Origin of the sequence: Streptomyces sp. CC0208, assembly GCF_003443735.1 — a bacterium.
Classification (GTDB): domain Bacteria; phylum Actinomycetota; class Actinomycetes; order Streptomycetales; family Streptomycetaceae; genus Streptomyces; species Streptomyces sviceus.
The window spans coordinates 7,475,231-7,532,901 of the sequence record NZ_CP031969.1; the positions used below are offsets into that span (position 1 = coordinate 7,475,231).

The following is a 57,671-nucleotide window of genomic DNA, read 5'->3' on the forward strand; positions in this document are numbered from 1 at the left end:
GGACTTCGGTGGCGCCGACCTCATCGTCGGCACCGCCCTGCTGGACGCCGCGGGGATGGCGGCAGACCGGACGGAAGCAGCATGAGTGAGCCACAGCGTGACAAGGAGCCCCAGCCGTGAGTGAGCATGTCGAGTGGAGCGACACGGAGGTCCCGACCCCGTCGGCGCCCGCCGCCGTCACGCCCGCCGACGCCGCCGACGCCGCGCGGCTCGTCGCCTTCGGGCTGCAGCCCAAACTGCAGCCCGCGCGGGACCAGGAGTACGCCGACCTGCTGCGGCGCTACCGGGAGGACCCGCCGTTCGCGCGGCTCGCCGACGCCGTCGCCGCCGGACTGGGACTGGTCGTCCTCGAGGTGTCCCCGCGCGCGGGGATGGCCGTGACCGCCGCCGAGGACTCCGTGTTCGCCGTCCGGATGGGGGACTACGCGCGTCGTACGTCCGCCGACGGCGGCGACCGGTTCCTGCACGGCCTCGCCCATCTCGCCGTCGCCGCCATGGCGTTCCCACGGCCCGAGGACCTCGCCGACGACGGATACATCGGGCGGGTCTCGGTCAACGGTGTCGACGCCTTCGTGCGGCAGGCCTGCCGGCGCCTTGAGGAGCGGGCCGAGGAAGTCGGCGAGAACACCGACCCGGCGACCGACGCCCCCGGTCTGGAGGCGGCCTGGCGGATCTGGGCGAGACGCAGCGCGGCCGGTGCGACCAAGGACGCGCGCCGGCTCGCCGGGTCCACGACCGGCATCGTCGGCAAGGCCGCCGCCTTCCTCACCGACTCCGGCTTCCTCCAGCGCACCGGGGACGACAACGGCGGTACCTACCGGACCACGGCTCGTTACCAGCTCCAGGTGCGGGACATGGCCGGAAGCGCCGCCATGGCCGAACTCCTTGAGCTGGGGGTGGTCCCGGTCACCGACGGTACGCCGACGCTGCTGCCCCCCGAGGACGGCGACGACCTGGAGCTGGCGGCCGATGCCGGGCTGCCGTTCCACTCCTGAACTTCCCTGATCTGCCGAAGACTTACGAGAGTCCGCCATGTACGAGCTGTCCCGGGTCCGCCTCTACTCCATCGGTCCCGCCGGTGCGCGCTACGCCGACACCGTGCTTGACCTGCGCGGTGTCGGCGCGGAGGTGCCCGACCCCGCGCCCACCCAGGCGGAGTTCTTCGAGGAGGAGCCCGTCGGCCCGCCCCGCCGTCCCGCGCCCGCCGGAGTGCTCTTCCTGGAGAACGGCGGCGGCAAGTCCGTCCTGCTCAAGCTGATCTTCTCGGTGATGCTGCCCGGCCACCGGAACACGCTGGGCGGCGCCAGCTCCGGTGTGCTGCGGAAGTTCCTGCTGGCCGACGACTGCGGACACGTGGCCCTGGAGTGGCAGCACACCCTGACCGGCGAGTGTGTCGTCGTCGGCAAGGTCAGCGAGTGGCGGGGCCGCCAGGTCTCCAACGACCCGCGGAAGTTCGCCGAGGCCTGGTACTCCTTCCGGCCCGGACCCGGGCTCAGCCTCGACAACCTGCCCGTCGCCGAGTCCACCGCCGTACGGCCGCCCGCCGAGGGCCAGTCGGCCGCACAGGGCCGCCGCCGCACCATGAAGGGCTTCCGGGACGCCATCACCGAGGCGGGCAAGGCGTATCCGCATCTGGAGGTGCACTGGGAGGAGATCCACGACCGCTGGATCGAGCACCTCGGCGACCTCGGCCTGGACCCCGAACTCTTCCGCTACCAGCGCGAGATGAACGCCGACGAGGGCGAGGCCGCCGGCCTGTTCGCGGTGAAGAAGGACTCCGACTTCACCGACCTGCTGCTGCGCGCCGTGACCGACACCCGCGACACCGACGGGCTCGCCGACCTGGTCAGCGGGTTCGGCAACAAGCTGGGGCGACGCGCCGAACTCATCGCCGAACGGGACTTCACCGCGGGCTCCGTGGACCTGCTGGGCCGGATCGTCGAAGCCGCCGAGGCACGCTCACGCGCGCGTGACATCCACGCGGGCGCCGAGCGCCGTACCCGGACGCTGGCCCGACGGCTGTCCGCGCGCGGCGTCCAGGAGCGGGTACGGGCAGCGGACCTGGCCCAGCGGGTCACCGCGGCCGCGTACGCCGTCACACACGCCGAGGCGGGCCGGGAGCGCAGTGCGCTCGTCGCCGCCGAACTCGCCTACCGGCACGCCTCCCTGGCGCTGGCCGCCGCCGAGAAGTCGGCCGCGGCCCAGAAGCGCGAGCTCGCCGAAGCGCGCACGCTGCACTCCGCCTGGCAGGCCGCCGAGGCCGTACTGCGGCACCGTGCCGCCGCCGACCGGGTCGCGCGCGTGGCCGCCGCCATCCAGGAGGCCGAGCGGGACGCGGCTCCCGCGCTCGCCGCCCGCGCCAAGGCCGCCGTCGATCTCGTACGGGCCCTGCACGCGGCCGCAGAAGGTGCCGAGACGCTCGCCAACGAGGAGGAGGAGCGGTCCGCCGCTCTCCAGGAGGTCAGCGAGTCGGCCCACCGGGACTCCACGTCGGCCGCCACCGAGGCGCAGCGCGCCCGCAGTGAGATCGGCCATCTGCGCCAGCGGCTGAGCGAGGTCGAGCAGGAGACCGCCGAGGCGGTGCGCGCGGGCTGGCTCGACGACAGCGCCCCCGACGCCGACCCCGCGCGGGCGGCCCTCGCCGCGAGCGACGCCGAGAAGACGGCGGTCGCCGCCTGGGACACCGCCCGCGAGGCCTCCAACCGGGCCGCCGAGCACGCGCGCGAGGCGGCCGCCGCCGAATCCCGAGCGGAGCTCACGGCCGCCCGCGCGGAGGACGCGGCCACGGCGGCAGCGCGGTCCTACGAGGCCGAGCGGCGCCTGGCCGAGGGGCTGGCGGGGGAGGAGCGGCTGGCAGAGCTGCTGAGCCTGACCGGAACCTCCGCGGCCGTGCCGGGACCGCGCGCGGGCGCCGAGGGCGCCAAGACGAGCGGCGCGGGCGGAAGCGAGGGTGCCGGCAGTGACGCCGATCCGCACAGCGGCTCGATGGGCGGTCACGCCGACGCCGGTCTGACCCCCGAGGATCTCGACCGGTTCGCCGACGAACTGCGTGAACTGCTCGACGACTCCGTCTCCGCCGCCGAACGCCAGCTCTTCGAGCTGCGTACGGCCGCCGCCGACGACTCCCGGATCCTTGGCGCGCTCGGTGACGGCGGGCTTCTGCCGCCGGGCCCTGACGTGCTGGCCACGGTCGAGTTCCTCGGTGAGAACGGCATCCCGGCCCTGCCCGGCTGGCGCTACCTCGCCCAGGCCGTCGACCCCGTCGACCACGCGCGCGTGCTGGCCGCCCGGCCCGAACTGGTCGACGGCGTGATCATCACCGATCCCGACACCCACGCGCGTGCCCGCGAGGCCCTGCACGACGCGGCACTCCTTCCGCGCTCCGCCGTCGCCGTCGGCACGGCCGCCGCGCTGCTCGCGCCGACCCCGGCGACCGATTCCCAGGGCGCCGACGTCTTCCTCGTGCCGCCGAACCCGGCCATGCACGACGAGCACGCCGCCGACGAGGAGCGTCAGGCGCTGCGCGCGCGGGCCGGCGAGCGGGACGAGGAGATCCGGTCGCTCGCGGCGCGCCTCGGCAAGGACCGTGAACTGGCCGCCCGGCTCGCCTCCTGGCGCACCGGCTGCCCGGCCGGCCGGCTCGTCGAACTGGCGCAGGCCGCCCGGGACACGCGCGTGTTCGCCGAGGAGTCGGAGGCCGAGCTGGCCGAGGCGCGCACGGTGCGAGCCGAGGCCGACGAAGCCGCCGCCGAGGCCGCGCAGACACGTGACGAGCGGCAGGAGGCCGCCCAGAAGGCCCGGCGCGCCGCCGACGCCCTCGCCGGGCTGGCCTACCGGCTGCGCGAGCGGGCCGGCTGGCAGGCCAAGCTGCGCGAACTGGCCGACGAGGCCACCGAGTCGGAAGCCCGCGCCCAGACCTGTCTGGAGCGGGCCCGGGCCGCCGACGAGGACCGGCGCGGGGCCCAGCGGGCCGCCGACGACGCCCGCCGCACCGCGCGGGCGCTGCGCGCCGAGCGCGCCGAGATCGCCGGCGCCCCGGACGACGTACCGGACAGTGACCCGGACGCCTCCAAGTCCTCGCTGCCCGCGCTCCGCGAGGCCTACCGGGCCGCCTCCCAGCTCTACGAGAAGGTGGGGGTCGGGGCCGACCTGCGGGCCGAGCAGGCCCGGGCGGAGAGCGACGAGAGCGCGGCCCTCGCCGAACTGGACCGGCTGAGCAACAAGGTCCGCACCCGCGCGGCGCAGTTGCTCCAGTCGCCCGACGGCTCCGACGGGCCCTCCCGGCAGGCCGCCGCCGCCCGCGCGGAGGAACTGGTGCAGCTCCTGGAGACCCGTGTGTCGACCGCGAGCGAGCAGCTGGGCCGGCTGCGTGGCGAGGCCGAACGGCACGCGCCCGAGGACGGCGAGGCGCACACCGAGTTGTCGCCGGAGCTGGAGCCGCGCGACGCCGAGCACGCGCAGGCGCTGTTGCGTACGGCCACCGCCGAACTCGCCTCCCGCACCGAGGCGTTGGCGCAGGCCAGGGAGGCGCACGCGGAGCTGCTCGGCTCCCACCGGGCCGCCGAGGACGCGGCGGGCGGCTTCGACGAGATCGCCGCGATGCTGCGCGACCTGCTGCGCGAGCACGCCATGGAGGACGAGCAGGACGAGCAGGAGGCGTACCCGGGCAGCCCCGAGGAGGCCCGGCAGGCCGCCGCCGAGGCTCGCCGGTCACTGCGCGGCTGTGCCGCCGACCTCTCCGCCGCCGAGTCCGCCGTCCGCGAGGCCAGTGACGTCCTCGTGCGGCACGCCAACTCCACGCGCTACGAGCAGGTCCGCACCCCCGCGCGGCAGCAGATCCGTGAGCTGCCCGCCTCCGCCCTGCCCGAGCACGCGCAGAAGTGGGCGGACGCCTTCGCCCCCCGACTGCGGGTGCTGACCGACGAGTTGGCCCAGCTGGAGCGGAACCGGGACTCGATCGTGGACCGGCTGCGGGGGCTCGTGGAGTCCGCCCTCGCCACGCTCAGGTCCGCCCAGCGGCTGTCCCGGCTGCCGGAGGGGCTCGGCGAGTGGTCCGGGCAGGAGTTCCTGCGGATCCGTTTCGAGGAGCCCGACCAGGCGACGCTGACCGAGCGGCTCGGCGAGGTCATCGACGAGGCGACCAGGGCCGCGGTGAAGAAGAACTCCGACCTGCGGCGGGACGGAATGTCCCTGCTGCTGCGGGGAGTCGGGGCGGCACTCCAGCCCAAGGGGGTGGCCGTGGAGATCCTCAAGCCGGACGCCGTGCTGCGGGCCGAGCGGGTGCCCGTGGGACAGATGGGTGACGTGTTCTCCGGCGGTCAGCTGCTGACCGCCGCCATCGCGCTGTACTGCACGATGGCGGCCCTGAGGTCCAACGACCGGGGCCGGGACAAGCACCGGCACGCGGGGACGCTGTTCCTGGACAACCCCATCGGCCGGGCCAACGCGACGTATCTGCTGGAGCTCCAGCGGGCCGTGTCGGACGCGCTGGGTGTCCAACTCCTGTACACCACCGGCCTGTTCGACACGACAGCACTCGCCGAGTTCCCCCTGGTCATCCGGCTGCGCAATGACGCGGACCTCAGGGCCGGCCTGAAGTACATCAGCGTGGAGGAACACCTACGCCCCGGCCTGCCGCAGCAGCCGCAGGCCGGGGAGGCGGGGCACAGCGAGATCACGGCGACCCGGATGTTCAAGCGTCCGGCGCCCGCGACTCCGTAGGCGGCGCGGGGCGGCATCCGGCGAGCGGTCGGCCGTACCCGACGGCGTGACTGCTCAAGCCTTCACGGGTGGGACAGCTGTCCCGCGCTGCCGCCCTGACGCCGTATCCGCTCCTGGGCCCGCTCCGTGACCCGCGCGTGCCGCCGGGCCTTGCGGCGCTCACGACGCAGCGCACGCGCCGTGCTGCTCGGGGTCGACACCACCCCGTGGCGCTGGTTCCACACCTGACGGGTCACCCAGACGTCCACGGCGGCCCAGGTGGCCACCACGGTGCTCGCCACACTGCTCAGCACCATCGGGAACGCCAGCCAGGACCCGGCCAGGGTGCACAGGAAGGCCACCATCGCCTGAAGCAGGGTCACCGCGATGATGAGCCCCGCCCGCACCGCGGAGGTCCGCACCGGATCCGGCAGCCGACGCCTGCGCGCGGGCTCCTCGACCCACAATGGCCGGTACGCCTCCTCCCGGGCCGCGCCGCGCCTGCGCGGCGGAGCCTGCTCCGCCGGTATGTCGGGAACCCGTGCCTCGGTGCGCCGGGGCACCGCCGGACTCACTGTCCCCACGCCGATTCCCGGCGCCTCCTGCCGTTCCGCCGTGCCCATCACCGTGTCACTCCCCACCGCCGGCAGACCCTCGTCCCGGTGTTCGTGAACCGGGCTTCCAGGGTGACTGCCCGGCTTGCGCTGCTTTACGCCGCCCAGTTGCAGATGCGGCTCCTGTGGCCGAATCCACCGCCATCTCCCGAAGAGAAAGACGAACAAGACCCCTTCAAGATTCCCCCGCGACGTCAAAGAAACGAAAAAATCCAGCCAACCGCCCACCCTGGCCGATCAGTTCCGGTCCGATCACCCCACCTGGTCGCAGGACGCAATCTCCCGCAATGGGAGGACAAGCACCCATCTCTCGAAACCACGGCAGAGTTCGGGTTCCGGACGCAACTTCGAGTTACGTGTGCGTCGGTAGTAGGCTCGCGCCGGTTTGTTGACGTACATGTGTACCCCCGGCCGGCGGGGGTCGAGCTGGGGGAGGCCATGCGCTTTCGCGGGAAGTCGATCCGCCGGAAGATCGTGGCGCTGCTTCTCGTGCCGCTGGTGTCCCTGATCGCGGTGTGGGGCTTCGCCACGGTGCTGACGGGACGTGAGGTCGCCCGGCTCTTCCAGGTGTCGACCGTCACGGAGAAGCTCGGTTATCCCATCGAGGACACCGTGCGTGTGCTCCAGCAGGAACGCCGCCAGACACTTGTCTACCTGGCCGATCCGCGCGCCTCGGACGCCCTGTCCGCGCTGCGCGGCACGAGGAGCGCCTCGGACGAAGCCATCGCCAAGTTCCGCCGGAACGCACACGATCCCGATGTCCGCGACGGCCTGGACCAGGACGACGACGAGCGCCTCACCGCCGTCCTGGACGCCTTCGACGGCATCGACTCGCTGCGCCGCAGTGTCGAGGACGGCACCGTCTCCAGGTTCCAGGCCCTCGACCAGTACAACCGCCTCGTCGACCCCGCCTACGCCCTCCTGGCCACGCTCGACGGCATCGACAACGTGGAACTGGACAAGCAGGCCCGGGCGCTGGTCAACATCACCCGTGCCCGCGAACTGCTCTCCCGCGAGGACGCCCTCCTCGGTTCCGCCCTCGTGGTGGGCAAGCTCACCCGTGACGAGATCCGCGACGTCTCCGACCTCGCCGCCCAGCGGACCCTGATGTACGACGTCAGCCTGGCAGTCCTGCCGGCCTCGGAGCGCGAGCGCTACGAGCGTTTCTGGAAGAACGCCGGCACCGCTCCGCTGCGCTCCGCCGAGCATTCCGTCATCACCGCGGAGCCCGGCACGACCGGCAGCGTCAGCGCCAAGAGCTGGGACGCCGCCGCGGGCAGTGCGCTCGACGAACTCGCCAAGCTCGACGACCAGGCGGGCGACCGCCTCCAGGACCGCGTCCGGCCGGACGCGATGGACGTCATCATCAAGGCGGCCGCCGTCGGCGTCCTCGGTCTGATCGCCCTGCTCTTCTCGCTCGTGCTGTCCGTGCGGGTCGGCCGCGGCCTCATCCGCGACCTGCGGCAACTGCGTCTGGAAGCCCATGAGGCCTCCGGCGTACGGCTGCCCAGCGTGATGCGCCGCCTGTCCGTGGGCGAACAGGTCGACATCGAGACCGAGGTCCCGCGCCTGGAGTACGACAAGAACGAGATGGGCGAGGTCGGCCAGGCGCTCAACACCCTCCAGCGCGCCGCCGTCGAAGCCGCCGTCAAACAGGCCGAGTTGCGCGCCGGCGTCTCCGAGGTCTTCGTCAACCTCGCCCGGCGCAGTCAGGTTCTGCTGCACAAGCAGCTGACCCTGCTCGACACCATGGAGCGCCGCACCGAGGACACCGACGAACTCGCCGACCTGTTCCGCCTGGACCACCTGACGACCCGTATGCGACGGCACGCCGAGGGCCTGGTGATCCTTTCCGGCGCCGCCCCCTCCCGGCAGTGGCGCAAACCCGTCCAGCTCATGGACGTCGTCCGCGCCGCCGTCGCCGAGGTCGAGGACTACGAGCGCATCGAGGTCCGCCGACTGCCCAGGGTGGCCGTGACCGGCCCGGCCGTCGCGGACCTCACGCATCTCGTGGCCGAACTCCTGGAGAACGCCACGGTGTTCTCCCCGCCGCACACCGCAGTCCAGGTCCTGGGCGAGCGCGTCGCCAACGGCTTCACCCTGGAGATCCACGACCGCGGACTCGGCATGGCCGCCGACGCGCTGCTGGACGCCAACCTCCGGCTCGCCGAGACACCGGAGTTCGAGCTGTCCGACACCGACCGGCTGGGGCTCTTCGTGGTCAGCCGGCTCGCCCAGCGGCAGAACGTCAGGGTCTCGCTGCAGCCTTCGCCGTACGGCGGCACCACGGCGGTCGTCTTCATTCCCGACGCGCTGCTGACCGACGACGTCCCCGACACCAACGGCATCGGCTTCCGCCTCGACCGGCCCCGGCCGTCGAAGGAGGCCGAACTGGAGCAGGCCCAGCGCGTCGCGCTCACCCGGGGGGCACCGCTGTCGGGCATGCCGCCCGCGATCCTGGACGGCCCGGTCGAACTGGAGGCTCCGGTCGACCTCGACACCCTGAGCGACCTGCCGGGCGTCCTCGAGTCCGAGGACAGCGAGCGCGGCGGACTGTTCCGGCCGCGCCGCTCCCTGGCCCAGGCCGACGACGAAGCCCCCGGAACCGACGGAGCGGACATCGGCGGTGGCGCGGACGCCCCGGTGTCGTTGTCCCGTCGCCGGGCTCCCAAGCTGGTCAGCTCCCACGGACGCCCGGTCACCGGCGAGCGGACGGGACGCGAGGAGGCGGACCAGCCCCCGGCCATCGGTCCGGGTCCGTCCCGGTCACAGACCGCCCCCGCGACGGGGCCCGCGCGCTCCGAACCTCCGACCCTGCCGAGCCGTCGCCGTGCCGCGGCCCTGCGCCGGAGCACCGGCGTGGCCGACCGTCTCGACGAGCCGACGGAGACACCGGCCCCCTCGACCTCCCCGGTCCGTGGGCCCGGAGGCGGACCCGCAGCCCCTGGCCTGCCCCGACGCACCCGGCGTACCGACATCGCGTCGAGCGGCCCGGTCGCGGAGGACTCGGCCACCGGCGGGCGCGGTTCGGATACGTCCGCCCTCGGCGCCGTGGGCCCGACCGCGGATGCCACCGGCAGGGGCGGCGCGACCGACTCCGCGCCCGGCGGCGTCGTACGGCCGGGCTGGGGCGAGTCCGCCGGCGGTGTCCCCGGAGCGTCCGGCTCCGGCAGGCCGCCTCTCGGCGCCGCGCGCGGGCCCGACGAGGCCGGCTCCGGCACCGCTCCGCTGCCCCGCCGGGTACGACAGGCCAACCTGGCCCCGCAGCTCAAGCAGGCCCCGGAGCGGCGCCCCCGGAACCAGGCGGAGCCCGCGGAGCGGGACGCCGACGAGGTACGCAGCCGCATGGCCTCGCTCCAACGGGGCTGGCAGCGTGGCCGTGAGGAGAACGCCGAGAGCGACGACACGTCCGGCGGCACAGCACCACAACGAACGACTAAGGGGGACGGTCGATGACCGCACCGAAGGCGACCGACAAGTCCGGCGAGCTCAACTGGCTCCTCGACGACCTGGTGGAGCGCGTCGCGAGCATCCGCAAGGCCCTGGTGCTCTCCAGCGACGGCCTCCCGACCGGCGTGTCCAAGGACCTGACCCGCGAGGACAGCGAGCACCTCGCCGCCGTGGCGTCCGGGTTCCACAGCCTGGCCAAGGGCGTGGGCCGGCACTTCGAGGCGGGCAACGTCCGCCAGACCGTCGTGGAACTGGACGAAGCCTTCCTGTTCGTGACGGCCGCGGGTGACGGCAGCTGCCTCGCCGTCCTCTCGGACGCCGACTCGGACGTGGGTCTCGTCGCGTACGAGATGACGCTCCTGGTGAAGCGGGTCGGTGTGCATCTCAGTGCCGCTCCGCGCACCGATCTGCCTCAGGGCGGGTAGTGAGATGACATGAGCACTGACGGTCAGGGAAGAAGCCACTGGTTCGACGACGAGGCCGGACCGGTGGTTCGTCCGTACGCCATGACGCGTGGTCGCACCACGAGCGCCGGCCAGCACCGCCTCGACCTGATCGCGGTCGTCGTGGCCGAATCCCACACGGACGATCCGGAAGGGGACCACTCGCTGTCCCCCGAGCACGTGGACATCGTCGACCTGTGCCGGGACACCCCCCAGTCGGTCGCCGAGCTGTCCTCCGAACTCGACCTGCCCATCGGGGTCGTACGGGTCCTCGTGGGCGACCTCGTCGCCTCGGAGTGGGTCCATGTGAACCGGCCGGTGCCGCCCGCCGAACTGCCGGACGAGAGCATCCTGCGCGACGTGATCAACGGCCTGCGGGCACTGTGACGGGCCGTCGCGCGCGCCCGCCCTCGCAGAACGCCGAGAGCGGGCCGCGCGTCCGCGCCGGGAGGCCCTGCCGGTCCGCGGCGGACACCAGGAACCCCCCTGCCGATATGATCTGACTGATCGTCGACGACCATCCGCAGGCGGCCGGCCAGCGGCCCGCGGACACGGTTGCGAGCAGTGCGATCGGGGAGACGGACGTGACGAGAGGCCGGCAGTTCCGGGTCGACCGAGACGGTACCTGCACGGACATCGCCGCGCGACGCCCGTACGGCCGCCCGCGCACCGCCGTCCACCCCACACCCCCACCAAGCAGGAGAAGAGACCAATGATCTTCGGGCGATCTGAGCGCGGCAAGCCCCCGGTCGAGCCCGTCACGCTCAAGATCCTGGTGGCCGGCGGCTTCGGCGTGGGCAAGACCACGTTCGTGGGCGCGGTCAGCGAGATCAGACCGCTGCGCACCGAGGAACTGCTGACGGAGGCCGGCCGCCCCGTCGACGACACCAGCGGTGTGGAGAACAAGCGCACCACCACCGTCGCCATGGACTTCGGGCGGATCACCCTGCGCGAGGACCTGGTGCTGTATCTGTTCGGCACGCCCGGGCAGGAACGGTTCTGGTTCATGTGGGACGAGCTCTCCGAAGGTGCCCTCGGAGCCGTCGTGCTCGTCGACACCCGCCGCCTGGAGGACTGCTTCGCCGCGGTCGACTACTTCGAACGGCGCTCCATACCCTTCCTCGTCGGCGTCAACTGCTTCGAGGGAGCGGTCCGTTACCCCGAAGAGGACGTACGGCAGGCCCTCGACCTCGACGAGGACGTACCGGTCGTGCTGTGCGATGCCCGGGACAAGCAGTCGGTCAAGGACGTACTCGTGGGCGTCGTCCAGCACGCGATGGCGTACTCGGCGCGGCGCCGCCAGAGCGTCACGACCTGAGACACGGGTGCGGCCCGTACCCCCGCCGACAGGGGTACGGGCCGCGGCTCGACGGCACTACGCGCGCGTGCCTAGTTCTCGCCGTCCTCCTCCCAGCCGAAGCTCTTCTCCACGGCCTTGCGCCAGTTGTGGTACTGGCGGTCCCGCACGGACGCCTCCATGTTCGGCGTCCACTCGACGTCCTTCTGCCAGTGGGACTTCAACTCGTCGAGGTCGTTCCACACACCTGTGGCGAGCCCGGCCGCGTACGCGGCGCCGAGACACGTGGTCTCGGAGACCTTCGGCCGGACCACCGGCACGTCGAGCACATCCGCCTGGTGCTGCATGAGCAGGTTGTTCTTGGTCATGCCGCCGTCCACCTTCAGGGTGGTGATCGGCACCCCGGAGTCCTGGTACATGGCGTCCACGACCTCGCGCGTCTGCCAGCTCGTCGCCTCCAGCACGGCCCGCGCGAGGTGCGCCTTGGTGACGTATCGCGTCAGGCCCGTGACGACCCCGCGCGCGTCCGAACGCCAATAGGGCGCGAACAGGCCCGAGAAGGCGGGCACGATGTACGCGCCGCCGTTGTCCTCGACGCTCGCCGCGAGAGGCTCGATCTCGTCGGCGGTACGGATGATGCCGAGCTGGTCGCGGAACCACTGGACCAGGGCGCCCGTGATGGCGATGGACCCCTCCAGGCAGTAGACCGGCGCCTCACCGCCGATCTTGTAGCCCATCGTCGTCAACAGGCCGTTCTTCGAGGGGACCGGCCGGTTGCCCGTGTTGAGCAGCAGGAAGGATCCCGTGCCGTACGTGTTCTTCGCCGTGCCCACGTCGTAGCAGGCCTGCCCGAACACCGCGGCCTGCTGGTCGCCCAGCGCCGACGCCACGGGCACGCCCGCGAGTTGGCCGACCGCGGTGCCGTAGACCTCGGCGGACGACCTGATCTCGGGCAGCACGGCGTCGGGCACGTTCATCGCGGACAGGATGGACTGGTCCCACTGGAGGGTCTCCAGGTTCATCAGCATGGTCCGGCCGGCGTTGGTCACGTCCGTGACGTGCCGCCCGCCGTCCGTGCCGCCGGTGAGGTTCCAGATCAGCCAGGAGTCGATGGTGCCGAAGGCGATCTCGCCGTTCTCGGCACGCGCGCGCAGTCCCGGCACGTTGTCGAGCAGCCAGGCCGCCTTCGGCCCCGAGAAGTAGGTGGCCAGCGGCAGGCCGGTCTGCTCGCGGAAACGGTCCTGACCGTCCGAGCCGCCGAGTTGGTGGGTAAGAGCCGCGGTACGGGTGTCCTGCCAGACGATCGCGTTGTGCACGGGCTTGCCCGTGGCGCGGTCCCACAGGACCGTGGTCTCGCGCTGGTTGGTGATGCCGAGCGCGCTGAGCTGGTCGGCGCGCAGCCCGGCCTTCGCGATCGCACCGGCGACCACAGCCTGCACCTTGGACCAGATCTCGGTGGCGTCGTGCTCCACCCAGCCGGGTTTGGGGAAGATCTGGCGGTGCTCGCGCTGGTCGACGGCCACGATCGCGCCGTCGTGGTTGAAGATGATGCAGCGGCTGGAGGTGGTGCCCTGGTCGATGGCGGCGACGAACTTGTCCGTCATGACGTCCCCTTCGTCGGTTCCTGCACGAGGCTGCGTTTCACGAGGGTTGCGTTTCCGAGGGCTGTGGTTCACAAGGGCTGTGGTTCAGAAGGCCGCGTTGAAGATCACCCCGGACAATGCTCCGCCGATCAGCGGGCCCACCACGGGGATCCACGCGTAACTCCAGTCCGAGGTGCCCTTGTTGGGGATCGGCAGCAGGGTGTGGACGATGCGTGGGCCCAGGTCACGGGCCGGGTTGATGGCGTATCCGGTGGGCCCACCGAGCGACAGACCGATGCCGACCACCAGGAAGGCGACGACGAGGACCGCGGTACCGGACTCGCCGAGACCCTTGGTGAGGCCGAAGGCCAGGATCGGCAGGACGAGGCCGACGGTCGCGATGATCTCCGTGACCAGGTTCGCCACCGGATTGCGGATCGCCGGAGCGGTCGAGAAGATCCCGAGCGTGGGCTGGGCGATCTCCTCGTCGGCGTTGGCCCGGAACTGCGCGTAGTAGACCAGCCAGCACAGGACCGCCCCGAGCACGGCACCGACCATCTGCCCGGCGATGTAGACCGGCACCTGGTCCCAGTCCCCGGTGTCGACGGCGATCCCGATGGTCACGGCCGGGTTGAGATGCCCGCCGGACAGGGGTGCGGCGGTGTACGCCCCGGCCAGCACGCCGAAGCCCCAGCCGAACGCGATGACGACCCAGCCGGCGTCCTTCGCCTTGGAGTGGTTGAGTACGACGGCGGCGACCACGCCGGCGCCGAAGAGGATCAGAATCGCCGTACCGATGACCTCACCGAGGAATACGTCTCCGTTGCTCATGGCGGCTCCTAGGCCCTGGCCCGGGGCTTCCCGCCCCGGTTCTCCGTGCAGGGTTGCGGTTCCTTGGCGAACTGCCGAGGGCAGGGAGGATCCCGCGCCCCGCCCGGCGTCCGCGACGAGCGTGCCGTCGCAGCCGAATCGCCCGTGGGGGTATGGGCCTTGGCTCAGGGGGGCCCGCGCGGCGTGGTGCCTGGAACGCCGAGAATGTACGGCGATGTCGACCGACACCGGAAGTGTTCACCGGGCCCCGGGGAGCGTCAAGGTCGCCGACGGCAACGGTTGGGACGGGCACCCGGACCGCCTTGATCAACGGGCGCGGGGCCGGCCGAGTCCCCTTCGAGCCGAACGGCCCCTTACCGGACGCCTCTTCAGCCGTTCCCCGGCTCCGCCACCGCATACCCCACCGAAGGTGCCTGTGGCCCCGTGCCGCGCCGGATCTCGTGCCCCGGCAGTCCTGCCCGCCCCACGACCCAGCTCGCCCCGCTGAGCGCCTTGGCGGCCTTCTTCAACGGCGCCAGACACGCGGCCGCCTCCCGGTAGCCCGCCACGCTGCCCGGCACGCACACCACGGTGGCCAGGGACAGCGTCACGGGCCGCCCGCCCGCCGCCCAGGGAGCGTCGAGAACGGACGCGGCCAGCGGAGCCAGTTCCTCCGGGTCGGTCAGCACCAGGAAGTCGTCCCCGCCGATGTGCCCCACGCACGCGGTGCCGGTCGCCGCATGCTGCAGCACCCGCCCCACCTCGCGGATGAGCTCGTCGCCGGCCGCGAATCCCGCCCCGTCGTTGACCTGCTTGAAGTGGTCGACGTCCAGCCAGCTCAGCGCGAACGTCCGCCCGGCCGCGATACGCCGGTCCACCTCGCCCGTGATCGCGTCCGAACCGGGCAGCCGCGTCAGCGGGTTGAGCCCGGCCGCCTCCTCCACCCGCGTCTCGCTCAGCGCCCGTACGAGATCCGCGAGCCGCACGACTCCCACGCAGCGGCCGAACCGGTCGACCACGGCGACGTCGTCCGACGTACGGTCCCGGTCGCCGACGGCGACCACGTCCAGGACCTCCCACGCGGTGGCGTCGATGCCCACCGTCCGCGGCGGATCGCCGAGTTTGGCCGCGGGGCGGTCGGCGTACAGGGCGTGTCCGTAGCGCCCCGACATCGACAGCAGGAAGCGCGAGCGGTGCACCGAGCGGAACGGCACCCCCTCCCTGTCCACGAGCAGCACCCCGGACACGTCGGGCGACCCGGTCAGCAGTGCCCGCACCTGCCCCGCGGACGCGGTGGCCGGCAACAGCGCGGCGGGGCGCACGAACTCCCGTACCGAAGGACCGGACCGCAGGGGCGCCGCGTCGGCGGGGGAGCGGGGCGGAACGTACACCTCCGCCGCGGGAAGCCGGGACGGTGGCGCGAGCAGCGTGCCCTGCGCCAACTGCGCACCGGCCGACAGCGCGGCCCCGTACTGCAGCTCCGTCTCCACGCCCTCCACGCAGACAAGCGCTCCCAGCTCGTCGCACAGGGTCCGCATCGCGCGCACCGCCGACGGCCGGACCAGCAGCGACGCGTCGAGCTTCACGAGGTCGGGCGACATGTCGACAAGGAGTCTCAGTGGTACGTCCCCGTCGCCCACGCCGTCCGCACTGATCCGGAAGCCCTGCCCCCGCAGCTCGGTGAGCGCCTCCAGCAGTGCCTGGTGCGGCACATGCGTGTACGGCGGCCCCACGTCGAGCGTGATCTCCCACGGCAGCCGCCCCGCCTCACGCACCGCGTGGTGCAGCGGGGTGAGGCCGCCCAGGTCGGCGAGCGTGCCCGCGAACACGTTGACGTGCAGGGGCAGCAGGGTTTCCCGGCGCGCCGCCGCCCTTACCGCCAACACGGCGAGCTGTCCGTCGAGTTCGGGGTCGCGGCGGGCCTCAGCGAGGATGTCGCCGGTCTCGGGGCGGGCGAGTATCTCCAGCCCCGCGACTCCGCCGGTGGCCAGATTGACCACGGGCTGGAAGGCGAAGCGGAGAGTGTCCGTCCAGGAGCGCACGGGAGCATGATGGCGCCCTTGGACCACGCCCAAGCGCAGTTCATGAGACGTTCACGCAGGATTCCCGGCCGCTCACACAGCGTAGGGAAACCCCTTTCCAGGATGCCGGTCCGGTCGGTCATCTCACCGCGATCACCGCCGACCCGTGCCCGAACAGCCCCTGGTTCGCGGTGATCCCCACGCGTGCGTGCTCGACCTGCCGGTCCCCCGCCTCGCCCCGCAGCTGCCAGGTGAGCTCACACACCTGGGCGATCGCCTGGGCCGGCACCGCCTCGCCGAAGGAGGCGAGGCCGCCGCTCATGTTGACGGGTATACGCCCGCCGGGTGCCGTCGCCCCCTCGCGCAGCAGCTTCGCGCCCTCGCCCTCCCCGCACAGCCCGAGGTCCTCGTACCACTGCAACTCCAGAGCGGTGGACAGGTCGTAGACCTCGGCGAGAGAGAGATCCTCCGGCCCGACACCCGCCTCCTCGTAGGCCGCGCGCGCGATCGACGCACGGAAGGTCTCGGTGGCGGGCTCGGCCGCGGCGGCGGAGTCCGTCGCGATGTCCGGCAGATCCAGCACCGTGTTCGGATACGTCGGCGTCACCGTCGACACCGCCCTGATCCGCACGGGCTCGGTCACGCCCCTGCGACGCGCGAACTCCAGGCTGGAAAGCACCAGAGCCGCCCCGCCGTCCGAGGTGGCGCAGATGTCGAGAAGCCGCAGCGGATCGGCGACCACGGCGGAGGCCGCGACCTCGTCCGCGCTGACCCGCTTGCGGTACCGCGCGTACGGATTCAGCGCGCCCAGAGCCGAGTTCTTCACCTTGACCTGGGCGAAGTCCTCCACCGTGTCCCCGTGCACGGCCATGCGCCGACGCGCGTACAGCCCGAAGTAGGTCGGGTTGGTCGCGCCGAGGACCCGGAACCGCAGCCAGTCCGGATCGTCGGGCCGGTCACCGCCCGCGGGCCGGAAGAACCCCTTCGGGGCGGCGTCGGCACCCACCACGAGCACCACGTCGGCCAGGCCCGCCAAAATCTGGGCCCGCGCGGCGGCCACCGCCTGTGCCCCCGACGCGCAGGCCGCGTACACGCTGGCGACGCGAGCCCCCTGCCAGCCCAGCGCTCTGGCGAAGGTCGCCCCCGCCACGTAGCCCGGATAGCCGCCCCTCACGGTGTCCGCGCCGACGATCGATCCGACGTCCCGCCACTCCAGGCCGGCGTCGGCCAGCGCCGCGCGCGCCGCCGCCACGCCGTACTCGACGAAGCCGCGCCCCCACTTGCCCCAGGGGTGCATGCCCGCGCCGAGCACCGCCACCTCTCCCGTCATGCCGTCACCCCCGTCGGCCGCCATTGCCACGTCGTCCAGACCGTCTCCCCGTCCTCATGGAGCACCCCGGCGACGACCTCCACCTCCGCGCCCACGGCAAGATCGGCGACGGTGACCCCGGGAACCGCCTGCCCCAGCACCACGATCCGCTCGGCGGCCAGCTCCACAGCGATCAACGTGTACGGCTCCCACGGAAGTTCCGGATCGGTCACATACGGTGACGGAGGCCGGTACCGGCTGTCCGTGTACGACCAGACGCGACCGCGCCGCGAAAGGGGAATCTCCGCCAGATCGCCACCGGCGCATCCGGGGTTGCGGCACCAGCCGTCCTCGCGCGGGAAGAAGACCGAGGCACAGGCGGAGCAGCGGGTTCCGAGAAGCGTGAAGTCGTCTCCGTCACCGGCGAACCACCCGGCGACCACAGGTGTGTGCGTGCGCGGCACAGGTCCTCCCAGGCCCAGATCTGACGGGACGTCAGAAGTGTGTCACGGGCGGCCGCAAAGAGGCAGAGGGCCCGACGCAACCGGAACACCTGATGATCGGATACAGTCCGCGGCGTGTCCGAAACTCAGCACTCCACCCCCAACTCCGCCCCCGGCTCCCACTGTTCGAGCTGCGGAGCGCCCTACGGAGAGGGTGTCGCGGACTGGCCCCGCATCTGTCCCGTCTGCCACACCGTCGCGTACCGCAACCCCCTGCCGGTCGCCGTCGCACTCCAGCCCGTGTACGACACCCAGGGCACCGCCCTGGTCGTCATCACCCGAACCGTGTCCCCCGCGCGCGGAGGCATCGCGCTGCCCGGCGGCTTCATCGACGACCGCGAGGACTGGCGGCACGCCCTGGTCCGTGAACTCAAGGAAGAGACCGGCATCGAGGCGGCGAGCCGCGACGTACGGCTCGTCGACGCACTCAGCTCGCACGACGGCCACCTGCTGCTGTTCGGGGCATTGCCGGAGCGCCCCGCCGACGGCCTCCCGCAGTCCGCGGCCACGAACGAGACGGAGGGCTGGCACCTGCTGCGCAGGCCGGAGGAGCTCGCCTTCCCGCTGCACACGCTGGCCGTAAGGGCCTGGTTCGAGGGCCGTTACCTCTGAGTCTCAGCGCGCTCCCAGCCCGCGCAGCCGCACCGGGTGGGACGGTTCGCTCAAGCCGTCCTCGCCCTCCCGCTGAACCACCAGCTTCCGGCCCTCCCAGCGGGCGACGTACCGTTCGATCTCCGGTTCGTCCCAACCGTCGCCCGCGTCCTCGACGACGAGCCCGCCGCCGCTCCGTCCCCGGGCGGGAGCCCACACCTCCAGTTCGATCCCGCCGTCGTCCGCTCGCACCGGAATGACGGCGCCCGCGCGCGCGAGCACCGGGATCCGCGACAGGGGGGCGTCGACCAGGACCTGTCCCGGCCCCTCGTACACCTGCTCCGTGGTCGTGTCGTACCAGCGCCCCCGTGGCAGCTGCACCGCCCGCCGGTCGCTGCCCGGATCGAGCACCGGTGCCACGAGCAGGCTGTCGCCGAGCAGGAAGGCGTCCTCGCAGTCCCGCAAAGCGCGGTCCTCCGGCACGGACCACCACAGGGGTCGTACATAAGGCGCTCCGGTACGACGGGCCAGCTGTGCGAGCGTCATGAAGTACGGCAGCAGCCGTCGGCGTTCCACGAGCGCCACGCGCGCGTGCTCCAGCACCTCGGCGCCGAACTCCCACGGCTCCCTGCGTCCGGCCCGCAGGCTCGCGTGGGTACGGAACAACGGCAGATAGGCGCCGAGCTGGAACCAGCGCAGATACAGCTCGGGCGAGGGGTGCCCGTCGTAGCCGCCCACATCGGGCCCCGAGTACGGCACCCCGCACAGCCCGAGCCCCATCACGAGCGACAACGAGGCCCGCAGGCCCGGCCAGCCGGTGGCCACGTCACCGGACCAGGTGCCCCCGTACCGCTGTATGCCGGCCCAGCCGGAGCGCGAGAACAGGAAGGGCCGCTCGCCCGGCACCAGCTCGCGCAGACCCTCGTATCCGGCCTGGGCCATGCACAGCGCGTAGACGTTGTGCGCTTCCCGGTGGTCGCCGCCGCGGCCCTCCAGGGAGTGTCTGGCCGACCGCGGCAGGGTGGACTCACCGAACGCGTTGAAGGACGTGGGCTCGTTCATGTCGTGCCAGAAGCCCGCGAACCCCGCCGTGAGCCTCTCTTGGTAGAGGCGACCCCACCAGGCACGCACACGCGCGTGCGTGAAGTCCGGATAGACCGCCTCCCCGGGCCACCCGACCCCCTCCACGAGCCGCCCCGACGCGTCCCGGACGAAGGCGTCCTCGGCCGTCCCGCTGTCGTGGACGGCGTTGCCGGGCGCCGCCTTGACCGCCGGGTTGACGATCGACACCAGCCGGATCCCGTCCCGCCGCAGTTCCTCGGCCAGTTGGGGCAGCTTGGGAAAGCGCTCCTGGTCGACCGTGAACACCTGGTGCTCGTCGTGGTGGTCGATGTCCAGGTGGACGGCGTCGAGCGGCAGACCGCGCTCCTGGTACCCGGCGACGATCCGCCGGACCTCCTGCTCACTGCCGAAGCCGCGGCGGGCGTGATGATGGCCGAGCGCCCAGGACGGCGGCAACGCGGGCGCACCGGTCAGCGAGGCCCAGGCGAGCAGCACGCGCGCGGGAGTGCCCACCATCACCCAGCAGCGCAGCGGACCGCCGGCCATCCGCAGCTCGGACATCCCCGCCCGGTCGTGCCCGGAACCGGCGCCCTCCTCGCCCTCCCGCAGGGTCACGGTGCCGTCCCACGAGGTGTCGTGGAACACGAGATGGGTGGCGGCGTCGGCCACCACCAGCTGCACCGGCATCGTGACGTACAGGGGATCGTCGCCCGGCCCGAAGGCGCGGCCGGGATCGGTGTTCCACAGCCGGTACGTCCCGTCCCGCAACCGAGGCCCGCAGGCCCGTCCACCCAGGCCGAAGAACCGTGCGTCGGCGGCCACCTCCGTCCGCTGCATCCAGCGAGCCTCGCCCCCGCCCACCGGCTCCCACCAGCGGGGCGGCAGATCCCGGCGCAGGGTCACCCCGCCGGGCGTACGCACCTCGACCGCTCCGTGCCGCGACACCATGACCGTCACCCGCTCGGCGACGACCCGCCAGCCGCCGTCCTTGTCCGGCTCCAGGACCGCCCGGGGATCCGGCTCCGGGCAGCGGCCCGCGAGCGCGTACGACGGCTCCGGCCCGGCGCCGTCCCACCCCCAGAAGACCGCCCCGTTCACGGCGACGACGATCCGCAGTTCGGAGCGGCTGAACCGGACGACACCCCCGCCGGGAGCCGGTTCCGCGTCCTGGACCGGCCCCGGCACCCGCGCCCGCTCGGCCCCCCGCGCCGGCAGCCCGACGGCGTCGGTACGCCTCCTGCGCCACGCGGCACGCACGGTACGCAACCCCTGGGGCGCCCCCGCCGAACCGACCGCCCATATCGAACGCACCAGGTCACGACCGCTCATGCTGCTCACCCTGCCACTCACCGCCCCACGCGCGCGTGCCGTTCAACTGCCGTTCACCCGTGCTGGGGCCACATCTTCACGACACGGACTATGTGGGGCGCACCCTGGCGTAGAAGTTGATCACATGGCATCGTCCCTGTCAGCCGCGTCACGCGCACACCCCTGGCCCGTGCGCGGGAGACGCACACGACGCGCACAGTCCGGGAGCCCCCATGTCGACCGTGAATCCCCAGCCGCTCTGGCAGCCAGATCCGCAGCGCATCGCCCGGTCCCAGGTCACCAGGTTCCAGGCATGGGCGGCCGAGCACCACGGCGCCCCGGCCGAGGGAGGCTACGCGGCACTCCACCGCTGGTCCGTGGACGAGCTGGAGCCGTTCTGGGAAGCCCTCACCCAGTGGTTCGACGTACGGTTCTCCACGCCCTACGCGCGCGTGCTCGGCGACCGTTCGATGCCCGGCGCCGAGTGGTTCCCCGGCGCCACCCTCAACTACGCCGAACACGCCCTGCGCGCGGCCGAGACCCGCGCGGACGAACCCGCCCTCCTGTACGTCGACGAGGCCCATGAGCCGACCCCGGTGACCTGGTCCGAGCTGCGCCGCCAGGTGGGCTCCCTGACCGCCGAGCTGCGCGCCCTGGGCGTCCGGTCCGGAGACCGCGTCAGCGGCTACCTCCCGAACATCCCGCAGGCCGTCGTCGCCCTCCTCGCCACGGCCGCCGTGGGCGCCGTCTGGACGTCCTGCGCCCCCGATTTCGGCGCCCGCAGCGTCCTGGACCGCTTCCAGCAGGTCGAACCGGTCGTCCTGTTCACCGTCGACGGCTACCGCTACGGGGGCAAGGAGCACGACCGCCGCGAGACGGTCGCCGAACTCCGCCGCGAACTGCCCTCCCTGCGTGCTGTCGTCCACATCCCCCTCCTCGGCACCGAGGCTCCCGAAGGCGCCCTGGAGTGGGCCGCCCTCACGCGCGCGGACACGGAACCCGTCTTCGAACAGGTGCCCTTCGCGCATCCCTTGTGGGTGCTCTACTCCTCCGGCACGACGGGCCTGCCCAAGGCGATCGTCCAGTCGCAGGGCGGCATCCTCGTCGAGCACCTCAAGCAACTCGGCCTGCACTGCGACCTCGGCCCCGAGGACCGTTTCTTCTGGTACACCTCCACGGGCTGGATGATGTGGAACTTCCTCGTCTCCGGCCTCCTCACGGGCACGACCGTCGTCCTGTACGACGGCAGTCCCGGCTACCCCGACACCGGCGCCCAGTGGCGGGTCGCCGAACGCACGGGCGCCACCCTCTACGGCACTTCGGCCGCGTACGTCATGGCCTGCCGCAAGGCCGACGTGCACCCGGGACGCGACTTCGACCTCTCCAAGGTGCAGTGCGTGGCCACCACCGGCTCACCGCTTCCGCCCGACGGCTTCCGCTGGCTGCACGACGAGGTCCGCGACGACCTGTGGATCGCCTCCGTCAGCGGCGGCACGGACGTGTGCTCGTGCTTCGCGGGCGCCGTACCCACCCTGCCCGTGTACATCGGCGAGCTCCAGGCACCGAGCCTCGGCACCGACCTGCAGTCCTGGGACCCGAGCGGCAAACCCCTGATCGACGAGGTCGGTGAGCTCGTCGTCACCAACCCCATGCCGTCGATGCCGATCCACTTCTGGAACGACCCCGACGGCAGCCGCTATCACGACAGTTACTTCGACACGTATCCCGGAGTGTGGCGGCACGGCGACTGGATCACCGTCACCTCGCGCGGTTCGGTCGTCATCCACGGCCGCTCCGACTCGACACTCAACCGCCAGGGCGTCCGCATGGGTTCGGCCGACATCTACGAGGCCGTGGAGCGGCTCCCCGAGATCAAGGAGTCCCTGGTCATCGGCATCGAACAGCCCGACGGCGGCTACTGGATGCCGCTGTTCGTGCAGCTGGCCCCGGGAGCCGTCCTCGACCAGACCCTCCTCGACCGCATCAAGCAGACCATCCGCGAGAACCTCTCACCCCGCCACATCCCGGACGAGGTCATCGAGGTCCCCGGCATCCCGCACACCCTTACCGGAAAGCGCATCGAGGTCCCCGTCAAGCGCCTCCTCCAGGGCACCCCTCTGGAGAAGGCGGTCAACCCGGGCTCCATCGACAACCTCGACCTGCTCCACTTCTACGAGGACCTGGCCCGCAAACGCGCCTGACCGACCAGGTCACCCCCCGTAGGTGGCCTCGGACTCACCGAGCACTCCGGCGAAGTCCGAGGCCAGCCGCGCCGCGTCGGCCGGCTCCAGCTCGGCGGCCGTGATCCGCACGCCCGGCCCCGCCGACAGCCGGAACCGGGCCCCGGCCGCGACCCACCAGCCGTACGACCGCAGCCCGTTCACCACGGCCGACTCGTCCCGGACGGGCACCCATACGTTCATCCCGCTCGCCCCGTGCGCCTCGACGCCCCGCTCGCCGAGCTCCCGCACCAGGGCGTTCCGGCGCACGGTGTAGGTCTCCTCGGCGCGAGCGACCAACGCGCGCGTGCTCTCGTCGGAGAGAAGCCCGTACACCGTCTCCTGGAGCAGATGACTGACCCAGCCGGACGTCAGCAGCAGCCGTCCGTCGTGCCGCCCCAGCGTGATCGGATCACACGCGGCGGCCGCCCAGCGCAGGTCCGTCCCCAGGAACTTGCTCACCGTCCGCACATGCACCCAGCGCGACAGCCCCGCGCCGGTCAGGGTCCGCAACGGGGCGTCGGCGACCGCGGACGCGTGATCGTTCTCCACGACCAGCACCTCCGGGTGTTCCCTGAGCACACCCAGCAGTGCTTCCTGTCGCTCGGCGGAGAAGCGGCCGCCGTACGGATTCTGCGCCCGCGGACTGCACACCAGCGCCCGCGCCCCCGCCCGCAGCGCCGCGCGCACGGCCTCGGGCAGCACTCCTTCGTCGTCGACCGCGACGGGGATCATGCGCAGCCCCAACGCCGTGACCAGATCCAGCAGATGGTGATAGCCCGGATCCTCCATCGCCACGGCATCACCGGGCCGTAGCTCGACGGAGAGCAACCGCCCGACCAGATCCAACGCCCCGTGCGCGAAGGTCACATGCTCGACCGGTACGCCGTCGGGCCCCAGCCACGCGCGTACGGCGTCCTCGAGCCGTGCCAGCCGGGGCGTCGACCGGTGTGAACGGGCGCCGGGGGACAGCCGCGAGGGCGGCACCAGACCGGGAAGCAGCCGCGGATCGGGGTGACCGCCCGCCAAGTCCCGCAGCCCCTCGGGCACTTTCGGCGGCCGACGTGACGCCACCGCAGGAGCCGAGGCCACAACGGTCCCGCCCCGGCCCCGGGTGGCCACGATCCCGCGCTGCCGCAGTTCCTTGTACGCCGTGGCGACCGTCCCCGGGCTCACGCCGAGGTCGTCCGCCAGGCGCCGCACCGGAGGCAGCGCAGCCCCGGGCGCCAAAGAGCCCTCGGCCACGGCCCGTTCGACGGACGCCGCAATTCCCTTGGCCGTCGCCCCACTGATCTCATATTGTGTTGCCACGTTCAAAAGTATGTATCAGTACATAATCAAAAAGCAACGGGCAAAGCAAGGGGCAAGGGGGAGCAGTGCATCCGATACGGCGCGCGGCAGCATGGTCGAGAAGCGTCCCCGGAGGACGCGACGGGCGCAGAATGCTCGCCATAGCGCTCGTCGACCGCGTCGGCAGCGGGCTGTGGGCGTCCGTCTCCGTTCTCTACTTCACCTACGTCTCCGACCTCTCCCTGGCCCAGGTCGGCACCCTCGCCGCTGCCGCCGGCGCCATCGGCATCGCCGGGGCACCGATAGGCGGCAAGCTCGCCGACCGGTTCCCGGTCACCCGAGTCCTGCTGACCGTCCAGCTCGTGCGTGCCGTCGCCTCCTGCGCCCTGCTCACCACGAACAACTACGCCCTGCTCCTCGCCTTCTCGGCGATGGGCGGCCTCGGCGACCGCGCCGCCAGCATCCTCACCAAGCTCTACGCCACCCGGGTCGCGGGCCCGGACCGCGTCCGCTACCAGGCCTTCCACCGAACCGTCGCCAACGCGGGCTGGGCGCTGGGAGGCCTCACCGCCGCGGCGGCCCTCGCGCTCGGCACCACCACCGCCTACCAGTGGCTCCTCGCCGGCGACGCCCTCTCCTTCATCGCCTCAGCCCTTCTCACGCTGCGCTGCGGCGAACCCCCGTCACCCTCCCGCACCGTCATCACCTCGAAACACCCGGCCCCGACGACCAGACCGACGAACCCGTGGCGCGACCGCACCTATCTCGCCTACGTCGCCACCGAGACCGTCCTCTTCCTCGACGACGCCGTGTTCAAGGTCGGTCTGCCCCTGTGGATCGCACACGAGAGCAACGCACCGAACGGACTCGCGCCACTCCTGATGGTCCTCAACAACGTCATGGTCGTGGCACTCCAGGTTCCCCTCGCCCGATTCGGCATCACCACGGCCGCAGCCCGGAACCTGCTCCTCCCGCTCTCCGCCACCTTCGCCCTGGGCGGGATCGCCATGGCACTCGCGGCCACGGGCGGAGCCGTCACCGCCACCGCGCTTCTCACCGCCGCCGCAGCCGCCTTCACCATGGCCGAGATGCTCCACGCCACCGTCTCCTGGGAACTCTCCGTCGCCCTCGCCCCGGACACCGCGCAGGGCGCCTACCTCGGCGTCCACGGCCTGGCCCAGTCCGTGCAGCGCACGTTCGGACCACTCGCGGTCACCGCGGCCATCGCCACCGGCCCGGCAGGATGGGTCACCTTCGGCACAGTCATCGCTCTGACCTGCGTAATCCAGCACCGACTGGTCCGGAGGCGCCTCGCCCACCACCCATTGTCAGTGCCGCCGGTTACTGTGAGTGAGCATTGATCGACTGCGCACAGGGGGAAACATGGCGCACACCGACCACCAGACGATGCGACGCGTCCTGCGCCGCGAAATCGCCGGCACCATCGGCCTGCTCACCGACGAGCACGACTTCCGCGCCATGCGGCGCTACCGCACCTTCACCTTCGACGACCACGCGACCTACCTGAAACAGGTCGAAGACCTGCTGAGGACCCGCTCCGCACAAGGCAGCCACACCACCATCGCCCTCTTCGATCCCCAGGAGTACGCCGAGTTCTGCGAGGAGACGGGCCTCGACCCGGACGCCCCGTCCAGCCGCACCCGCTTCACGGCCGAACTCGCCGGCACCGGCCCGACACTCCCGTACGAGGGCCAGCCCCTCACCGACCTCGTACCCGCCCTCGTGGACGAGGCGGTCCGCCAGGCCACCTGGGAGTACGCGACCACACTCCTCGCACGCCTCGGCACCTGCGGCTCCTGCGGAGAGGACATCGGCCGGGCGGCCTTCACCCGCGCCTCGGACCTCCTCCTGCGGATCCTCGACACCGCCCTGCCGGGCGAACATCACCTCGTCTGCAGCGTCACCGGCACCCCGGAAACGCTCGTATCCGTCCTCCACTCCGACGAGAACACCGACGGATCCGTACAACTCGACGAGGCCGAGGCCCTCGAATTCACCACGGTCCTCGCACTCGGCATCGCCACTCAGAGCCCCGGCGGACTCGTCATGCGCACCAGCACCCCAGGAACCGCCGACCGCATCTACGGCTGGCGCCTGCGTGGCGACGGCCTCGACCCCCTCACCGCAGGAGAGGTCTTCGACGCCTACTGCACCGACATCGACTCCGGCGATCTGATCTCCCCGGAATCAGACGTCGACTACTGCGCACCCCCCGACCTCGGACCGGAAGGACCGACCCCACACCACAGCCACTGAACACAAGGAGGGCGCCCCACCCACAGGTGGAGCGCCCTCCGGAAACCGTCAGCCGGCCGAGCAGGTCCGACTACTCGCCCGACAGCACCGCCTGCGCCGCGGCACGCGCCTCGTCGGCACTGTCGCCAGTCCGCGCGGCCGCGGCAGCACGCTCGCACTGCGCCAGCGTGTACTTCGCCAGCGTCGCCCGGACATAAGGAATGGACGCCGCACCCATGGAAAGCGAGGTGACCCCAAGACCGGTCAACACACAGGCGAGCAGCGGGTCGGACGCGGCCTCACCACAGACACCACAGCTCTTGCCCTCGGCCTTCGCCGCCTCGGCGGACAGCGCGACCAGGTCGAGCAGCGCGGGCTGCCACGGATCCTGCAGCCGCGACACCGCACCCACCTGACGGTCGGCGGCGAAGGTGTACTGCGCGAGGTCGTTGGTCCCCAGCGACAGGAACTCGACCTCCTGCAGAATCGACCGCGCCCGCAGGGCAGCAGAGGGGATCTCCACCATCGCGCCGAACTTCGCCCGCAGCCCGGCCGCACGGCACGCGTCGGCGAACGCCTTGGCGTCGGCACGGTCCGCCACCATCGGGGCCATGACCTCGAGGTAGACCGGCAGCCCCTCGGCGGCCTTGGCGAGCGCCGTCAGCTGCGTCCGCAGCACCTCGGGGTGGTCCAGCAGCGTCCGCAGCCCACGCACACCCAGCGCCGGGTTCGGCTCGTCGGCCGGCGTCAGGAAGTCCAGCGGCTTGTCCGCGCCCGCGTCCAGCACACGGACGACCACACGCCCCTCGGGAAACGCCTCGAGGACCTGGCGATACGCCTCGACCTGCTTCTCCTCGGACGGGGCGTTCTTGCTGTCGTCGAGGAAGAGGAACTCGGTACGGAAGAGACCGACACCCTCGGCCCCGGCCTCGAGCGCGGCAGGTACGTCCGCCGGACCACCGACGTTCGCCAGCAGCGGCACCTTGTGACCGTCGGCGGTGACCCCCGGCCCCGTCGACGCGGCGAGCGCGGCTTTCCGCTCGGCGGCAGCGGCCTCCAACTCGGCCTTCTTCTCGTCGCTCGGGTTCACGAAGATCTCACCGGTGCTGCCGTCGACAGCGACGACCGTGCCCTCGGCCAGCTCACCTGCACCCGGCAGCGCCACAACGGCCGGCACCCCGAGCGCCCGCGCCAGAATCGCACTGTGGCTGGTCGGCCCCCCCTCCTCGGTGACGAAACCCAGAACCAGCGTCGGGTCCAGCAGAGCGGTGTCGGCGGGAGCAAGATCGCGCGCCACGAGGACGTATGGCTCGTCGCTGTCCGGGATTCCCGGCATGGGCACCCCGAGCAGCCGAGCGACGATACGATTCCGCACGTCGTCGAGGTCGGCGACGCGTCCGGCCAGGTACTCACCGGCGCCCGCCAGCAGCTCCCGGTACGCGGCGAACGCGTCGTACACGGCCCGCTCGGCCGTGCTGCCGACGGCGATACGCCGGTCCACGTCCGCCATCAGCTCGGGATCCTGGGCCATCATGGCCTGCGCCTCGAGCACCGCCTGGGCTTCGCCCCCGGCCAGATTGCCGCGCGCCATCAGGTCGGCCGCCACAGCTTCCACTGCCTTGCGGGCGTTCCCCTGTTCACGCTCCGCGTCCTGCGCCGGAATCTGCTTGGCAGGCGGCTCCAGCACCGCCGTTCCCATGTGCCGAACCTCGCCGATCGCCACACCGTGGCTCACGCCGACGCCTCGCAGCGTTGTGTCCATCTCACCCGTCTCCGATAGTGCGGCGGGTCCCGCCGCCGCGATGGTTGTCGTCCCTAGTCGCCGTAGTACGACGGCACTGACGTCACTTCCAGCTGAACAGACTGTCTCCGGCCTTCACATCGCCGTTGTCACGGAGTTCGGAGAGAGCCTCGACCGTGGCCTCCAGTGCCACGACCGGGCAGACGGTGGATTTGCCGGCGGCTACGACGGCGGCCGGATTCCAGCGCACGATCGCCTGACCGCGCGTGACGGTGTCGCCCTTGCTCACCAGCAGCTCGAAGCCCTCACCGTTGAGCTGCACGGTGTCGATTCCGAGGTGCACGAGCACGCCGTGTCCCTGCTCGTCCACGACGACGAACGCGTGCGGGTGGAGAGAGACGATCACACCGTCGACGGGCGCGACGGCCTCGGACGGTTCATGCACGGGTTCGATCGCCGTACCCGGGCCGACCATGGCCCCGGAGAAGACCGGATCCGGCACTGCGGCCAGTCCGATGGCGCGTCCTGCAAGAGGGGACGTCACGGTGGTCATGGGAAGCCTCCCAGGGGTGGAGCTGCGTATATGCGCCGTCACTGCTTGTCTCGGGCGGCGCTGTCCAGCAGCGTATGTCAGATGAAGTAAGGGTTCCGCACGGAAGATACCGGCTGGTGGTCTAGACCACCAGCCCAATGGATTTGCACCGTCTTCGAGGCCCCGTGTACAGTCGTACTCCTGCTTGAGGCCGAGCGGCGCCACCGAGCGTCCCAGCCTGGCAGCATCCAACTTGTCAGATCCTATCTCGGGGTCACTTTCTGCATGTCTGCAGGACGGTGGTCAGAGGGCCGGAAAAACACTGATAGAGTTTGGAACAGCGAAGGGAAGCGCCCGGAGGAAAGCCCGAGAGGGTGAGTACAAAGGAAGCGTCCGTTCCTTGAGAACTCAACAGCGTGCCAAAAATCAACGCCAGATATGTTGATACCCCGTCCATCGGACTTGTTCCGGTGGCGAGGTTCCTTTGAAATAAACACAGCGAGGACGCTGTGAACGACCGCCTTATTCCGGTGGTTGTTCCGCTCTCGTGTGTGTGCACCCGATTACGGGTAAACATTCACGGAGAGTTTGATCCTGGCTCAGGACGAACGCTGGCGGCGTGCTTAACACATGCAAGTCGAACGATGAACCACTTCGGTGGGGATTAGTGGCGAACGGGTGAGTAACACGTGGGCAATCTGCCCTTCACTCTGGGACAAGCCCTGGAAACGGGGTCTAATACCGGATACCACTCGCACGGGCATCTGTGCGGGTTGAAAGCTCCGGCGGTGAAGGATGAGCCCGCGGCCTATCAGCTTGTTGGTGAGGTAATGGCTCACCAAGGCGACGACGGGTAGCCGGCCTGAGAGGGCGACCGGCCACACTGGGACTGAGACACGGCCCAGACTCCTACGGGAGGCAGCAGTGGGGAATATTGCACAATGGGCGAAAGCCTGATGCAGCGACGCCGCGTGAGGGATGACGGCCTTCGGGTTGTAAACCTCTTTCAGCAGGGAAGAAGCGAAAGTGACGGTACCTGCAGAAGAAGCGCCGGCTAACTACGTGCCAGCAGCCGCGGTAATACGTAGGGCGCAAGCGTTGTCCGGAATTATTGGGCGTAAAGAGCTCGTAGGCGGCTTGTCACGTCGGGTGTGAAAGCCCGGGGCTTAACCCCGGGTCTGCATTCGATACGGGCTAGCTAGAGTGTGGTAGGGGAGATCGGAATTCCTGGTGTAGCGGTGAAATGCGCAGATATCAGGAGGAACACCGGTGGCGAAGGCGGATCTCTGGGCCATTACTGACGCTGAGGAGCGAAAGCGTGGGGAGCGAACAGGATTAGATACCCTGGTAGTCCACGCCGTAAACGGTGGGAACTAGGTGTTGGCGACATTCCACGTCGTCGGTGCCGCAGCTAACGCATTAAGTTCCCCGCCTGGGGAGTACGGCCGCAAGGCTAAAACTCAAAGGAATTGACGGGGGCCCGCACAAGCAGCGGAGCATGTGGCTTAATTCGACGCAACGCGAAGAACCTTACCAAGGCTTGACATACACCGGAAAGCATCAGAGATGGTGCCCCCCTTGTGGTCGGTGTACAGGTGGTGCATGGCTGTCGTCAGCTCGTGTCGTGAGATGTTGGGTTAAGTCCCGCAACGAGCGCAACCCTTGTCCTGTGTTGCCAGCATGCCCTTCGGGGTGATGGGGACTCACAGGAGACCGCCGGGGTCAACTCGGAGGAAGGTGGGGACGACGTCAAGTCATCATGCCCCTTATGTCTTGGGCTGCACACGTGCTACAATGGCAGGTACAATGAGCTGCGATACCGTGAGGTGGAGCGAATCTCAAAAAGCCTGTCTCAGTTCGGATTGGGGTCTGCAACTCGACCCCATGAAGTCGGAGTTGCTAGTAATCGCAGATCAGCATTGCTGCGGTGAATACGTTCCCGGGCCTTGTACACACCGCCCGTCACGTCACGAAAGTCGGTAACACCCGAAGCCGGTGGCCCAACCCCCTTGTGGGGAGGGAGCTGTCGAAGGTGGGACTGGCGATTGGGACGAAGTCGTAACAAGGTAGCCGTACCGGAAGGTGCGGCTGGATCACCTCCTTTCTAAGGAGCACTTCTTACCGGGTTCGCTCGGTCAGAGGCCAGTACATCAGCGAATGTCTGATGCTGGTTGCTCATGGGTGGAACGTTGATTATTCGGCACTTTCAGTCATCTCGGGCTGCCAGTACTGCTCTTCGGAGCGTGGAAAGCTGATCACGAGTGGCGAGGGTGTCGGGCACGCTGTTGGGTGTCTGAGGGAATGAACCCCCTCTGATACCGGCCCCGGTGAAGCATCGCGTAAGTGGTGTGTGACGGGTGGCTGGTCGTTGTTTGAGAACTGCACAGTGGACGCGAGCATCTGTGGCCAAGTTTTTAAGGGCGCACGGTGGATGCCTTGGCACCAGGAACCGATGAAGGACGTGGGAGGCCACGATAGTCCCCGGGGAGTCGTCAACCAGGCTTTGATCCGGGGGTTTCCGAATGGGGAAACCCGGCAGTCGTCATGGGCTGTCACCCATACCTGAACACATAGGGTATGTGGAGGGAACGCGGGGAAGTGAAACATCTCAGTACCCGCAGGAAGAGAAAACAACCGTGATTCCGGGAGTAGTGGCGAGCGAAACCGGATGAGGCCAAACCGTATGCGTGTGAGACCCGGCAGGGGTTGCGCATGCGGGGTTGTGGGATCTCTCTTTCACAGTCTGCCGGCTGTGAGACGAGTCAGAAACCGTTGATGTAGGCGAAGGACATGCGAAAGGTCCGGCGTAGAGGGTAAGACCCCCGTAGTCGAAACATCAGCGGCTCGTTTGAGAGACACCCAAGTAGCACGGGGCCCGAGAAATCCCGTGTGAATCTGGCGGGACCACCCGCTAAGCCTAAATATTCCCTGGTGACCGATAGCGGATAGTACCGTGAGGGAATGGTGAAAAGTACCGCGGGAGCGGAGTGAAATAGTACCTGAAACCGTGTGCCTACAAGCCGTGGGAGCGTCGCGCATTGAGTTTACTCAATGCGTCGTGACTGCGTGCCTTTTGAAGAATGAGCCTGCGAGTTTGCGGTGTGTTGCGAGGTTAACCCGGGTGGGGTAGCCGTAGCGAAAGCGAGTCCTAATAGGGCGTTTGAGTAGCACGCTCAAGACCCGAAGCGGAGTGATCTAGCCATGGGCAGGTTGAAGCGGAGGTAAGACTTCGTGGAGGACCGAACCCACCAGGGTTGAAAACCTGGGGGATGACCTGTGGTTAGGGGTGAAAGGCCAATCAAACTCCGTGATAGCTGGTTCTCCCCGAAATGCATTTAGGTGCAGCGTCGTGTGTTTCTTGCCGGAGGTAGAGCACTGGATAGGCGATGGGCCCTACCGGGTTACTGACCTTAGCCAAACTCCGAATGCCGGTAAGTGAGAGCGCGGCAGTGAGACTGTGGGGGATAAGCTCCATGGTCGAGAGGGAAACAGCCCAGAGCATCGACTAAGGCCCCTAAGCGTACGCTAAGTGGGAAAGGATGTGGAGTCGCAGAGACAACCAGGAGGTTGGCTTAGAAGCAGCCACCCTTGAAAGAGTGCGTAATAGCTCACTGGTCTAGTGATTCCGCGCCGACAATGTAGCGGGGCTCAAGCGTACCGCCGAAGTCGTGTCATTGCAGCATGAGGGCCAACGCCCGCTGTGATGGGTAGGGGAGCGTCGTGTGCCGGGTGAAGCTGCAGCGGAAGCTAGTGGTGGACGGTTCACGAGTGAGAATGCAGGCATGAGTAGCGATACACACGTGGGAAACGTGTGCGCCGATTGACTAAGGGTTCCTGGGTCAAGCTGATCTGCCCAGGGTAAGTCGGGACCTAAGGCGAGGCCGACAGGCGTAGTCGATGGATAACCGGTTGATATTCCGGTACCCGCTGTGAAGCGTCAAACATCGAACCAGGCGATGCTAAGTCCGTGAAGCCGTTCCGGACCCTTCGGGGAAAGGAAAGTGGTGGAGCCGGCGAACCAGACTTGTAGTAGGTGAGTGATGGGGTGACGCAGGAAGGTAGTCCAGCCCGGGCGGTGGTTGTCCCGGGGTAAGGGTGTAGGCCGTGTGATAGGTAAATCCGTCGCACATAAGGCTGAGACCTGATGCCGAGCCGATTGTGGTGAAGTGGATGATCCTATGCTGTCGAGAAAAGCCTCTAGCGAGTTTCATGGCGGCCCGTACCCTAAACCGACTCAGGTGGTCAGGTAGAGAATACCGAGGCGTTCGGGTGAACTATGGTTAAGGAACTCGGCAAAATGCCCCCGTAACTTCGGGAGAAGGGGGGCCATCACTGGTGAGAGGACTTGCTCCTCGAGCTGGGGGTGGCCGCAGAGACCAGCGAGAAGCGACTGTTTACTAAAAACACAGGTCCGTGCGAAGCCGTAAGGCGATGTATACGGACTGACGCCTGCCCGGTGCTGGAACGTTAAGGGGACCGGTTAGTCACATTTCGGTGTGGCGAAGCTGAGAACTTAAGCGCCAGTAAACGGCGGTGGTAACTATAACCATCCTAAGGTAGCGAAATTCCTTGTCGGGTAAGTTCCGACCTGCACGAATGGCGTAACGACTTCTCGACTGTCTCAACCATAGGCCCGGTGAAATTGCACTACGAGTAAAGATGCTCGTTTCGCGCAGCAGGACGGAAAGACCCCGGGACCTTTACTACAGTTTGATATTGGTGTTCGGTTCGGCTTGTGTAGGATAGCTGGGAGACTGTGAAGCTTGGACGCCAGTTCAGGTGGAGTCGTCGTTGAAATACCAGTCTGGTCGTGCTGGATGTCTAACCTGGGTCCGTGATCCGGATCAGGGACAGTGTCTGATGGGTAGTTTAACTGGGGCGGTTGCCTCCTAAAGAGTAACGGAGGCGCCCAAAGGTTCCCTCAGCCTGGTTGGTAATCAGGTGTTGAGTGTAAGTGCACAAGGGAGCTTGACTGTGAGACCGACGGGTCGAGCAGGGACGAAAGTCGGGACTAGTGATCCGGCGGTGGCTTGTGGAAGCGCCGTCGCTCAACGGATAAAAGGTACCCCGGGGATAACAGGCTGATCTTCCCCAAGAGTCCATATCGACGGGATGGTTTGGCACCTCGATGTCGGCTCGTCGCATCCTGGGGCTGGAGTCGGTCCCAAGGGTTGGGCTGTTCGCCCATTAAAGCGGTACGCGAGCTGGGTTTAGAACGTCGTGAGACAGTTCGGTCCCTATCCGCTGTGCGCGTAGGAGTCTTGAGAAGGGCTGTCCCTAGTACGAGAGGACCGGGACGGACGAACCTCTGGTGTGCCAGTTGTCCTGCCAAGGGCATGGCTGGTTGGCTACGTTCGGGAGGGATAACCGCTGAAAGCATCTAAGCGGGAAGCCTGCTTCGAGATGAGGACTCCCACCCCCTTGAGGGGTTAAGGCTCCCAGTAGACGACTGGGTTGATAGGCCGGATCTGGAAGCCCAGTAATGGGTGGAGGTGACCGGTACTAATAGGCCGAGGGCTTGTCCTCAGTTGCTCGCGTCCACTGTGTTAGTTCTGAGGCAACGACTGTGTCTTTTTCCGGTCGAACTTCATAGTGTTTCGGTGGTCATAGCGTGAGGGAAACGCCCGGTTACATTCCGAACCCGGAAGCTAAGCCTTACAGCGCCGATGGTACTGCAGGGGGGACCCTGTGGGAGAGTAGGACACCGCCGAACTCCTTTTAGAGCTCTGGCTCTTGGGCACACAGCTCAAGAGCCAGAGCTTTTTTGCGTTGAGGTAGGGTCAGGGAGCATCGTTCGCACGTTTCCCACAGGAGGCCCCCGGGTGGAGGTCCAGGAGACCCGGGTCCAGACGGACCGGGTCCTCACCATCCCCAACATCCTCAGCATGGCGCGGCTCGTTGGGGTGCCGCTCTTCCTGTGGCTGATCCTCAGGCCCGAGTTCGGAGGGCCCAAGAGTGACACCTGGGCACTGCTGGTACTGGCTCTGAGCGGTATCAGCGACTACCTGGACGGCAAGCTGGCCCGGCGGTGGAACCAGATCAGCAGCCTCGGCCGGCTGCTCGACCCCGCCGCCGACCGTCTCTACATTCTCTCGACCCTGGTCGGTCTCACCTGGCGCGAGATTCTGCCACTTTGGTTGACGGCTGTACTGCTCTTGCGAGAGCTGGTTCTCCTGGTGATGGTGGGCATCCTCAGGCGTCACGGTTATCCGCCGCCGCAGGTGAACTTCCTTGGCAAGGCCGCCACCTTCAACCTGATGTACGCCTTCCCGCTGCTCTTGCTCAGTGACGGAACTGGTTGGATCTCGTCACTCGCTGCTATTTTCGGATGGGCGTTCGCCGGATGGGGTACAACCCTGTACTGGTGGGCAGGAGTGCTCTATGTGGTCCAAGTCCGCCGACTGGTCCGTGCGGACGCCCAGGCCGACTGAACTCGCCCATTGCCACGGCCGTAGCGGCTCAATGGCCCCCGGCGGAAAAGTGCGGGACAATCTGGACGGGTGAAGTCGGCTGGACCGTCATCTTTTAAGGAGGACGCTTCCGACATGAAGGCCGTCGTGATGGCCGGAGGCGAAGGCACACGCCTTCGTCCCATGACCTCGAGCATGCCCAAGCCGCTCCTGCCGGTGGTAAACCGGCCGATCATGGAGCACGTGCTGCGGCTGCTCAAAAGGCATGGGCTCAACGAGACCGTCGTCACCGTGCAGTTCCTGGCCTCACTGGTCAAGAACTACTTCGGTGACGGTGAAGAGCTCGGAATGGAGCTCTCCTATGCCAATGAGGAGAAGCCACTCGGTACCGCCGGGAGCGTCAAGAACGCCGAAGAGGCGTTGAAGGACGATGCTTTCCTCGTCATCTCCGGTGATGCCCTGACCGACTTCGACCTCACCGAGCTCATCAACTTTCACAAGGAAAAGGGCGCACTGGTCACCGTCTGTCTGACGCGTGTGCCCAATCCGCTCGAGTTCGGCATCACCATCGTCGACGAGGAAGGCAAGGTCGAGCGCTTCCTGGAGAAGCCGACCTGGGGCCAGGTCTTCTCGGACACCGTGAACACGGGTATCTACGTCATGGAGCCCGAGGTCTTCGACTACGTCGACCCCGATGTGCCCGTGGACTGGTCTGGTGACGTCTTTCCTCAGCTGATGAAGGAAGGCAAGCCGGTCTACGGCTATATCGCGGAGGGCTACTGGGAGGACGTCGGCACGCACGAAAGCTACGTGAAGGCGCAGGCCGACGTTCTCGAAGGCAAGGTCGACGTCGAGATCGACGGCTTCGAGATCTCTCCTGGCGTGTGGGTGGCCGAGGGAGCCGAGGTACATCCCGACGCCGTTCTTCGTGGTCCGCTGTACATCGGTGACTACGCCAAGGTCGAGGCCGGCGCCGAGATCCGTGAGCACACCGTCGTGGGCTCGAACGTGGTCGTGAAGAGCGGGGCGTTTCTGCACAAGGCCGTCGTGCACGACAACGTGTATGTCGGGCAGCAGAGCAATCTCCGTGGCTGTGTCGTCGGGAAGAACACCGACATCATGCGGGCGGCCCGTATCGAGGACGGCGCGGTCATCGGCGACGAGTGCCTCGTCGGCGAGGAATCGATTATTCAGGGGAATGTGCGGGTCTACCCGTTCAAGACCATCGAAGCCGGTGCCTTCGTCAACACCTCGGTCATCTGGGAGTCCAGGGGCCAGGCGCATCTTTTCGGCGCCCGTGGCGTCTCCGGCATCCTGAACGTCGAGATCACCCCTGAACTCGCGGTCCGGCTGGCCGGCGCCTACGCGACGACCCTCAAGAAGGGTTCGACCGTCACCACCGCCCGCGACCACTCCCGTGGCGCGCGGGCACTGAAGCGGGCGGTCATCTCCGCTCTGCAGGCCAGCGCCATCGACGTACGCGACCTGGAGAACGTGCCGCTGCCCGTCGCGCGGCAGCAGACCGCGCGAGGGAGCGCCGGCGGGATCATGATCCGGACCACGCCCGGGGTGCCGGATTCCGTGGACATCATGTTCTTCGACGGGCGAGGCGCGGACCTTTCCCAGGGCAGCCAGCGAAAGCTGGACCGGGTGTTCGCGCGGCAGGAGTACCGGCGCGCGTTCCCCGGCGAGATCGGGGACCTGCACTTCCCGGCGAGCGTCTTCGACTCGTACACCGGATCACTGTTGCGGAACGTCGACATCACCGGGATCTCCGAGGCCGGGCTGAAGGTCGTCGTGGACGCGTCGAACGGCAGTGCGGGGTTGGTGCTGCCGAGTCTGCTCGGGAAACTCGGGGTGGACTCGCTGACCATCAACCCGGGGCTCGACGAGTCCAGGCCGACGGAGACGGCGGATGCCCGGCGGTCCGGGCTCGTGCGGCTGGGCGAGATCGTGGCGTCCGCGCGGGCCGCGTTCGGTGTGCGGTTCGACCCGGTGGGTGAGCGGCTGTCCCTGGTGGACGAGAAGGGCCGGATCATCGAGGACGACCGAGCCCTGCTCGTCATGCTCGACCTGGTGGCCGCCGAGCGGCGCAGCGGCCGGGTGGCGCTGCCGGTGACCACCACGCGGATCGCCGAGCAGGTGGCGGCGTATCACGGCACGCAGGTCGAGTGGACGACCACCTCGCCCGACGATCTGACCCGGGTCGGGCGCGACGACTCGACGATCTTCGGCGGTGACGGCAAGGGTGCCTTCATCATCCCGGAGTTCAGCAGTGTCTTCGACGGTACGGCGGCCTTCGTACGGCTGATCGGGCTGGTGGCGCGGACGCAGCTCACGCTCAGCCAGATCGACGCGCGGATTCCGCGGGCGCATGTCCTCAAGCGGGATCTGGCGACCCCGTGGGCCGTCAAGGGGCTGGTGATGCGCAGGGTCGTGGAGGCGGCGGGCGATCGCTTTGTCGACACGACCGACGGTGTCCGGGTCGTCGAGACCGACGGACGCTGGGTGATGGTGCTGCCGGACCCGGCGGAGGCGGTGACCCATCTGTGGGCCGAGGGGCCCGACGACGCGTCCGCGCAGGCCCTGCTCGACGAGTGGTCGGCGGTGGTGGACAGCGCCGGCCGCTGAGCCGCGCACACGCGCGTGCCGGACATGTGTCCCCAAAGGGGCCTGTCCGGCACGCCGATGGGGCCATTCGGAGGTAGGGGCCGCGACGTGCGACGATGTGCGGCATGCCGCAGCAGCCCCCCATTCGGAGCACCCCCACGCGCCCGTCGCGCCCGGACGCCTCCATGTCGCTGCTCACCAACGTCATGGACCACAGCCTCGACGACGGGTACGCGGAGGCCGCAGACCGCAAGAAGGCGGCCGGTGAGGGTGGGCTGCCCAAGACGTTGCGGGCCAGGCTGGGTCTGGCCCTCGGGCTGGTGCTCGCCGCTCTCGTGGTGACCGTGGGGGCGGCGCAGGCGCGGGTGGCCGCTCCGGTCGTGGCCAAGGAGCGCGAGGAGCTCATCGACCGTATCGACCGGGAGACCGGGACGGCGGACAAGCTCGAGGAGAGCGTCGACCAGCTGCGCGACGACGTGACCACGCGGCAGCGAGAGGCGCTCAAGCACACGGGCGACAGCGGCCAGGCCGACCTCGTGGGCATCCTCTCGGGCGCCGTGGAGGTCCACGGGCCGGGCGTCAAACTGGTCGTGAACGATGCCAAGGAAGCCAGTACGGGGGGCGACGGGAACCCGCGAGAGACGTCGGGGTTCTCCGACACCGGGCGAGTGCGCGACCGTGACATGCAGCGGGTCGTGAACGGGCTGTGGGAGTCGGGGGCCGAGGCCATCTCCATCAACGGACAGCGGCTGACCGCGCTGTCGGCGATCAGGGCCGCGGGTGACGCGATACTGGTCGACAACAAGCCGCTGGTTCCGCCGTATACGGTGCTCGCGGTGGGGGACGGGCAGCGGCTGAGCACCAGGTTCCAGGACAGCGCCGACGGGCTGTATCTGCACGCCCTGCAAGAGAACTACGGCATCCGGACCGCCATCTCCGCGGAGGACGACCTCCGGCTGCCGGCCGCACCGAGTGTGATCGTACGTACAGCAGAGCCGAGAACTGAGAAGGGCACATCGTGATCGCCGTACTGGGCCTCGTCGTGGGAGTCGTGGCCGGCCTGTTGGTCCGGCCTGAGGTTCCGGCGGTCGTCGAGCCTTATCTGCCGATCGCCGTGGTGGCGGCGCTCGACGCAGTGTTCGGAGGGCTGCGGGCCATGCTCGACGGCATCTTCGACGACAAGGTCTTCGTCGTGTCGTTCCTGTCGAACGTGGTCGTGGCCGCGTTGATCGTGTTCCTGGGCGACAAGTTGGGCGTGGGCGCCCAACTGTCGACCGGTGTCGTCGTCGTGCTCGGCATCCGGATCTTCTCCAATGCCGCGGCGATCCGTCGGCACGTCTTCCGGGCGTGACGCCGATGAGCGAACAGGAAGAGACCCCCGGCGGCAGGCTGCGCAAGGAACTGCCCGAGGAACTCCCGGCGACGCCGGCAGAGGAGACCGAGGGGCCCGGCGCGCCGGCTGCGGAGCCCGGGCTGACCGGTCGTCAACGGCTTGTGCAGGGGCTGTGGCCGCCCCGCGTGACGCGGGCCCAACTCATCGTCGCCGTCCTGCTGTTCGGCCTCGGATTCGGCCTCGCCGTCCAGGTGGCGTCCAACAGCGACAGTGACAGCGCGCTGCGGGGCGCGAGGCAGGAAGATCTTGTCCGCATCCTCGATGAACTGGACGACCGTACTCAGCGTCTTGAAGACGAGAAGCAGGGCCTCGAGAAGCAGCGGGACGAGCTGGAGAACAGCTCCGACCAGGCCGAGGAGGCCCGCAAGCAGACGGTCGAGAAGGAGCGGCAACTCGGCATCCTCGCGGGCACGGTGGCCGCTCAGGGGCCGGGCATCACGATGACGATCGAGGACAACAAGGGGACGGTCGAGGCGGACATGCTGCTCGACGCGATCCAGGAGCTGCGGGCGGCAGGCGCGGAGGCGATCCAGGTGAACGGCGTACGCGTCGTCGCGGGAACCTATCTGTCGGACGCGGGCAAGAGCGTGAGCGTCGACGGGAACAAGATCACCGCGCCGTTTCGTTTCAAGGTCATCGGCAATCCGCAGGACCTCGAACCGGCGCTGAACATCCCTGGAGGCGTGGTGCAGACGCTCGAGAAGGAGCAGGCCACCATTACCGTCGAGCGGTCGGGCAAGATCGTCGTGGACGCCTTGCGAGCGGCGAAGCGGCCTGACTACGCTCGGTCGTCCTCCCAGTGAACCGGCGGTGCATGGGGGGCATCCGGCCAGGGCATGAGGTTGCGGGGGGTCGGCGCACCGAATGGGTGGTGCGTGGTGGAAACTGTCAGGTGGAAACGGACGTTGTGAGGATGTCCGGGTCGACCGGTGTGTTCAATCAGGGTTCGTCCTGCCCCACGGGCGGGTCTGTTTCGGTCAAGGGGAATCGCCCGTGAAGTTGTTTGCGAAGTTGTTCGGCAAGAGCGCCCGAGAAGGTAGCGACAACAACGCGACCGCTCGTCATCGCGCACAGCCCGACGCCGAGGGTCAGCGCCCGCTGTTCCGGGACCAGGTCGCCGGTCAGGGTGGTGACGTTTCCGGAGGTCAGGGCGTGCCGTCTGTTGACCCTGCCCAGTCCGGCGGCATAGGTTTCGGGCAGCCGTCAACCTCAAGTACGGGTGGAGGGTTTTCCCCTATGTCGGCCCTGGTGTGTACGAGGTGCGGTAACCGCAACGCGGAGAACAGCCGCTTCTGCTCCAACTGCGGCGCCCCGCTGCGGCCCGGTGCCGTGCCCGAGCGCCCCTCGGAGACGACCTCCACCATCTCCATCTCGGGTCTCGAGGCCTACGACTCCGAGGTCACCGGTCAGACCCAGATGCCGGCGCTCTCCCCGGAGGCGCAGGCGGCCGTCGACGCCCTCCCGCTGGGCTCCGCGCTCCTGGTGGTGCGCCGCGGACCGAACTCGGGCAGCCGTTTCCTGCTGGACGGCGAGCTGACCACGGCCGGCCGTCACCCGCAGAGCGACATCTTCCTCGACGACGTCACGGTCTCGCGTCGGCACGTGGAGTTCCGCCGCGGTCAGGACGGTTCGTTCACGGTGTCCGACGTGGGCAGTCTCAACGGCACCTACGTCAACCGCGAGCGGATCGACGCGGTCGCTCTGAACAACGGCGACGAGGTGCAGATCGGCAAGTACCGGCTGGTGTTCTACGCGAGCCAGCAGGGCTACTGACCCTCCCAGGGAAGGTCCATGCTTCAAACACCGAGCGGCGGTGCCGGACACGGCACCGCCGCCACGGACAGTGGGCTGATGAGCATCGGCACAGTGCTGAACGTGCTGCGCGACGAGTTCCCCGAAGTCACGATCTCCAAGATCCGTTTCCTGGAGTCCGAGGGCCTCATCGAACCGCAGCGGACCCCCTCCGGGTACCGGAAGTTCAGCAACCGGGACGTCGAGCGCCTCGGCCACGTCCTGAGAATGCAGCGGGACCACTATCTGCCGCTCAAGGTGATCCGGGAGCACCTGGACGCCATGGAGCGCGGCGAGGCCGTCGCGCTGCCCACGGTGGGCCGCCAGCGGGACGGAGAAACGGTCCTGGAGGTCTCCGAGGGCCCCACCGTGGCACGGATCGGCCGGGCCGAGCTGCTCGCCGCCGCCGAGATCGACGAGCCGCAGCTGGCGGAGTGGGAGGCGTACGGCCTCATCACGCCGCTGCCGGACGGGGCCTACGACGCCGAGGCGGTGACGGTGGCTGCACTTGTCGTGGAGCTCGGGCGGTTCGGGATCGAGCCGCGGCATCTGCGGGCGATGAAGGCGGCCGCCGACCGTGAGGCCGGGCTCGTGGACCAGGTGGTGGCCCCGCTGAAGCGCCACCGCAACCCGCAGACCCGCGCACACGCCGAAGCCCGCGCCAAGGAGCTGGCTGGGCTGACCGTGAAGCTGCACGCGGCACTTGTGCAGACCGCGCTCGGCGTGCGCCTGCCCTGAGGGCGTCGGGGGCCGGATCGTCCCCCGTTTCCTGCCCGACTACCCAAACGTCCCGGGCACGGCCTAGGGTTGCTGTGTGAACGAGCTCGATGTCGTAGGTGTCCGGGTCGAAATGCCCTCCAACCAACCGATCGTGCTCCTGCGTGAAGTGGGAGGCGACCGCTACCTCCCCATCTGGATCGGGCCGGGAGAGGCGACGGCGATCGCCTTCGCGCAGCAGGGCATGGCCCCCGCACGACCGCTGACGCACGACCTGTTCAAGGACGTGCTGGAGGCGGTCGGCCAGGAGCTCACCGAGGTGCGCATCACGGATCTGCGTGAGGGCGTCTTCTACGCGGAGCTGGTCTTCGCCAGTGGGGTCGAGGTGAGCGCGCGGCCGTCCGACGCCATAGCGCTGGCCCTGCGCACCGGGACGCCGATCTACGGCAGCGACGGAGTGCTCGACGACGCCGGTATCGCGATCCCGGACGAGCAGGAGGACGAAGTGGAGAAGTTCCGCGAGTTCCTCGACCAGATCTCCCCCGAGGACTTCGGCACCAGCAGTCAGTGAGGCGGCCGGGGCCGATCCGGCGGATCAGCGGTCCGTGACGGGTCGGCCGTGTCCGGTCGTCACCAAAATGCTGGCATTTGCCACCGGCGCCGGAGAGCGTCCTGCGGCCCGTTCGGAGCGCATTCGGCTAGCCTTTCCCCGCAGTGGGGTACGGCAAACCACTCCTAGGGTGATTATCACTCGGCGTGCCGAGTGTGGCGATCGTTGACGCACCCCTGGTGACTGCCTACCGTCGAGAAGGCAGGTCAAGGACGGAGGTCGGCGTGAGAAGCAGCGGCGACGGTACGGCTGGGGGTGCCCCCGGACGGAGTCTCGGGGCGAGCGGTCCGTACCCTCCCCCAAGCTCTCAACTGCCTTCGAGGTGGGGGGACCCCCATCCCGGCAGCGCTTTTCAGGGCAGCGCGGCCGATCACGCTCCGCAGCGACCGACGGCCGTGCCGAGCAGCGGAGGGGCGAGGTCCATGGCGTCCGAGCAGATCGGCTATCGCGGTCCTACGGCCTGCGCGGCGGCCGGTATCACCTACCGGCAACTCGACTACTGGGCGCGCACCGGGCTCGTGGAGCCGAGCGTGCGGCCCGCCCACGGGTCGGGGACGCAGCGGCTCTACAGCTTCCGGGACGTCGTCGTTCTCAAGATCGTCAAGCGGTTCCTCGACACCGGCGTGTCCCTGCAGAACATCCGCACCACCGTCCAGCACCTGCGGGAGCGAGGGTTCCAGGACCTGGAGCGCATGACCCTCATGAGCGACGGGGCCACGGTGTACGAGTGCACCTCGCCCGACGAGGTCCACGCGCTGCTCCAGGGCGGCCAGGGCGTCTTCGGGATCGCCGTGGGTGTCGTGTGGCGGGATGTCGAGAGCGCCCTGTCGCAGCTGCACGGGGAGCGCATCGACACGGGGGAGACGCTCATCGGGCACAACCCCGCGGACGAGCTGGCCAGGCGCCGCAACCGGGCGGTCTGAGGCCTGCCCCGCCGTCCGCGGCGGGGCATTGTCAGTGGCGTAGGGCAGCATCGGACATGTGAGAAAAGCGCCCACGATCCTGCATCTCGACATGGATGCCTTCTACGCCTCGGCGGAGCAGGCGTCCAAGCCGAGTCTGCGCGGGAAGGCCGTAGTCGTGGGCGGGCTGGGGCCGCGGGGAGTGGTGGCCACCGCGTCCTACGAGGCCCGGGTGTTCGGGGTGCACTCGGCGATGCCCATGGCTCAGGCGAGACGGCTCGCGCCGAACGCCGCGTATCTCGTGCCGCGCTTCGGGTTCTACAAGGCGATCAGCGAGCAGGTGATGGGCCTGCTGCGAGAGCTGTCGCCGCTCGTGGAGCCGCTGAGCCTGGACGAGGCGTTCGTGGATCTGGAGGCCGAGGGGGCGGCCTGGGACGAGGCGTCGGCGCGGCTGGTCGGGGCGAAGCTGCGGGCTGACATACGGGCCTTCACGGGGCTCACGGGGTCGGTGGGGCTGGCCGCGTCCAAGATGCTCGCGAAGATCGCCTCCGAACAGGCCAAGCCGGACGGGCTGGTGGTGATCGAGCCGGGCACCGAGCGGGCGCTGCTCGGGCCGCTGTCGGTGCGGACCCTGCCGGGGGTGGGGCCGGCGACGGGGGACCATCTGCGGCGGGCCGGGATCCATACCGTCGACGAGATCGTCGAGGCGGGGGAGGACGAGCTCGTACGGCTGCTCGGGAAGGCGCACGGGCACGGGCTGTACGCGATGGCGCTGGCGCGGGACGAGCGGGCCGTGGTGGCGGAGCGGGAGACCAAGTCGGTGTCGGTGGAGGACACGTACGACGTGGACATCCATGACCGGGTCCGGGTGGGGCTCGAGGTGCAGCGGTTGGCGGACCGGTGTGTGCGCAGGTTGCGGGGGGCCGGGTTGTCGGGGCGGACCATTGTGTTGAAGGTGCGGCGGTACGACTTCTCGACCTTGACGCGGTCCGAGACCCTGCGGGGGCCCACGGACGATCCCGCGGTGGTGCGGGAGGCCGCCCTGCGGCTGCTGGAGGGCGTCGACTCGACGGGGGGCGTGCGGTTGCTGGGGGTGGGGGTGTCCGGGCTTGCCGACTTCACGCAGGAGGACCTGTTCGCCCAGGCCGCGGGGGAGAGGGTGGACCATGCCGTCGAGGAGGTGGCTGACGACGTCTCTGCCGAGGAGCGGGACGTGGTGGTCGAGCGGCGGTGGGTTGCCGGTCATGACGTGCGGCACGCGGAGTACGGGCACGGGTGGGTGCAGGGGAGCGGGCTGGGGCGGGTGACCGTGCGCTTCGAGACGCCGGATTCGGAGCCGGGGCGGGTGCGGACGTTTCTTGTCGACGACCCTGCGCTGGAGTCGGCCGAGCCGTTGCCGTTGGTTGAGGTGATGGGTGCCCGGCCGCGTCATCCGTGACGGGTTCTTCGGCGGGTGCGGGGGCTCCGCCGGGCTGGGGTGGGTCAGCGGGGCGTGTAGGGCGCTCGTCGGGGGCTGCGGGTGGGGTCGGGGAGGTTATGTGGGCGTCCGGCCTTGCGGTGGGCCTGTAGGGCGCAGGGAGGGGGCGGCGTCGAGGAGTGCGAGTGCCTTGGCGGTCATGAAGCGGGGCCGCGGGCGGTGCTGTCGGCTTGCTTCGGCTCGGCTGCCGAGGTCCGGGCGGGGGCTTGGAGGTGGTGGGCGCCTGATGCGCCGGGGTGGCCAGGCGGGTCTGTGGGCCGGCCGGCGGGGCCGGGGTGGGAGTCGGTTGGGCGCGGACAGTGAGCTGGGTGCGGCCTGGTGCCGGTCGGGTTGGGCTTCGGTCGGGTAGGGGCCGGTGCTGCTGGATTGTGGCGGTTCGGGGGTGGTCGGCTGGCGCCGGGGCTTACGGCTTGTGTCGCGGGGACTGGTCGGGTTGGGCTTCGGTCGGTGGGGGCCGGTGCTGGTCTGTCGTGAGGGCTCGTGGTGGGGCTTACGGCTGGTGTCGGTCGGGCGGGGCTTCGGTCGGGGAGGGCCTCGGTCACGTACGCGGTCGGCACCGCTCGGCGGCTCGCAGGGGGCTTAAGGCGTGTCTGGCGGGGGCTGGTGTCGGTCGGGTTGGGCTTCGGTCGGGTGGGGGGCCGGTGCTGGTCTGTCGTGACGGCTCGCAGGGGGCTTAAGGCGTGTCTGGCGGGGGCTGGTGTCGGTCGGGTTGGGCTTCGGTCGGGTGGGGGGCCGGTGCTGGTCTGTCGTGACGGCTCGCTCGGGGGCTTAAGGCGTGTCTGGCGGGGGCTGGTGGGGGTCGGGCTGGGCCTCGGTCGGTGCGCGGTCGGCGCTGCTCTGTCGTGACGGCTCGTGCCGGGGCTCGCTGCCTGTCTCGCGGGGCCGGGGTGTCCGTTAGAGGCGGTCAGGTGTGGGGCGTGTGACGGGGGGCGAAGAGCGCAGGCTTTGGTGCTGGGAGCGTCAGGGGTGGTCGTCAGGCCTCCACGTCCTCCGTGCCTGCCAGTCTGCCGAAGTTCCGGTCCGGGAACGGCGGTGGTGTGGCCAGGTCGAGGCCGTAGTGGTGGTAGAGCTGGAGTTCCTGGTCGGGGGAGAGGTGGCGGCCCACGCCGAAGTCGGGGGCGTCCTTGATGAGGGTGCGGTCGAAGGGGACGTGCAGGGAGCCGTCCACCAGTTCGCTCGGCTCCAGGGGCACGAAGGCGTCCCGGGTGAAGAGGCCGGTGCGTATGGCGGCCCACTCCGGCACGCCCGTCGCGTCGTCGAGGTAGACCTCGTCGACGGTGCCGATCCTGGTGCCGTTGCGGTCGAACGCCTTGCGGCCGATCAGGTTGCGCGGATCGATGTCGGTCTGCACGTGCCCTCCACTTGGTCGCAACTCATCCGAAGCGGTCGTAAGCACTACGAAAGAGCACATCGGGGCGTGCGGCCACTCGAAGACCCGTGCGGTGACCTCGCTGGTAGGCTTGCGAGCGGCTGCTGACCCCGCGCGGGAGAGTCCTCCGGACACCATCGGAGGCGCCGAAGGAGCAAATCCTCCCCGGAATCTCTCAGGCTCACGTACCGCACGGACGAGGTCACTCTGGAAAGCAGGGCGGGTGTCGACGGCTTCCGCCCTCACCGACGGTGAAAGCCGGGCGGCCTTCGGGTGGTCCGGTGAAGCTCTCAGGTTGAGATGACAGAGGGGGAGGCCGTCGGGGTACCCGCGCCGGGGTACCCCTCGAAGGTCGCGTCAGACCAGGAGGCCTCCGCAATGACCGCCCACCGCATTCCGCTCTCCGAGCTCGAACAGGGAATTCCCTTCGAGCAGCGTCACATCGGCCCTGACCACGAGGCTCGCGCCAAGATGCTCGCGCAGGTCGGCTACGGCTCGCTGGACGAGCTCACGGCCGCCGCGGTGCCGGATGTGATCAAGAACGCCGATGCGCTGGAACTGCCCGGTGCGCGCACCGAGGCCGAGGTGCTGGCCGAGCTGCGGTCGCTGGCCGACCGCAACCAGGTGCTCGACTCCATGATCGGACTCGGGTACTACGGCACCTTCACCCCGCCCGTCATCCTGCGCAACGTCATGGAGAACCCGGCCTGGTACACGGCCTACACGCCGTACCAGCCGGAGATCTCGCAGGGACGGCTCGAGGCTCTGCTCAACTTCCAGACCATGGTCGCCGACCTCACCGGGCTGCCCACCTCCGGAGCCTCGCTGCTCGACGAGGGGACCGCGGCGGCCGAGGCCATGGCACTGTCCCGCCGGATGGGGAAGAACAAGAAGGGGCTCTTCCTCGTCGACGCCGACGTGCTGCCGCAGACCATCGCCGTGATCCAGACCCGTGCCGAGCCGACCGGCCTCGAGGTCGTGGTCGCCGACCTCAGCGACGGGATCCCGGCCGAGGTCGCCGGGCGTGAGATCAACGGCGTGCTGGTCCAGTACCCCGGCGCCTCCGGGGTCGTACGGGACATCAAGCCGCTCATCGACCAGGCTCACGAGCTCGGCGCGCTCGTGACCGTCGCCGCCGATCTGCTCGCGCTGACCCTGCTGAGGTCGCCGGGTGAGCTCGGGGCGGACATCGCGGTCGGGACCACGCAGCGGTTCGGTGTGCCGATGGGCTTCGGCGGGCCGCACGCCGGATACATGGCCGTCCAGGAGAAGTTCGCCAGGAGCCTGCCCGGGCGGCTCGTGGGCGTGTCCGTGGACGCCGACGGCAACAAGGCCTACCGGCTCGCGCTGCAGACGCGTGAGCAGCACATCCGCCGGGAGAAGGCGACCAGCAACATCTGCACCGCGCAGGTGCTGCTCGCGGTCATGGCCGGGATGTACGCCGTCTACCACGGGCCCGACGGGCTCAAGGGCATCGCGCGGCGGACGCACCGGTACGCGAACATCCTCGCCGCGGGGCTGACGGCCGGTGGGGTCGAGGTCGTGCACGGGTCGTACTTCGACACGCTGACCGTACGGGTGCCGGGCAAGGCCGCGGAGATCGTCTCCGCGGCGCGCCGGAACGGCGTCAACCTGCACCTCGTCGACGCCGACCACGTGTCCGTCGCGTGCGACGAGACCACCGCGCGGGCCCAGGTGGCTGCCGTGTGGAACGCGTTCGGGGTCGAGGCCGACATCGAGGCACTGGACGCCGCCACCGAGGAGGCGCTGCCGGACGCGCTGCTGCGCGGTGACGACTTCCTCACCCACCCCGTCTTCCACCAGTACCGCTCCGAGACCGCGATGCTGCGCTACCTGCGCAGGCTCGCCGACCGCGACTACGCGCTCGACCGCGGCATGATCCCGCTGGGCTCCTGCACCATGAAGCTCAACGCGACCACGGAGATGGAGCCGGTCACCTGGCCCGAGTTCGGGCAGCTGCACCCCTTCGCGCCCGCCGAGCAGGCGCAGGGCTATCTGACGCTGATCCAGGAGCTGGAGGAGCGGCTCGCCGAGGTCACCGGGTACGACAAGGTGTCGCTCCAGCCCAACGCCGGTTCGCAGGGCGAGCTGGCCGGGCTGCTCGCCGTACGCGGGTATCACCGGGCCAACGGGGACGAGCAGCGGACCGTGTGTCTGATCCCGTCGTCCGCGCACGGGACCAACGCCGCCAGCGCCGTGATGGCGGGCATGAAGGTCGTCGTCGTGAAGACCGCCGGGGACGGCGAGATCGACGTCGAGGACCTGCGGGCCAAGATCGAGCAGTACCGCGACGAGCTGTCCGTGCTGATGATCACCTACCCCTCGACGCACGGTGTGTTCGAGGAGCACGTCGCCGACATCTGCGCCCAGGTGCACGAGGCCGGCGGCCAGGTGTACGTCGACGGGGCCAACCTCAACGCGCTGGTGGGGCTGGCCAAGCCGGGGCACTTCGGCGGTGACGTCTCGCACCTGAACCTGCACAAGACCTTCTGCATCCCGCATGGTGGGGGTGGTCCGGGCGTCGGGCCGGTGGGTGTGCGGGCGCATCTCGCGCCGTATCTGCCGAACCACCCGATGCAGCCCGCGGCCGGTCCCGAGACGGGCGTCGGGCCCATCTCGGCCGCGCCCTGGGGTTCCGCGGGCATCCTGCCGATCTCGTGGGCGTACGTCCGGCTCATGGGCGGCGAGGGGCTCAAGCGGGCCACGCAGGTGGCGGTGCTCTCCGCCAACTACATCGCCAAGCGGCTTGAGCCGCACTACCCCGTGCTCTACACCGGTCCCGGCGGGCTGGTCGCGCACGAGTGCATCATCGATCTGCGGCCGCTGACGAAGGCGACCGGGGTGAGCGTCGACGACGTGGCCAAGCGGCTCATCGACTACGGCTTCCACGCGCCGACCATGTCGTTCCCGGTGGCCGGGACACTGATGATCGAGCCGACCGAGTCCGAGGACCTGACCGAGCTCGACCGGTTCTGCGAGGCGATGATCGCCATTCGTGGGGAGATCGAGAAGGTCGGGGCAGGGGAGTGGGACGCGGACGACAACCCGCTGCGGAACGCTCCGCACACCGCCGGTGCGCTGGGCGGCGCGTGGGAGCACGCGTACACCCGCGAGGAGGCCGTGTTCCCGGCCGGGGTGTCGGTGGCAGACAAGTACTGGCCGCCGGTACGACGGATCGACCAGGCGTTCGGTGACCGGAACCTGGTGTGTTCGTGCCCGCCGCTGGACGCGTACGACGACTGACCTGACGTGAAGAGGGCCCCGCTTCGGCGGGGCCCTCTGTCGTTGGGCCAGGACTGTTCGCTCGGGGGAATGTGCCGGCTGCGCCGGGATCAGCCGGTGTGGACCCGGGGACGGCGGGCGCGGTCGGGCTCCGCCTCACGGAGGACCTCTCGGGTGACGGGGGCGACCTCGCCCTGACCGAAGAGGAAGAACCGCAGGAAGTTGTGGAAGGGGCTGCCCTCGGTCCATTCGAAGTACATGTGGGGGATGCAGCCGGTGAGATCGCGGACGTGCAGGAGGAGGGCGGCCAGGGCGTTCGGGATGGAGGAGGACTCCAGGGTCAGGACGCGGTAGCGGCCGTGCAGGACCTCGCCGCGGACGGTGAGGCTCGCCTCGAATTCCGAGGGATCCAGGACGGTGACCTCGACGAAGACGAAGTCCTCGCCGGGGATGTCGTTGTCGGCGCGGATCTGTTCGACCTTCTCGCGGTACTCCGCCTGGTCGCGCTGGTCGGGCTCGTTGGCGATGAACCGGATCTTGCGGCTGGCGATGTCCCGGATGAAACGTTCTGCCATGTCGTCCAGGTGCACGCTGGTCACGCGCAGCTCGAAGGCGCGGGCCAGGCGGGAGAGGAGGGAGACGAGGATGATGCCGGCGATGAAGCAGGCGCCGATCTTGACGCCGTCGGGGCGTTCGATGACGTTCGCGACGGTGACGTAGAGGAAGACCGCCGAGATGACCGCGAAGCCGATCGTCCAGCCCCGCTGGCCGGCCTTGCGGGCCGCGATGGTCACCGCGATCGCCGCTGAGCTGATGAGGACCAGGACGCCGGTGGCGTAGGCGCCGCCCTGGGCGTCGACATCGGCGTCGAAGATCCAGGTGACCAGGAAGCCGATCAGGGTGAAGACGATGACCATGGGGCGCACGGCGCGGGCCCAGTGCGGGGCCATGCCGTAGCGGGGCAGGTAGCGGGGCATCAGGTTCAGCAGACCGGCCATCGCGGAGGCGCCGGCGAACCACAGGATGGCGATCGTGGAGACGTCGTAGACCGTGCCGAAGGCGCCGCCGAGGTATTCGTGGGCGAGGTAGGCCAGGGCGCGGCCGTTGGCCGGGCCGCCCGACTCGAAGTCCTTCGCCGGGATCAGGAGGGTGGTGATGAAACTGGTGGCGATCAGGAAGACGCTCATGATCAGGGCAGCGGTGGTGAGCAGCTTCTTGGTGTCGCGGATCCGGCCGGTGGGACGTTCCTCGGTGTCGCCGGGGTCGCCCTTGACGTGCGGCATGACGGCGACGCCGGTCTCGAAGCCGGACAGGCCGAGTGCCAGCTTGGGAAAGACCAGCAGGGCCACGCCGACCATGGCGAAGACGTTGCCGTGCTCGGCGGTCAGCGCGCTGGACCAGTCGGCGACGACATGACCTGCGGTGAGGACGTGCCACAGGCCGACGACCACCACTACCACGTTGAGGGCCAGGTAGACGCCGACCAGGGCCACCGCGACGCCGACAGCCTCCAGGAAGCCCTTGAGGAAGACCGCGCCGAGCAGGGCGACCAGGACGAGGGTGATCAGCATCTGCTGGTTGTGCAGGGTGCCGGTGAGGTGGGGGTTCTCGACCAGGTGGGTGGAGGCGTCGGCGGCGGAGAGGGTGATGGTGATCAGGAAGTCGGTGGCGGCGAAGCCGAGCAGGGTCAGGACGAAGAGCTTGCCCTGCCAGAACGACAGCAGGCGTTCCAGCATGGCGACGGAGCCCTCGCCGTGGGGGCTTTCCTCCGCCACGCGGCGGTAGACGGGCAGGGCGCCGGCCAGGGTGACGAGGACGAGCACGATGGTGGCGACGGGGGAGAGCAGGCCGGCCGCGAGGGCGGCGATGCCGGGCTGGTAGCCGAGGGTGGAGAAGTAGTCGACGCCGGTCAGGCACATCACCCGGTACCAGGGCTGACCCCGGTGCGGAGGCTCGGGTTCGGCGTGCGGGCCCACGTGGCCGCCGCCCTTGCCCATGTCCGACAGACCTTCCAGCATCCAGGACCGCAGACGACTCGGGGGAGGGTGCTCGGTGGTGGCCATCTGGGGGCGCTCCTAGGTACTGCTCAGCTCGGGTGCGGCCGCCTGTCCGACGGCGGGACCAGCGTAAGCGGAGAGTGACGTTCGGGCCCGCGGTGCAGGGCTGCGGGGGCGTCAAACTTCCGTTAAGACTCGGCCTGGGGCGTCGGAGACGAGGGATGGCCCAGTTGAGGGGGCTGCCTCTTCCCGGTTCGCACTGCGCGGGTGGGTCAGTCGAGGCGGACACGCAGCGTCATGTCGGGGGCGAGAGCAGCGAGGGTTCCGCCCCGGAGCCGAGGTGTGGTGGGCAGCGACTTCGGCCGCGTCCGGTGAACTCGCCGTCTTGCCGATCGACACCTGACGAGGTGATCCAGCCGGGCATGCCCGACGATGACTCGATCCGCTTCGTAATGTTCGCCAGTGTTAGCGAATGTTTCGGCACCTCAGGGGGTCAGGCGGATGCGGGGCGCGACGACACGGCCGTAGGAGGCTACCCCCGTCCTCATGCACGGTGGACCGGTCCGTACGGAGTGGCTGTCCGGCGGGGCGGCCCATCCGCCCCCGCATCGCGCGGGAGGATCGCCGGCTCCCGAGTTCCGGGCCGGGGCGCCGGGTCCGGCCCCGCCGTGCCCCCACCCGTTGTGTGACCGTCACGCGGTCTCGACGCCTCGGCGCCCGCCGTCGGGGGGAGCCGTGCGGGGCGCCCCGGATCGCGGTCGCGGGGCGGGTGCTCGCGCGGCGAGCGGTCTCCCGTTCCCCGACGCGAGGCCCGCCGGGGCGAGTTGGCCGGGCAATCCCCGAACATTCCCCGTGCACAGGGGGTTGCCACCGTTTAGTAGCTGTCTCTAGGGTGCGGCAGCAGCGAAGCTTTCTGGATCTACTCCGAAACTTTCGGATCTCAGGACGGACAAGGACGGCTCCGTCCCGTACCCAAGGAGCGCATCATGGGCGACCCGGCACTGTCCCGCCGTGGTTTTCTGGCGGCGTCCGCCGCGGCCGGTCTGGGCATGACGGCACTGACCGGTTGTGGCGGCGACTCGGACGGAGGTTCGTCCGACGGGACGACCACGGTGGAGTGGTGGAACATCTCCACCACCGAGCCGGCGAAGAGTGTCTGGGCGAGCCTCGCCAAGAAGTTCGAGGCACAGAATCCCAAGGTCAAGATAAAGATCGTCCAGCTGGAGAACGACGCCTACAAGTCGAAGATGACGGCGCTGACCGCCTCCGGGAAGCTCCCCGACATCTTCCACACCTGGGGCGGCGGCGTTCTCAAGCAGCAGGTAGACGCAGGCCTCGTCGAGGATCTGACCGACCGGACCAAGCCGTGGGCCGACGGTCTGCTGAAGGTCACCAAGGAGCCGTACATCTACGACGGCAAGGTCTACGGCATTCCGTTCGACATGGGCATGATCGGCTTCTGGTACAACAAGAAGCTCTTCCAGCAGGCCGGCGTCAGCGAACCGCCCAGCACCTGGGGCGGATTCCTCGAGGCCGTGAGCAAGTTGAAGGCGAAGAACATCACGCCCATCGCCCTCGCCGGCAAGGAGAAGTGGCCGGGGATGTACTACTGGGCCTACCTCGCGATGCGCACCGCGGGCATCGACGCGCTTCAGAAGGCCAGCGAGGACAAGGACTTCACCGGCGCCGGGTTCGTCGAGGCCGGCCGGCACCTCAAGCAGCTCGTGGACCTCCAGCCCTTCCAGAAGGGGTTCCTCAACGCGGCCTACTCCACCCCGACCGGCCAGGCGGCCGCCGTGGGCAACGGCAAGGCGGCCATGGAACTCATGGGTCAGTGGGCCCCGTCCGTGGAGGCCGACGCCGGCAAGGGCCTCGGCAACGACCTCGGGTTCTTCCCGTTCCCCGCGGTCGAGGGCGGCAAGGGCGCCATCACCGAGGTGTTCGGCGGCGGCGGCGGACACGCCCTGCGCCGGGGCGCACCGCAGGCGGCGGTCGACTTCCTGAAGTTCTGGGCCTCCGAGGCCACCGAGCTGGAACTGGTCAAGAAGACCAGCGTCCTTCCCGTGCTCCCGAACGCGGAGAAGGCCATGACCGACCCCAACCTCAGGCTCGTACAGGCGCAGTTGAAGTCCGCCACCGGTTTCCAGCTGTACCTGGACCAGGCGTACGCCCCCGCCGTCGGCCAGGAGGTCAACGACAGCGTGGCCGCCCTGATCGCCGGCTCCAAGTCTCCCGAGCAGGTCGCCCAGTCGATCACGCAGACCGCGAAGGAAGAGCAGTAGCCCGCGATGACCTCCACGTTCCTCGCAGACAAGCGGAGCGGTCCGGGCACCGATCTCCCGCCCCCGGAATCGGTCAGGGCCCGGGGGCGGGGCCGTCGGCGCGCACTGCACTGGCTGACCGCGGTGGGCTTCCAACTGCCCGCGCTGGTGCTGTTCATCGGCATGGTCCTGCTGCCGATGCTGTTCGCGCTGTACGCCGCCTTCTTCCGTTGGGGCGGCTTCGGCATGCCCTCCGACTACGTCGGCACCGACAACTTCACCGACCTCTTCGACAACCCGATCTTCCTCGGCGACCTGTGGCGCTGCCTGGTCCTGGTCCTGCTCTCCCTTGTGCTCCAGCTTCCGTTCGCGCTCGCCATGGCGGTCCTGCTCAACCAGAAGCTCCGCGGCCGGGCCGTCTACCGGATGCTGTTCTTCGCGCCCTACGTCCTGTCCGAGGCGATCACGGGTGTGCTGTTCAGCATGGTCTTCGCCCCGGACGACGGACTCGCCGACCATGTCCTGGGCGCGGTCGGACTCGACGGCCTGGGCGGGCTGTGGTTCGCCGACCCGTCGTATGTCATGGCGACGCTCTTCCTCGTCATGACCTGGAAGTACTTCGGCTTCCACATGATGCTCTACCTGGCCGGACTCCAGTCCATCCCACGGGAGTTGACCGAGGCGGCGCTCATCGACGGCGCCGGTGCCTGGCAGCGGTTCCGCAACGTCACCTTGCCGCTGCTCGCGCCCACCCTGCGCATCAGCGTCTTCCTGTCCGTCATCGGAGCGATCCAGCTCTTCGACCTGGTCTGGGTGATCACCCAGGGCGGGCCCGACCACCACTCCGAGACGATGGCCGTGACCATGTTCCAGTACGGCTTCAAGCGCTACCAGGTCGGCTACGCCAGCGCGATCAGCGTGGTCATGTTCGGTATCTGCCTCGTCTTCGCCCTCGCCTACCAGCGGTTCGTGCTCCGCCGCGACCTAGAAGGGGCCACCACGACGATGAGGGGAGACGGCAAGTGACGCGCCGTACAGAGGGTGTGCGCACCCTGCCGCTGCATGTGATCCTCGTCGTCGTCGGCGCGGTGATGATCGTGCCGCTCGTGTATGCCGCCCTGTCCGGGTTCAAGTCCACCGACGAGCTCTCCAGCAATCCCTTCGGCCTGCCGAAGCACTGGCTGACCAGCAACTACACCGACATCCTCGGCGGCGGCGACTTCTGGCGGCTGCTCGGCAGCAGCACCCTGATCGCGGTCGGTACGACGGTGCTGGTGGTCGCCCTGTCCGCACTCGCCGCGTTCTCCTTCGCCCGGTTCGCCTTCCGCGGCCGGGAGGCGCTGTTCACGCTCTTCACGATGGGGCTGATGTTCCCCTTCGCGGTGGCGGTGCTCCCGCTGTTCCTGCTGCTGCGCTACCTGGGGCTGCTGGACAACCCGCTGGGCGTGATCCTGCCGCAGGCCGCCTTCGGACTGCCGATGACGATCATCATCCTGCGGGCCTTCTTCCGGGAGATCCCCGGGGAGCTGGAGGAGGCTGCCACCCTCGACGGGTGCAGCTCCTTCGGGTTCTTCTGGCGGGTGCTGCTGCCCATGGCACGGCCCGCGCTCGGCACGGTCTCGGTGCTCGCCGTCGTCACCAGCTGGAACAACTTCATGCTGCCGCTGCTGGTGTTCACCGACAACACGTGGTGGACGCTGCCCATCGGGGTGCAGCAGTTCCAGGGCCAGTACTCCGCGGAGTACGCCCGTGTCTTCGCCTATCTCGTCCTGGCGATGGTGCCCGCCCTCGCCTTCTACTCGGTCGCCGAGCGCCAGCTGGTCGGCGGCCTCACCGCCGGTGCCACGAAGGGCTGACGGCGGCATCTCGAAAAGTACGGCTCACCCACCCCGCACCCGCACGTGAGGAGTCGCCCCATGCGCAAAAACCGTCTGAGACTCGTCGGAGTCCTGGCCGCGGCCCTGGTGGTCACCGGCCTCGGCGCACCCGCCCAGGCCCACGGGAAGCCGGTCACGCTGGCCGACCTCGCCCACCGCCACGGCCGTTACTTCGGCAGCGCGACCGACAACCCCGAGCTCGTCGACGAGCCGTACAAGAAGCTCCTCGGCAGCGAGTTCGACCAGATCACGCCGGGCAACGGCATGAAGTGGTACGCCACCGAACCCGAGCAGGGGGTCTTCGACTGGACCAACGGCGACGAGATCGTGAACCTCGCCCGGGCGAACCACCAGAAGGTGCGCGGTCACACCCTCGTGTGGCACAGCCAGTTGCCCGACTGGATCACCTCGCGCGAGTGGACGGCGGACGAGCTGAGGCCCGTACTGAAGAAGCACATCCAGACCGAGGTACGGCACTACCGGGGCAAGGTGTTCGCCTGGGACGTCGTCAACGAGGCCTTCAACGAGGACGGCACCTACCGCGAGTCCGTCTTCTACAAGACCCTCGGCCCCGGCTACATCGCCGACGCCCTGCGCTGGGCCCGCCAGGCCGACCCCAAGGTCAAGCTCTACCTCAACGACTACAACATCGAGGGGATCGGGGCGAAGAGCGACGCCTACTACAACCTGGCCAAAGAGCTGAAGGCGAAGGGCGTTCCGCTCGACGGCATCGGTCTCCAGACCCATCTCGCGCTCCAGTACGGCTATCCGACCACACTGGAGGACAACCTCCGCCGCTTCGCCAAGCTCGGCCTCGACACCGCGCTCACCGAGGTCGACATCCGGATGATCCTGCCCGCGACCGAGGAGAAGCTGGCCCAACAGGCCCAGTGGTACGCCGACTTGACCGACGCGTGCCTCGCGGTGCGGCGGTGTGTCGGCATCACGGTCTGGGACTACACCGACAAGTACTCCTGGATCCCGGCGTTCTTCGAGGGCCAGGGGGCCGCGCTGCCCTGGGACGAGCAGTTCCAGCCGAAGCCGGCGTACTACGCGATCCGGGCCGCGCTGAAGTAGGGGGCGGGGAGAGGGGCCTGGGCGGCCGCGGCGGAGTCACGTTGTCCTGCCGGGGCCGCCGGGTTGGCTTGACCGGCGGTCCTGAGAGACGGGGTGGGAATCCTGGCCGTGCCGGTCGGTCGGCCGGGGGGCGCCGAATACGGGGGAGCGGGCGCACCGGGTCGGGCCGCCCGCGCCAGGCGGGCAGTGCCTCCACGGCGTTCTGTTCCGGGGCCGGTCGGGCTGGTGTGGGAGGCGTCCGCTCGGGCCCTGCGGCAACCGGGGGCCCCGTTTGACGGTTGCCCCCCACTAAGGCGCGCGCGGCAGCTCGGCTGGGCCCGGCGAGACGGAACCCCCCTCCCGCCCGGGGGGAGAGGCGGACGACTCCCAGGTCCACCCGACCAGACCCAATTCGGTGGTAGCGCCCTGATTCGTCAGACCCCGGCAGGTGGTGCGGTGCTCGATCGGATCACCAGTTCCGTTCCGAGTTCCACGCGCGGGGAGTCCGGGCGTTGGTTGCGGGCCAGTTCGAGGACGGTGCGGACGGCCAGCTTGCCCATGTCGGCGAGGGGCTGGCGGACGGTCGTCAGCGGCGGAGCCGACCAGCGGACCTCCGGAAGGTCGTCGAAACCCACCAGGCTCATGTCCTCCGGCACCCTCAGCCCACGCCTGCGCAGCGCCTCGATCGCGCCGAGGGCCATCTGGTCGCTGGCCGCGAACACGGCGGTCGGCGGCTCGGGCAGGTCGAGGAGCTTCTCGCAGCCCGCGAAGCCGGACTCCGGGTGGAAGTCGCCGGGCACGACCAGAGCCTCGTCGAAGGTGAGCCCGGCGCCTTCGAGGGCGGCGCGGTAGCCGTCGAGGCGGGCCCGCGAGCAGAGCAGCCGCGGCGGCCCGGCGATCAGGCCGATCCTGCGATGCCCGAGGGACAGCAGGTGTTCGGTGGCGGCGAGCCCTCCCGCCCAGTTGGCCGCCCCGATGGTGGGGGCGTCCAGCGCGGGGGAGCCGGCCGGGTCGACGACCACCAACGGGACGCCGAGCACGCGCAGTTCGTCGTGGAGGACCATGTCAAGCGCCGAGGTGACCAGGATGACCCCGTCGGAGGCGCGGGCCCGCAGGTTGCGCATCCACTCGCGTGCGTCGCCGGAGCGGCCGTGGATCGCGGAGACCACGGTGCCGACGCCCTCCGTGTGGGCGACCTCCTCGACACCACGGATGATTTCCACGGCCCA

At 69.4% G+C, this 57,671-nt stretch carries 39 protein-coding genes, 3 rRNA genes and 1 riboswitch (2 of these 43 running past the window's edge); of the genes, 29 read left to right on the forward strand and 13 right to left on the reverse strand.

Translation table 11 applies throughout. The annotated features are described in order from the left end of the window. The 3 genes in view from D1369_RS34385 to D1369_RS34395 are tightly spaced (at most 37 nt apart) and all read left to right on the forward strand, a layout consistent with a single transcriptional unit that may run on beyond the window. A protein-coding gene (locus tag D1369_RS34385) for a hypothetical protein (RefSeq protein ID WP_007380606.1) crosses the window boundary here: on the forward strand, positions 1-85 show its 3' portion. Its footprint begins 1,445 nt before the window's first position; the window shows 85 of its 1,530 coding nt (coding positions 1,446-1,530); its start codon lies beyond the left edge, outside the window; its stop codon occupies positions 83-85. A 31-nt stretch (positions 86-116) separates the two neighbouring features. Further along, positions 117-995, forward strand: a complete 879-nt coding sequence (locus tag D1369_RS34390) for a hypothetical protein (RefSeq protein ID WP_007380605.1) — start codon at positions 117-119, stop codon at positions 993-995. A gap of 37 nt (positions 996-1,032) precedes the next feature. Next, a complete protein-coding gene (locus D1369_RS34395; RefSeq protein WP_118082806.1) occupies positions 1,033-5,721 on the forward strand; it encodes a hypothetical protein in 4,689 nt (1,562 codons plus the stop codon). 62 nt (positions 5,722-5,783) lie between these two features. Here D1369_RS34395 and D1369_RS34400 read toward each other — a convergent pair whose 3' ends face one another. After that, positions 5,784-6,323 carry a hypothetical protein gene (locus D1369_RS34400; protein WP_118082807.1) on the reverse strand — a complete coding sequence of 180 codons (540 nt, stop codon included), beginning with the start codon at positions 6,321-6,323 and terminating at the stop codon, positions 5,784-5,786. Positions 6,324-6,752: 429 nt separating this feature from the next. On the opposite strand from D1369_RS34400, the gene D1369_RS34405 reads away from it, so the two are divergent. From D1369_RS34405 to D1369_RS34420, 4 genes are all read left to right on the forward strand, one after another. Further along, positions 6,753-9,770, forward strand: a complete 3,018-nt coding sequence (locus D1369_RS34405; RefSeq protein ID WP_118083164.1) for a nitrate- and nitrite sensing domain-containing protein — start codon at positions 6,753-6,755, stop codon at positions 9,768-9,770. Further along, positions 9,767-10,189, forward strand: coding sequence for a roadblock/LC7 domain-containing protein (locus tag D1369_RS34410; protein WP_007380601.1), 423 nt, complete (start codon positions 9,767-9,769; stop codon positions 10,187-10,189). Before D1369_RS34405 ends, D1369_RS34410 begins: the two co-directional genes overlap by 4 nt. Before the next feature lie 9 nt (positions 10,190-10,198). Continuing rightward, the gene (locus tag D1369_RS34415) at positions 10,199-10,594 is read left to right on the forward strand and encodes a DUF742 domain-containing protein (protein ID WP_007380600.1); all 396 of its coding nucleotides are present in this window, start codon (positions 10,199-10,201) and stop codon (positions 10,592-10,594) included. 325 nt (positions 10,595-10,919) lie between these two features. Further along, a complete protein-coding gene (locus D1369_RS34420; RefSeq protein WP_007380599.1) occupies positions 10,920-11,525 on the forward strand; it encodes an ATP/GTP-binding protein in 606 nt (201 codons plus the stop codon). Between the two features lie 71 nt (positions 11,526-11,596). On the opposite strand, the gene glpK is transcribed toward D1369_RS34420, so the two are convergent. The 5 genes from glpK to D1369_RS34445 form a co-directional block, all read right to left on the reverse strand. Beyond that, positions 11,597-13,108, reverse strand: a complete 1,512-nt coding sequence (gene glpK, locus D1369_RS34425; RefSeq protein WP_007380598.1) for a glycerol kinase GlpK — start codon at positions 13,106-13,108, stop codon at positions 11,597-11,599. 84 nt (positions 13,109-13,192) lie between these two features. Beyond that, a complete protein-coding gene (locus D1369_RS34430) occupies positions 13,193-13,918 on the reverse strand; it encodes an MIP/aquaporin family protein (RefSeq protein WP_007380597.1) in 726 nt (241 codons plus the stop codon). Positions 13,919-14,286: 368 nt separating this feature from the next. Continuing rightward, complete coding sequence (locus D1369_RS34435) at positions 14,287-15,939, reverse strand: GGDEF domain-containing protein (RefSeq protein ID WP_118082808.1); 1,653 nt, start codon at positions 15,937-15,939, stop codon at positions 14,287-14,289. Positions 15,940-16,057: 118 nt separating this feature from the next. Further along, the gene (locus D1369_RS34440) at positions 16,058-17,248 is read right to left on the reverse strand and encodes a lipid-transfer protein (RefSeq protein WP_007380596.1); all 1,191 of its coding nucleotides are present in this window, start codon (positions 17,246-17,248) and stop codon (positions 16,058-16,060) included. Then, the gene (locus D1369_RS34445; RefSeq protein ID WP_037899265.1) at positions 17,245-17,670 is read right to left on the reverse strand and encodes a zinc ribbon domain-containing protein; all 426 of its coding nucleotides are present in this window, start codon (positions 17,668-17,670) and stop codon (positions 17,245-17,247) included. Before D1369_RS34445 ends, D1369_RS34440 begins: the two co-directional genes overlap by 4 nt. A gap of 135 nt (positions 17,671-17,805) precedes the next feature. Here D1369_RS34445 and D1369_RS34450 point away from each other — a divergent pair, with 135 nt between their 5' ends. Continuing rightward, positions 17,806-18,342 carry an NUDIX domain-containing protein gene (locus tag D1369_RS34450; RefSeq protein WP_007380594.1) on the forward strand — a complete coding sequence of 179 codons (537 nt, stop codon included), beginning with the start codon at positions 17,806-17,808 and terminating at the stop codon, positions 18,340-18,342. A 3-nt stretch (positions 18,343-18,345) separates the two neighbouring features. Here D1369_RS34450 and D1369_RS34455 read toward each other — a convergent pair whose 3' ends face one another. Then, positions 18,346-20,712 carry a glycoside hydrolase family 31 protein gene (locus D1369_RS34455; RefSeq protein WP_037899263.1) on the reverse strand — a complete coding sequence of 789 codons (2,367 nt, stop codon included), beginning with the start codon at positions 20,710-20,712 and terminating at the stop codon, positions 18,346-18,348. Positions 20,713-20,924: 212 nt separating this feature from the next. Between D1369_RS34455 and D1369_RS34460 the strand changes: the two genes are divergently transcribed. After that, positions 20,925-22,892 carry an acetoacetate--CoA ligase gene (locus tag D1369_RS34460; RefSeq protein WP_007380592.1) on the forward strand — a complete coding sequence of 656 codons (1,968 nt, stop codon included), beginning with the start codon at positions 20,925-20,927 and terminating at the stop codon, positions 22,890-22,892. A gap of 9 nt (positions 22,893-22,901) precedes the next feature. Here D1369_RS34460 and D1369_RS34465 read toward each other — a convergent pair whose 3' ends face one another. Beyond that, complete coding sequence (locus D1369_RS34465) at positions 22,902-24,221, reverse strand: aminotransferase class I/II-fold pyridoxal phosphate-dependent enzyme (protein ID WP_118083165.1); 1,320 nt, start codon at positions 24,219-24,221, stop codon at positions 22,902-22,904. Positions 24,222-24,352: 131 nt separating this feature from the next. Between D1369_RS34465 and D1369_RS34470 the strand changes: the two genes are divergently transcribed. Together D1369_RS34470 and D1369_RS34475 are read left to right on the forward strand one after the other, a co-directional pair. Then, positions 24,353-25,561 carry an MFS transporter gene (locus D1369_RS34470; protein WP_118082809.1) on the forward strand — a complete coding sequence of 403 codons (1,209 nt, stop codon included), beginning with the start codon at positions 24,353-24,355 and terminating at the stop codon, positions 25,559-25,561. Between the two features lie 22 nt (positions 25,562-25,583). Further along, entirely contained in the window at positions 25,584-26,477 is an 894-nt protein-coding gene (locus D1369_RS34475; RefSeq protein ID WP_007380589.1) for a hypothetical protein, read from the forward strand. Positions 26,478-26,547: 70 nt separating this feature from the next. On the opposite strand, the gene ptsP is transcribed toward D1369_RS34475, so the two are convergent. Together ptsP and D1369_RS34485 are read right to left on the reverse strand one after the other, a co-directional pair. Next, the gene (gene ptsP / locus D1369_RS34480; RefSeq protein ID WP_007380588.1) at positions 26,548-28,218 is read right to left on the reverse strand and encodes a phosphoenolpyruvate--protein phosphotransferase; all 1,671 of its coding nucleotides are present in this window, start codon (positions 28,216-28,218) and stop codon (positions 26,548-26,550) included. Positions 28,219-28,300: 82 nt separating this feature from the next. Further along, positions 28,301-28,750 (reverse strand): PTS glucose transporter subunit IIA, encoded by a 450-nt coding sequence (locus D1369_RS34485; protein WP_007380587.1) that lies wholly within the window; start codon positions 28,748-28,750, stop codon positions 28,301-28,303. 555 nt (positions 28,751-29,305) lie between these two features. On the opposite strand from D1369_RS34485, the gene D1369_RS34495 reads away from it, so the two are divergent. The 13 genes from D1369_RS34495 to D1369_RS34555 all read left to right on the forward strand — a co-directional run bounded on the left by D1369_RS34495 (position 29,306) and on the right by D1369_RS34555 (position 44,600). Further along, positions 29,306-30,833 (forward strand): 16S ribosomal RNA (locus tag D1369_RS34495). 300 nt (positions 30,834-31,133) lie between these two features. Next, a 23S ribosomal RNA gene (locus D1369_RS34500) occupies positions 31,134-34,255 on the forward strand. A gap of 70 nt (positions 34,256-34,325) precedes the next feature. Further along, a 5S ribosomal RNA gene (gene rrf, locus D1369_RS34505) occupies positions 34,326-34,442 on the forward strand. The 16S, 23S and 5S rRNA genes sit together here, the layout of an rRNA operon. Positions 34,443-34,551: 109 nt before the next feature. Further along, entirely contained in the window at positions 34,552-35,160 is a 609-nt protein-coding gene (locus D1369_RS34510; RefSeq protein ID WP_007380584.1) for a CDP-alcohol phosphatidyltransferase family protein, read from the forward strand. Between the two features lie 114 nt (positions 35,161-35,274). Then, positions 35,275-37,770, forward strand: a complete 2,496-nt coding sequence (locus D1369_RS34515; protein ID WP_007380583.1) for a mannose-1-phosphate guanyltransferase — start codon at positions 35,275-35,277, stop codon at positions 37,768-37,770. Positions 37,771-37,874: 104 nt separating this feature from the next. Continuing rightward, complete coding sequence (locus tag D1369_RS34520) at positions 37,875-38,771, forward strand: DUF881 domain-containing protein (RefSeq protein WP_237557605.1); 897 nt, start codon at positions 37,875-37,877, stop codon at positions 38,769-38,771. Further along, positions 38,768-39,100 (forward strand): small basic family protein, encoded by a 333-nt coding sequence (locus D1369_RS34525; protein ID WP_003988855.1) that lies wholly within the window; start codon positions 38,768-38,770, stop codon positions 39,098-39,100. Before D1369_RS34520 ends, D1369_RS34525 begins: the two co-directional genes overlap by 4 nt. Positions 39,101-39,105: 5 nt before the next feature. Further along, the gene (locus tag D1369_RS34530) at positions 39,106-39,945 is read left to right on the forward strand and encodes a DUF881 domain-containing protein (protein ID WP_037899254.1); all 840 of its coding nucleotides are present in this window, start codon (positions 39,106-39,108) and stop codon (positions 39,943-39,945) included. Between the two features lie 61 nt (positions 39,946-40,006). After that, positions 40,007-40,915: an FHA domain-containing protein gene (locus D1369_RS34535; RefSeq protein ID WP_007380580.1), complete on the forward strand. Its 909-nt coding sequence runs from the start codon at positions 40,007-40,009 to the stop codon at positions 40,913-40,915. A gap of 18 nt (positions 40,916-40,933) precedes the next feature. Beyond that, positions 40,934-41,671: a MerR family transcriptional regulator gene (locus D1369_RS34540; protein WP_007380579.1), complete on the forward strand. Its 738-nt coding sequence runs from the start codon at positions 40,934-40,936 to the stop codon at positions 41,669-41,671. 76 nt (positions 41,672-41,747) lie between these two features. Continuing rightward, positions 41,748-42,221, forward strand: coding sequence for a bifunctional nuclease family protein (locus tag D1369_RS34545; protein WP_004002801.1), 474 nt, complete (start codon positions 41,748-41,750; stop codon positions 42,219-42,221). 263 nt (positions 42,222-42,484) lie between these two features. Then, on the forward strand, positions 42,485-43,183 hold the full coding sequence (locus D1369_RS34550; protein ID WP_240436114.1) for a MerR family transcriptional regulator: 699 nt from the start codon (positions 42,485-42,487) through the stop codon (positions 43,181-43,183). A gap of 58 nt (positions 43,184-43,241) precedes the next feature. Next, positions 43,242-44,600 (forward strand): DNA polymerase IV, encoded by a 1,359-nt coding sequence (locus D1369_RS34555; protein ID WP_118082810.1) that lies wholly within the window; start codon positions 43,242-43,244, stop codon positions 44,598-44,600. A 1,012-nt stretch (positions 44,601-45,612) separates the two neighbouring features. On the opposite strand, the gene D1369_RS34560 is transcribed toward D1369_RS34555, so the two are convergent. Continuing rightward, positions 45,613-45,990, reverse strand: a complete 378-nt coding sequence (locus tag D1369_RS34560) for a PRC-barrel domain-containing protein (protein WP_037899246.1) — start codon at positions 45,988-45,990, stop codon at positions 45,613-45,615. Positions 45,991-46,113: 123 nt separating this feature from the next. Then, a riboswitch (glycine riboswitch) is annotated at positions 46,114-46,209 on the forward strand. A gap of 177 nt (positions 46,210-46,386) precedes the next feature. On the opposite strand from D1369_RS34560, the gene gcvP reads away from it, so the two are divergent. Beyond that, positions 46,387-49,272 carry an aminomethyl-transferring glycine dehydrogenase gene (gene gcvP, locus D1369_RS34565; RefSeq protein WP_007380575.1) on the forward strand — a complete coding sequence of 962 codons (2,886 nt, stop codon included), beginning with the start codon at positions 46,387-46,389 and terminating at the stop codon, positions 49,270-49,272. An 89-nt stretch (positions 49,273-49,361) separates the two neighbouring features. Here the strand turns inward: gcvP and D1369_RS34570 are convergent, their stop codons facing one another. Then, positions 49,362-51,314 (reverse strand): APC family permease, encoded by a 1,953-nt coding sequence (locus D1369_RS34570; RefSeq protein ID WP_118082811.1) that lies wholly within the window; start codon positions 51,312-51,314, stop codon positions 49,362-49,364. Between the two features lie 920 nt (positions 51,315-52,234). Here D1369_RS34570 and D1369_RS34575 point away from each other — a divergent pair. The 4 genes from D1369_RS34575 to D1369_RS34590 all read left to right on the forward strand — a co-directional run bounded on the left by D1369_RS34575 (position 52,235) and on the right by D1369_RS34590 (position 56,463). Beyond that, the gene (locus D1369_RS34575) at positions 52,235-53,530 is read left to right on the forward strand and encodes an extracellular solute-binding protein (protein ID WP_007380573.1); all 1,296 of its coding nucleotides are present in this window, start codon (positions 52,235-52,237) and stop codon (positions 53,528-53,530) included. Positions 53,531-53,536: 6 nt separating this feature from the next. Then, positions 53,537-54,535 carry a sugar ABC transporter permease gene (locus D1369_RS34580; protein WP_007380572.1) on the forward strand — a complete coding sequence of 333 codons (999 nt, stop codon included), beginning with the start codon at positions 53,537-53,539 and terminating at the stop codon, positions 54,533-54,535. A 65-nt stretch (positions 54,536-54,600) separates the two neighbouring features. Next, entirely contained in the window at positions 54,601-55,365 is a 765-nt protein-coding gene (locus tag D1369_RS34585; protein ID WP_237557812.1) for a carbohydrate ABC transporter permease, read from the forward strand. A gap of 60 nt (positions 55,366-55,425) precedes the next feature. Beyond that, entirely contained in the window at positions 55,426-56,463 is a 1,038-nt protein-coding gene (locus D1369_RS34590; RefSeq protein WP_037899244.1) for an endo-1,4-beta-xylanase, read from the forward strand. Between the two features lie 413 nt (positions 56,464-56,876). On the opposite strand, the gene D1369_RS34595 is transcribed toward D1369_RS34590, so the two are convergent. Beyond that, positions 56,877-57,671, reverse strand: partial view of a LacI family DNA-binding transcriptional regulator gene (locus tag D1369_RS34595; RefSeq protein WP_118082812.1) — the 3' portion only. Its footprint extends 243 nt past the window's final position; 795 of the gene's 1,038 nt are visible here — the last part of the coding sequence; its start codon lies beyond the right edge, outside the window; the stop codon is at positions 56,877-56,879.

What these genes read in the sequence shown, in the direction of transcription:
- D1369_RS34590 (WP_037899244.1), top strand. Translation starts at nt 55,426, where the DNA reads ATGCGCAAAAACCGTCTGAGACTCGTCGGAGTCCTGGCCGCGGCCCTG.
- D1369_RS34540 (WP_007380579.1), top strand. Translation starts at nt 40,934, where the DNA reads ATGCTTCAAACACCGAGCGGCGGTGCCGGACACGGCACCGCCGCCACG.
- D1369_RS34415 (WP_007380600.1), top strand. Translation starts at nt 10,199, where the DNA reads ATGAGCACTGACGGTCAGGGAAGAAGCCACTGGTTCGACGACGAGGCC.
- D1369_RS34470 (WP_118082809.1), top strand. Translation starts at nt 24,353, where the DNA reads ATGCTCGCCATAGCGCTCGTCGACCGCGTCGGCAGCGGGCTGTGGGCG.
- glpK (WP_007380598.1), bottom strand. Translation starts at nt 13,108, where the DNA reads ATGACGGACAAGTTCGTCGCCGCCATCGACCAGGGCACCACCTCCAGC.
- D1369_RS34575 (WP_007380573.1), top strand. Translation starts at nt 52,235, where the DNA reads ATGGGCGACCCGGCACTGTCCCGCCGTGGTTTTCTGGCGGCGTCCGCC.
- D1369_RS34585 (WP_237557812.1), top strand. Translation starts at nt 54,601, where the DNA reads ATGATCGTGCCGCTCGTGTATGCCGCCCTGTCCGGGTTCAAGTCCACC.
- D1369_RS34395 (WP_118082806.1), top strand. Translation starts at nt 1,033, where the DNA reads ATGTACGAGCTGTCCCGGGTCCGCCTCTACTCCATCGGTCCCGCCGGT.
- D1369_RS34440 (WP_007380596.1), bottom strand. Translation starts at nt 17,248, where the DNA reads ATGACGGGAGAGGTGGCGGTGCTCGGCGCGGGCATGCACCCCTGGGGC.
- D1369_RS34420 (WP_007380599.1), top strand. Translation starts at nt 10,920, where the DNA reads ATGATCTTCGGGCGATCTGAGCGCGGCAAGCCCCCGGTCGAGCCCGTC.
- D1369_RS34485 (WP_007380587.1), bottom strand. Translation starts at nt 28,750, where the DNA reads ATGACCACCGTGACGTCCCCTCTTGCAGGACGCGCCATCGGACTGGCC.
- D1369_RS34530 (WP_037899254.1), top strand. Translation starts at nt 39,106, where the DNA reads ATGAGCGAACAGGAAGAGACCCCCGGCGGCAGGCTGCGCAAGGAACTG.
- D1369_RS34410 (WP_007380601.1), top strand. Translation starts at nt 9,767, where the DNA reads ATGACCGCACCGAAGGCGACCGACAAGTCCGGCGAGCTCAACTGGCTC.
- D1369_RS34475 (WP_007380589.1), top strand. Translation starts at nt 25,584, where the DNA reads ATGGCGCACACCGACCACCAGACGATGCGACGCGTCCTGCGCCGCGAA.
- D1369_RS34400 (WP_118082807.1), bottom strand. Translation starts at nt 6,323, where the DNA reads ATGGGCACGGCGGAACGGCAGGAGGCGCCGGGAATCGGCGTGGGGACA.
- D1369_RS34460 (WP_007380592.1), top strand. Translation starts at nt 20,925, where the DNA reads ATGTCGACCGTGAATCCCCAGCCGCTCTGGCAGCCAGATCCGCAGCGC.
- D1369_RS34430 (WP_007380597.1), bottom strand. Translation starts at nt 13,918, where the DNA reads ATGAGCAACGGAGACGTATTCCTCGGTGAGGTCATCGGTACGGCGATT.
- D1369_RS34455 (WP_037899263.1), bottom strand. Translation starts at nt 20,712, where the DNA reads ATGAGCGGTCGTGACCTGGTGCGTTCGATATGGGCGGTCGGTTCGGCG.
- gcvP (WP_007380575.1), top strand. Translation starts at nt 46,387, where the DNA reads ATGACCGCCCACCGCATTCCGCTCTCCGAGCTCGAACAGGGAATTCCC.
- D1369_RS34535 (WP_007380580.1), top strand. Translation starts at nt 40,007, where the DNA reads ATGGGTGGTGCGTGGTGGAAACTGTCAGGTGGAAACGGACGTTGTGAG.
- D1369_RS34515 (WP_007380583.1), top strand. Translation starts at nt 35,275, where the DNA reads ATGAAGGCCGTCGTGATGGCCGGAGGCGAAGGCACACGCCTTCGTCCC.
- D1369_RS34405 (WP_118083164.1), top strand. Translation starts at nt 6,753, where the DNA reads ATGCGCTTTCGCGGGAAGTCGATCCGCCGGAAGATCGTGGCGCTGCTT.
- ptsP (WP_007380588.1), bottom strand. Translation starts at nt 28,218, where the DNA reads ATGGACACAACGCTGCGAGGCGTCGGCGTGAGCCACGGTGTGGCGATC.
- D1369_RS34570 (WP_118082811.1), bottom strand. Translation starts at nt 51,314, where the DNA reads ATGGCCACCACCGAGCACCCTCCCCCGAGTCGTCTGCGGTCCTGGATG.
- D1369_RS34580 (WP_007380572.1), top strand. Translation starts at nt 53,537, where the DNA reads ATGACCTCCACGTTCCTCGCAGACAAGCGGAGCGGTCCGGGCACCGAT.
- D1369_RS34520 (WP_237557605.1), top strand. Translation starts at nt 37,875, where the DNA reads ATGCCGCAGCAGCCCCCCATTCGGAGCACCCCCACGCGCCCGTCGCGC.